This window comes from Synechococcus sp. 65AY6A5 (assembly GCF_002760415.1).
Taxonomy (GTDB): Bacteria; Cyanobacteriota; Cyanobacteriia; order Thermostichales; family Thermostichaceae; genus Thermostichus.
Window position 1 is genome coordinate 591,981 of record NZ_AXUW01000001.1, and the last position, 43,392, is coordinate 635,372.

Consider the following 43,392-nt stretch of genomic DNA (forward strand, 5'->3'; position numbering starts at 1 on the left):
CGATGCTTACATTGATTCCTAAGCGCTCGCGCAACAGTTCTTGATACTGCCACAGGTAGAAGTCTGGGTGTTCTGTAATAATTGCCATCACTTCCTGCCGATGTTGTTCCAAAATGCCCACTCGCTTGGTGCCTGCTTTCTTAGGGGCTAAATCTTGAGTTTGTTGGTACTGACGCACCCAGCGGTGTACTGTTCTTTTGGTAACCATGAAGCGTTTAGCTACCTGGCGGATGGAGGTGTTACCTGCCTGGTAGGCTGCTACAACTCTTTGCCGCAAATCCAAAGAATGAGTCGGCATTCCTTTCTCTCCTTCCTCTTGAATACCTGTACCCCATTTTAAATTAAAAGGCTGTATCGACTTTATGCCCAATCTCCTGGCGGCGATTGGCATCTTAATTCTGGGTTGGATCGTGGCCAGAGCGGTGGCCTTTGGCGTTCGGGGGCTGCTCAAGCGGACGCAGCTCGATAACCGCTTGGCCGCTTGGATTATGGGCCAAAGGCCCGGCGAGAAGCTGCCGCAAACCGAGCGCTGGGTGGCTGCTGCGGTTTACTGGATCATCCTGGCTTTTGTGTTGGTGGCGGTGCTGAATGCCCTACAGCTTCAGGCCGTCTCCGAGCCGCTCAACAGGTTTTTGGGAGAAATTTTCGTCTATCTGCCGCGGCTGGGTGGAACCCTGGTGCTGCTGGGGGTGGGCTGGGCGGTGGCCACGGTTGCCCGGCTGGCGGTTATCCAAGGGCTGCGGCGCTTTAACTTGGACGAGCGGCTGGCTCAGCCCTTGCAACCGGAAGCAGGAGCAGAGGGGGCTCCAGAGGGAACGGCCGCTAAGCCAGAGGGGGGCGCTAACGAGGTCGCTCCTTTTCTCTTGAATGAAGCCTTGGGCGACGCGCTCTACTGGTTGGTTCTCCTGTTCTTCTTGCCGCTCATCCTGGATACGCTCAACCTGCGGGGGCCGCTGCAGCCGGTACAAAACCTGCTGGATCAAATCCTATCGATGGTGCCGCGCATTTTGGGAGCGGTGGTCATCGGTGTGGTGGGCTGGTTTTTGGCCCGCATCGTACGCGGCCTCATCTCCAATTTGCTAGCCGCAACGGGAGCCAACCGCTTGGGGGCACGCTTTGGCATTCCCCAGCTGGCCCAAACGGTGGGCACAGTGGCCTACGTCTTGGTGTTGATCCCGGCAGTGATTGCCGCCCTCAAGGCCCTGGAAATCCGGGCCATCTCCGATCCAGCGGTGGCGATGCTGGAGCAGGTGTTGCGGGCCATTCCCCGAATTGCAGGATCTGCTCTCATCCTGGCCGTGTTCTACTGGCTGGGGCAGTTTTTGGCTGGCTTGGTGACCCAGTTGCTGCAGGCAATCGGTTTCGACCGCTTGGCTGCCGGCCTTGGTTTGCCCTCGGCCCCTGCTCCTGAAGCTCCCGCCGCCGAAGGGGATCCCTCGGCGTTGGCGAAGCGGCGCACCCCCTCTGAGATTGCCGGCTTGGTGGTCTGGGTGGGCGTGGTCTTGTTCGGGGCGGTGCCGGCGGTGGAGTTGCTGCAGTTTGCCGCTTTGACCGACATCGTCCAGGGGCTGTTGCTGATTTCCGGTCGGGTGCTCATCGGCGCCCTGGTGTTCGGGATCGGCCTTTACCTGGCCAATTTGGCCCATTCCATGATCAAGAGCTTGGGCAACCCCTCCTCAGGGGTGCTGGCCCAGGCGGCGCGGGCGGCCATCCTGGTCTTTGTCGGCGCCATGGCCTTGCAGCAGATGGGCGTGGCCACCGATATCGTGGTGCTGGCCTTTGGCTTGGTGCTGGGCGCGATTGCCGTCGCGGTGGCCTTGGCTTTTGGCTTGGGAGGTCGCGATGTGGCTGCCGAGCAAATCCGGCAGTGGCTTAAGCGGGAGTGAAGTCTTGGAGACGGTTAACCCTGTCTAGCTTCCCAGAGCTGCAAGATAAAAGCCTGCCCCGCCTGGCAAAACGTCCGGCGGGGTTTCAATTGGATTGCGCTGAGACCTTTTAAGCTGCTTCCGGAACTTTGGCCTCTTCTGCTGCTGCTTCCTGCACCACAATTTTGCCGCGGAACACCACGTAGTTGTAGATGTTGTAGGACAAGATAACCGGGATCAAAAAGCCAATAAAGGTAAGCATAAACACCAGCGAACTGGGAGAAGCTGCTGCCTCGTAGATGGTGACGCTGGGAGGAATAATGTTGGGGAAAACCATAAACCCCAGGCCAATAAAAGAAAGGGCAAAGATGAGAAAGGTATAAACCAACACGCTAGTTTCTTCTCGCCGGCGCAGGCTGCGCAGCAACAGAGCCACCAACAAAAGCCCCAAAACGGGGATGGCAGCAAAGATATAGAAAAGAGGAGGCGAGAAAAGTTGGGAGCGCGCTTGCTCCGACATGATGGGGGTGCTGATGGTGATAAACACTGCCCCCAGCAACGTTGTCCAGGTGGCGATGGTTGCCGTTTTGTAGTAGGTTTTCTGGAGTTCCCCCGTGGTCTTCACAATTAAGTAGGCCGAGCCAACTAAGACATAGCCCTGAATCAGGGTGAGGGCCACCAACACTGTCCGCCAGGTCAGCCAATCCCAGGGGCTGCCGGCAAAGTGGCCGGCTTCGTCCACCCGGATCCCTTCGAAGACGCTGCCCAAGGCAAACCCCTGGCCCAGCGCCGCCAAAAAGCTACCCACCCCAAAGGCCAGGTTCCAGACCAGCTTGTTGTCGGCGTTTTCCCGAAACTCGAAGGAAACGGCCCGCAAGATCAGGCCCACCACCATGATCACCAGCGGCAGGTAGAGGGCGTTGAGAATGGTGGCGTAGGCGAGGGGGAAGGCCCCGAACAGGGATCCCCCCATCAGCACCAGCCAGGTCTCGTTGGCATCCCAAACATTGCCCAGGCTGGTCATGAGAATGCTGCGGCGCGTTTCGCTGGAGGCCGTCAGGGAGAGGATGCCCACTCCCAAGTCAAATCCATCCAGCAAGACATAAAGGAATAGGAATAGACCGAGGATAAAAAACCAGACTTGCGGCAAAAACTGCTGTAAAGGCTCGAAAGATTCCATCGTCCTTCTCTCCGCTTTGGGTATTTCCAACCAGTTCGAGACATTACCCCCCCTCGCCCTCTGGGAGAGGGGAATTGGAAATCGACGTAACCAACGGCTTGGCTGCTGTTTGGATAAGGAGCCTGCTGTGTCGCCTGGGTTCTGTTGGAGCTGCACCGGCGCTACCGAGCTTCCGCCGGACGGCGATCCGGCTCGTGGCTGGCAGGCTCGATCACGATCACCGGCTGGGTTGCCGGAACGGGGGCAGGCAGCTCCAGATTAGGCCCTTTGCGGATGATGCGGCTGCCAAAGTAAAGAGCGGCCACGAAAAACACCGTGTACAAGGCGCTCAGGCCGACCAAAGAAAACAGCACCTCTCCTGGCGGCAGCGGTGAAGCCGCTTCTGCGGTGCGCAGTTGCCCGTACACAATCCAGGGCTGCCGGCCCACACAGCGGACGATCCAACCGGTCTCCACGGCAATGTAGCCCAGCGGGCCAGCGAAGACCCAGGCCCACATCAGCCACTTCTGCTGGGAGAGGGCCTCCGCCGACAGCTTGCCCCTCAGCCACTGGATTAAGGTAACCCCCATAAGCCCGGCCAGAAAGAGGCCAATGGCCACCATCGTCCTAAAGGAGTAGTAGATCAGGCCAATCAGGTGAGGACGATTTTGCGGCTCCCAAGCCTTCAAACCATAAACCGGTCGATCCAGCCTGGGCTTAAACTCCAGCAGATAGCCCAGGGCACCAGGGATCTTCACCTCCCACTCGTTGCGCTCCTCTCGGTCGTTGGGCAAGGCCAACAGGCTCCAATCCGCCCGCTCGCCGGCGGGGATCGTCTCCCACTGCGCCTCCATGGCCGCCAGCTTGGCCGGTTGATAACGATACACTTGCTCCGCGCTCAAGTGGCCGATAAACACCTGCAAGGGGGCCACCACCAGAGCCATCGCCAGGACCACTTTGAGGGAACGGGAAAAAAACTCGCCATGCCGCCCCTTGAGGATGTACCAGGCACTGATGCCACCAACCACAAACAAAGAAGTCTCCAGGGTGGCAAAGAACATGTGGAGAAAGCTGTTGAGCATAAAGGGATTAAAAATGGCCTGCAGGTAGTCGCGCACCACAAATTTTCCATCGACAAATACCCCACCTGCCGGCGTCTGCAGCCAGGAGTTGGCCGTCAGGATCCAAAAGGTGGAGAGGTTGGCACCGAAGGCCACTAAGATTGTCGAGATCCAGTGAATGATCGGCGGCACGCGCTCCCAGCCAAAAAGCATGATCCCCAGGAAGCTGGCCTCCAGCATAAAGGCCATTGTGCCCTCAAACCCCAGGACGGTTCCAAAAAAGTCTCCCACTGCTTCCGAAAAAGGGGCCCAGTTCATGCCAAATTGAAAGGCCATCGGCAAGCCAGAGGCCACGCCAATGCCAAAGTTCAACACATAGATCTTCGACCAAAAACGGGCGTGGCGATAGTAATCGAGGTTGCGAGTCTTCAGCCAGAGCCCCTCAATAACCACAAGATAAATAGACATTCCTGTGGTTAAAACCGGCCACAGCATGTGAAAAATGGCCGTGAGGGCAAACTGGAGACGAGAAAGTGCAAGGGTATCTAGAAACATGATTGGCACCAAGTTTGGATGGGCGAATTCGACTTTTCCCGACAATCTCTGCTACAGCTTGTGCAGGCACATCCCTATGTAGGGGGGATATCTTCTCAGCTGCAGACATCCCTACCCATTTGAATGAGGCCGGGAAGGCTATCCTCTTTGTTCCTTCTTCTAAGATCGCATCTTGACCAAGACCATCGATGGGCTGCTCGATTCTAAAGGTTAACTTTAGGATCCTGAGAGGAGGGGTTCTCTTCGTGTAAAGCAGACTACAGAATAAACAGGGTTCTAAACTCGGCAGCCTAGGGATCCGCGTCCGGGCTCCCGAAATGGCTGGTGGAGAGGCGGGAGTAACGTCATGCAAACTGGCCGCAGAGCCTGCCAGAATTGGGATCCCGGCTTGAGTTGGCAGTGTGGGAGGAAAATGTCGTTTGTCCCGCTGGTGCACTTTCTCGCCCGATCGGGCTCGATGCAAGAGTTGGCCGCCCGCTTGAGATCGCGGCGGCGGGCTGCCATTCAGGGGGCAGGTCGGATCGCGAAGGGGCTAGTTGCCTCGGCTTTGGCCCAGCAGGAGGGAAGATCCCTGCTGGTGGTGACTGCCACTTTGGAAGAGGCGGGCCGCTGGACGGCCCAACTGGAGGGCATGGGCTGGGAGAGCGTGCAGCTTTATCCCACCTCCGAGGCTTCCCCTTACGAGCCGTTTGACCTGGAGCCGGAGCTGGTGTGGGGACAATTGCAGGTGCTGGCCGACTGTCTCCAGGGCAGAAAGGGCATGGCCATTGTGGCCACGGAGCGGGCCCTGCAACCCCACCTCCCCCCCCCAAAGGTGTTTCAGTCTTTCTGCCTCCGGCTGGAAGCCGGCGCGGAGCTGTCGCCGCAGCAGTTGGGGCAGCAGTTGACCCGGCTGGGCTATCAGCGGGTCAGCCTGGTGGAAAGTGAGGGTCAGTGGAGCCAAAGGGGCGATATTCTCGACGTTTTCCCGGTGGCCTGCGAGTGGCCGGTGCGCCTGGAGTGGTTTGGCAACGAGCTGGAGCGGCTGCGGGAGTTTGACCCGGTGAGCCAGCGCTCTCAAGACGGGATCCCCTCTGTCTGGCTGACCCCCACCGGCTATGGACCCATCCTCTGGCCGGCGCTCCAGGAAAAGATGGAGCAGCTTTCCCCCGCCCTGCGGCAGCAGCTAGCGCAGGGATCCGCCCCCCCTGAAGGCCTGCGCCGTTTTCTCGGCCTGCTCTACGATCCTCCGGCCAACCTGCTGAGCTACTTGGATCCCGATACTTTGATCCTGATCGACGAGCCGGAGCAGTGCCAGGCCCACAGCCGGCAGTGGCTAGACCACGCCCAAGAGCAGTGGCAGTTGGCCCAGGCTGCCGAGCCGGCTCTGCTCCCCTTCCACCGCCCCTTCGATCTCGAGGCCCCTGAATGGGATCCCTTCCCCCGCCTGTTGGCCCGCGCCTTTGCCAGCTCCGACCCCGCCGAATCCGCCGCCATCGACCTGAAAAGCCGGCCCGTTCCTACCATCCCCCACCAGTTTGGATCCCTGGCCAAAACCCTGCGCGAGTACCGCAAGCAGCAGTTGCAGGTGTGGATCCTCTCTGCCCAGCCCTCCCGCACCGTGGCCCTGCTGCAGGAACACGACTGCCCGGCCCAGTATGTGCCCAACCCCAAAGACTTCCCCGCCATCGAGCGCCAGCTCCAGTCCTACACGCCGGTGGCCCTGAAGTACTCCGGCTTGGCTGAGCTGGAGGGGTTCCTGCTGCCCACGCTGGGGTGGGTGGTGCTCACCGACCGGGAGTTTTTCGGCCAGCACAGCCTGGCCACCCCCACCTATGTGCGCAAGCGCCGCCAGGCCAGCTCCCGCCAGGTGGATCCCAACCTGCTCAAGCCGGGGGATTTTGTTGTCCACAAGGCCCATGGCATCGGCCAGTTCTTACGGCTGGAAAGCCTCACCATTGGCGGCGAAACCCGAGAATACCTGGTCATTCAATACAGCGATGGCTTGTTGCGGGTGGCTGCCGACCAGGTCAACTCCCTCTCGCGCTACCGGGCCAGTGGAGATGGGCCCCCTGCACTGCACAAAATGTCCGGCAGCACCTGGGAAAAGACCAAGCAAAAAGTCAAAAAGAGCCTGCGTAAAGTGGCCCTTGACCTGCTGCAGCTCTACGCCAAACGGGCCGAACAGGAGGGCTATGCCTTCCCGCCCGATTCTCCTTGGCAACAGGAGTTTGAGGAGTCTTTTCCCTATCCTCTAACACCGGATCAAATTCGCGCCGTCCAGGAGATCAAGCGGGATATGGAGTCTCCCCGCCCCATGGATCGGCTGCTGTGCGGGGATGTGGGTTTTGGCAAAACGGAAGTGGCCATCCGCGCCATTTTCAAAGCCGTAACCGCCGGCAAACAAGTTGCCCTTTTGGCGCCAACCACCATTCTCACTCAGCAGCACTACCACACCCTCAAAGAGCGCTTTGCCCCCTACCCCATTCAAGTGGGCCTGCTCAACCGCTTCCGCACTCCCGAAGAGAAAAAAGAGATCCTGGCCCGCCTCAAAAGTGGCGAACTCGATGTCATTGTGGGCACCCACCAACTTTTGGGCAAGGATGTGCAGTTTCGCGATTTGGGTCTTCTGGTCATTGACGAAGAACAGCGCTTTGGCGTCAACCAAAAAGAGAAAATTAAACTCCTCAAAACCCAGGTGGATGTGCTCACCCTTACGGCTACCCCCATTCCCCGCACGCTGTACATGGCTTTGTCGGGGTTGAGGGAAATGAGCCTGATCCAGACTCCCCCGCCCTCGCGGCGCCCGATTAAAACTCACCTTTCTCCCTACAATCCTGAGGTCATTCGCACGGCTATCCGCCAAGAGTTGGATCGCGGCGGGCAAGTCTTTTATGTGGTCAACCGCATTGAAGGGATCGAAGAGACCAGCGCCAAATTGCGGGAATGGGTGCCCGGTGCCCGCATTGCCATTGCCCATGGGCAGATGCCGGAAGGGGAGCTGGAAGCGACCATGCTGGCTTTTAACAACGGAGAAATCGATATCTTGGTCTGCACCACCATTATTGAATCCGGTTTAGATATTCCCCGTGTCAACACTATTTTGATCGAAAATGCCCAGGAGTTTGGTCTGGCTCAGCTTTACCAATTGCGAGGACGGGTGGGCCGGGCCGGGATCCAAGCTCATGCTTGGCTGTTCTACCGAGAAGATGGCATCCTCACCGAAGAGGCCCGCAAGCGCCTGCAGGCCATTCAGGAATTTACCCAACTGGGATCCGGCTATCAGTTGGCGCTGCGGGACATGGAAATTCGCGGCATTGGCAACCTCTTGGGAACTCAGCAATCCGGACAACTCAACGCGGTGGGCTTTGATCTCTACTTGGAGATGTTGCAAGAGGCGATTCGAGAAATTCGCGGCCAAGAGATCCCGCAGGTGGAAGACACGCAAATTGACCTCAATATAACGGCCATGATCCCGCAGAGCTATATCCCTGACGAAGATCAAAAGATGCAGGCCTATCGCCAATTGGCGGCTGCCGGCTCTCGGGTCGAACTGTTGCAAATTGCCCAGGAATGGCAGGATCGCTTTGGCCCCTTGCCCAAGCCCACCCAGGAGCTGCTGCGGGTGATGGAGCTGAAGATTTTGGCCCGCACGCTGGGCTTTTCCCGCATTAGGCCGGCCAAGGAGCATGTGCTTTTGGAAACCCCCATGGAGGAGCCGGCCTGGAACCGCCTCAAGGAAGCCCTGCCGGCCCATTTGCAGTCTCGCTTTGTCTATCAGCCGGGCAAGGTGACGGTGCGGGGCCTGGGAATGGTGCCTGCGGCCCAGCAACTGGAGAACCTTTTGCAGTGGCTGGACAAAATGAGCTTGGCCCTGATGGAAGCCCGGATCCCAACAGCCACCTAGTCCTGGCTGCGGGGGGGCTGGGCTCTGCCGTGAGAAACTGGGATGGATGGCCGGCCCTTCTCGGGTGGAACTTTTGCACTCCCTTTTGCCTCGTGTTTGCCCCATGAAGGTTCTAGAAGCCCACCACCTTCAGAAAACCTACCGGCAGGGGGGCAAGGAGGTTCGGGCAGTGGTGGATGTCTCCCTGGCGATTGCGGCAGGGGAGATCCTGGCTTTTCTGGGGCCCAACGGGGCCGGCAAGACCACCACCATCAAGATGATCGCCGGGCTGATCCAGCCCGATGCCGGCAGCGTGCGCATCCTGGGGCGGGATCCCCACGCCGATCCGGGTGCGCTGGCCCAGGTGGGAGCGGTGCTGGAAGGCAATCGCAACCTCTACTGGCGGCTTACCCCCTTGCAAAACCTGGAGTACTTTGGCGTGCTGCGGGGGTTATCCCCCAGAACGGCTCGCCAACGGGGGGCAGAGCTGCTGGAGACCTTTGGCCTGGGGGAGAAGCGGGATGTTGCCGTGCAAACCCTTTCGCGGGGTATGCAGCAGAAGGTGGCCATTGCTGTTGCCCTTCTGCACCAGCCGGCTCTGCTGTTGCTGGATGAGCCTACCTTGGGGTTGGATGTAGAAGCCGCCCAAGCGGTGAAATCCTTGATCCGCCAAATTGCCGCTTCAGGTCGGGCCATTCTCCTCACCACCCACCAACTGGATATAGCCGAGGCGCTCTCAGACCAAGTGGCTGTGATCGAGCGGGGGATAATTATTGCCCAAGCTCCCACGCAGGAGATGATCCGGCAGTTTGCCGGCGCCGCCGGCTCTTACCGGATTGAGTTGGAGCAGAAGCTGGATCCCAGCCGGGCGGAACGCCTGGCCCAGCAAGGGGTGGAGATCCTGGGATCCCATCAGCTGCGCTTCAGCGGCTCCTCGGAGACTTTGTATCAGGTGCTGGAGATCCTCAAGCCCTTGCCCTTGCTCAGGATCAAGCGCGAGGAAGCGGATCTCACCCACATTTTCCTCAAGCTGTTGAAAAGGAGAAGGGAGCAGGGATGAGGCCACTGCTGTACCTATTTTGGGCCGAGCTGAAGCGGGCCTGGATCCAGTACATCCGCTATCCGGCAGAAGCCCTGGGCGGGATCCTGATCACCACTTTTTTCTTCTATGCCCTCTTTGCCGGCGCTCAGTATGTGGCGGGGCCGGCCTCGCAGTTTGGACAACGGCTGGATGCGGTGGTGATTGGCTATGTGCTCTGGACGCTGGTCATTTTTGTGGTCAACGACATTGCCCTCAACCTGCAGGTGGAAGCCCAGACAGGCACCTTGGAGCAGGTGTTGCTCTCGCCCTTTTCGGCGGCCACCCTGTTTTTGGCGCGGGCCTGCGCCAGCTTGGTGCTGCGCTTTTCAACCGTTGTCGTTATCTTGGGGATCATCCTGTTGCTTACCGGCAGCCGGCTGCACTTTCCCCCCACCCTGTTGTTGCCGTTGGCGAGCGTGGTGCTGGGGGCCTATGGCTTCTCGTTTTTGCTGGGATCCGCCGCCTTGATTTGGAAGCGCATCCAACAACTGTTGATCCTCAGCCAATTTGGCCTGCTGTTTCTGTTGGCCACCCCCACAGAAGAGTGGTCGGGATCCCTGAAGTGGCTGGGGCAGATGCTGCCCATGACGGCGGGGGCCGGCTTGCTGCGAGATGTGATGGTGCGGGAGGCGGGTTTGGATCCCTTGCGGCTGCTCATGGCTCTGGCCAGCGGCGTGTTCTACTTCGCCTTGGGGCTGCTGGCCTTTCGCCGGGCGATGCAGCTAGCCAAACAGCGCGGCATCCTGGGATCCCAGTAGGACGTTGTCAGAGGGAGCGTCGGTCGCCAGGGGAGCGCAACAGGTGAGGGAAGTGGTACTCCACGGCGCCGGTGGTTAGGTTGTTCTCGGGGGAGGCGATGCCCCGGCGGCTCAGCTCTCGCAGCGCCTTTTCAATCTCGTCAAAATCAGCAGGCAGTTCGATGGCGATCTCCGAGAGGGTGAGGATCCCCTGCCGCTGCTGCGCCAGCCGCAGGATCTCCCGCATCAAAGCCTGACCCTTCAAAGGCTGAGGCGGCGCCGAGACCCCCTTGGCGGGAGCCGGAGAGGGGCGGATCCCCTGCAAGACGGCCAGCTTGAAGTTGTGGTCGTCCACCATGCCTGGGATCAGAAACAGGTCGATCAACTGGCCAAAGCCCAAGAGCCCAAAGGTCAAAAGCCAGAGAAGGCCCGTCACAGTCTTGCCCAAGTAGAGGCGATGGACACCGCAGATGCCGAATATGCCCAGCGCCCAGAGGAGATAGGCAATACCGACCGATTTGGGCTCGGCGGGGAGCAGCAGGTAGCGAGAGCTCATAGGGACTCGTCCAGAAGAGGTGGGGCAGGTAACCCTAGTCTGCCATCTTTTGCGTTGGACAACCCTCCTTCCCCTGTCCTAAAAAGCAGGCCTGGATGTGGCTTCAAGCAGAAAAGAGCCTGAAAATGGGATCCAACCCTTCCATCTTGCAAAACTTCGTCACACTGAGGAAGCGGGGGTCACGCCTACCGAAGGCCAAGGAAGCTCGATGCTTGAGCCCATCTTGATCGGGTTGAGTGCTGTGCTCTGGGGCCTCCTCTGGGGCTACGCCACGCTGCTGGTCCTGCTGGTGAACTTCAAAGAACAGGGATCCGTTTACGCCTACCCCATGCAGGCCGTGCTGGATCGCTTTGTGGAATCGCTGGGGCTGGGCTGGCTTAAGGATCTACATGCCATGCAACTGCAGCCGCTGCGCCGGATTAGCTACGCCCTCTTTGCCGCCGTTACCCTGGGCGTCGTCTTGATGCTCTGGGTCTTGGGGTAAGAGGCCTCCTCAACAATCCTGGGTCTGCCCCCGAGGGAGATGGAAAATAGACTGCAGCTTTTTCAGGCAAGCCTGGATCTGGGCCATCTCTTCTGGATCCAACTTCTGAAAGCGCTCCTTTAGGTAGGCCACATGGGCCGGGAAAACCTGCTCAAACAGTTTTTCCCCCTCTTCGGTAAGCACGATCTTGAAGCAGCGGCGGTTTTCTGGGGGTACCTCGCGGCGCACCAACCCCTTCTGCTCCAGGCGATCCACGATCCCGGTCAGCGTCCCCTTGGTAACCAGTGTCTTCTGGGCCAGGACATTCATCGTCAGGCCGGGGGTGTTGCCGAGGGTTACCAACACGTCAAATTGGGGGGCAGTCAGCCCCATCTGCCGAATGTGAGCGCCGGCGTAATTTTCAAAGGCTTGGTAAGCCCGTGCCAGATCCCTCAGCAGCCCCAAAAAAGGCTCCCGCGCCGCCACCACCGAGGGCTTGAGGGCCTCGCCTTGGGGAAGCGGAGAGGACAGAGACTCAGCAGAACTGGGCATCACTGCAGATCGTCGAACGAGACTAATCCATCCGACAAGAACAGTTTTGGCTTCATGATAGCCGACTGCAATATAGTCCTAATGCAAATTGACGGCCATTACACCAACTCCATGAAGCTATTCCATCCCAAGGCAGCGTACAAGAGCTCTCTCCATATCCAGAGGGGGCTTAGGGAAGCGGGGCGAAGACCGGAAACGGCCCAGTGTGTTTCCAGCTTATTTTCAGCGACCTCGAGCCTCAGCCCTGGGGATCCCGGCTGCGTCTGGGCGGATCCCTCGGACGAGATGTCGCCATCTGGCTGCTGCGGCTGCGGAAGTTGGATAGTAAACTACCCGACTCCGACCGCCCCCCTTCCCCCCGTATACGGGGGGATGTAGGGCGGCTGGTTTACAGCAGCCCCCAAAAGTGCAATGACATAGGCGCTACGCTTCGCTGATGCTAACGCTCCGTTGTAGTCTGCGTCCCACCACAACCTTCACCCCAGCCCGCAGCGCCTTGTAGTACACAAACTGCCTCAGTTGATAGAACGCCCAACTATTGGACCGCCGACGCTCGGTTTTGTTGCGCGGCTGTGAGTTGACACGCTCTCTGATTCCAGTGAGGTCTGCCCAGGCAATCGTGCTATCGGTCGCCTTTGCCCTGGAAACAATAGCCTTGGAGATGCAGGGATTGACCCAGGTTTGCAAGCGTCTCTCCTGACCAGACAGCCGTTGCAGCAGTTCCCGACATCTCCGCCGTGAACTGCGTCTGCCCTGACTGGCTTTTTGTTGGAGGATCGCTCTCAACCAGAAGTAGTGAAGTAGTGGTCTCTGACCTGGTTCAACGGCTGTCCATGCCAGTTATCCCCCTCTGAGGTGTGTGCAATGTCTTTTCTACCCAAGTCCACCCCCATGACCTTGGCGGTGTTTTGCGGCTCCGGCAGGTCATGCTCCACACAAATCTGGATGGAGTAAGAACCCTCTTTGCGTTTGACCACCGTGGCCGATTGGGGATTGGTGCCGGCCAGCATCCCTCGTTGATAGTTGCCGATGGACAGCTCCAACCGTTCCCGCCCCTCAACGGTGGTGAGCGATACTGTCCAGTCTTTCGCTCGGAAGGAGAAGATGCGGGCAGCGTAGGTCACGAAGCCCGCCTTGAAGGCTTTGACCGGACGGTTTTTTCTGGCTGGCAGTCTTGCGGGCAGATACCACCCATCTGCATACCTGTTGTGCCAGGTTGCTGGATAGGCCAAAGCGGGCACGGATGTCGCGGTAACCCAGAGATTGGAGCTTAAGGGCGTTGAGGATCTTCTCCGGCGTGTTTTGGTTGACCCAGTTCAAGGCCTGCACAAAGGCGTCCAGAGTCGCATCCAGCTTGGCGGCTTGGGAATTAGATACCTTGAGCTTGCAGGAGATGGTCAGGACTTGAGTCATGCTGTGATGGTACATCAACAGACCGCATTTCTCCCGTCACTGACCGGCCCGGCCCCCGGCCCCCCAGTCCCCCCGTATACGGGGGGGATATAGGGGGGTACGGAGCAGGGCTCCTGCGGCTTCTAGCTGAATGGAAAATCACCATCGAGGCTCAAACGGCAAGGTACCCATGGCACACGCTGCAATTATCCTTACGATCCTGCTGGGCTTTTGGGGAGTGGTGGTCAAGCGCAATCTGATCATGAAAATCTTGGCCATGGATGTGATGAGCACCGGGGTCATCGCCTTTTTTGTCATTTGGGCCGCCCGCACCGGCGTGTTCACTCCCATCTACAAGCCCTGGCGCCAGGTGGACTATGCCGACCCGGTTCCGCAAGGAATCATCCTCACGGCCATCGTCATCGGCCTGTCGGTACAAGCCCTGATGTTGGTGGGGGTGATGAAGCTGTCCCGCGATCATCCCACCTTGGAAGTGGAGAGTATTGAGCAGGCGGTAGCTGATGACTGAGCTGACGACCGAACCGACGTTGGTCTGGGTGGCACTGCCCTTTTGGCTGGCCTTTGCCACCTACTTGCTGCCGGCTTTGACCCGTCCCAGCCTGGTCATCATGGCTGGACTGACGATAGCCTACGCAGTGCAGCAGGGAGGCCTGCCAGGGGCAACTGCTGCGCCGTTGGAGCTCCAGTTGCTGGATCACTTCGGGGTGACGTTGCGGATCGATGGCAACGCCGCGGCCATGCTCCTGGCCCATGGCCTGGTCACCCTTGGGGTGGCCCTGTATTTGGATCGGCGCTTTGTGGGCAGCCGCTTTCTGGCCATGCAGTTGCTGATCGTCCACGGCAGCGCCAACGCCGTCGTCATCAGCGCTGACCTGATCAGCGTCTATGTGGCCCTGGAGGTGCTCAGCATCGGCGTGTTTTTGCTGCTCACCTACAGTCGCCGAGCAGAGTCCCAGCCGATCCTGGGGGAAAGCGCCCCGCACCGCTCTTGCGACCGTCAGCTCTGGGTGGGGCTGCGCTACCTGTTCATGAGCAATGTGGCCATGCTCCTCTACCTGGTGGGATCCATGCTGGTCTATGTGCGCACCGGATCCCTGGCGATGAGCGGCTTGGCCCTGGCCGACCCCACGGCTCTTGCCTTGATTGCCGTTGGCCTTCTGGCCAAGGGGGCAGTCTTCGTCGCCGGCCTGTGGCTGCCCCTCACCTACGCCACTGCCGATCCTGTCATTGCGGCGGTGCTCAGCGGTTTTACTACAAAAGCAGGCGCCATGGCCCTTGTGCGCTGCAGCGAGTTCTCGCCCGTCTTGGCGCAGGGGCTGCCCTACTTCAGCGCAGGCGCGGCGGTCTTTGGGATCCTTCTGGCTTTGATGGCCAGCACGCCCCAGCGCCTTTTGGCCTGGAGCTCGGTGTCGCAGATGGGATTTGTCATCGCTGCACCCCAGTGGGCGGGTTTGTACGGCCTGGCCCATGGGCTGGCGAAGCCCTTGTTGTTTGTCGGGGCTGCGATAACCAATCGCTGGCGCTGGTCGCTGCTGATCTTGGGGACGGCCTCGCTGGCGGGGGTGCCCGGCACTTTGGGCTATGCAGCCAAGGCCCTTAGCTTGTCAGCTCTGGATCCCTGGCACGAGTGGCTGCTGGTGGGGGTTACTGTCGGCACCACCTGCATAGCCGTGCGGGTGCTGCGAGCTTTTCCTTCTCAAACAAACGGGGACACTACCCCGGCAGCCGGTTGGCCAGACAAGGTGGCCCTAGTCCTTTGGGGCGGGGGCTTGCTCTGGTTCTGGCTGCCAGCGGCCTATGACGTCGATAATCTCATCAAGGCGTTCCTTAGCTTGGGCCTCGGGATCCCGCTGGGCTGGTTTTGGGAGCGAATTCCTGTGAAGGAATGGCGTCTGGATGAAGGGCTAGAGGCAGTGGTGGGCGGCTTGAGCGTGGTGTTGGTGCTGGCCTGGATTCTGCTAAGTGGAGTGAACCATGTGGCGCTACCCTGAGTTGGGCTTGCTGGAAATTGGCCTGCGGCTTTTGATTTGGTTTTTGCTGACGGGTAATCTGAGTTGGGACAATGTGGCCATCGGGGTGGCGGCGACGCTGCTGCTGCCTCGGCAGGCCTCTGCGCCGGTGCGGTGGCGGGATTGGGGGCGGGTGCTCAGGGAGATCGTTTTCGCCGTTCCGAAAGCTTACTGGGAGGCCTTTGAGATGATCCTCAGACCCCACACCGTAGAGGAGGTTGTATACAAACAAACTCTCCCCAATCGTTCGGCGGGACTAGTGTTTCTCGACATCTTTTTGATTACTTTTACGCCCAAAACCATTGTGCTCAATTGCGATGCCCAAGGCACCTACGAGGTGCATCTGCTCAAGCCGCGGGAGGAGGCGTGAATCTACTGCTGTTTCTGCTGACTTTGACCCTATGCCTGCCGCTGTATGCCGCCTGGCTGAAGGAGGATATTTGGCAGACGATGCTGGCTTTTGCCAGCTTATCGACCAAGACGGCCATCCTGGTTTTGGTGGTATCTGTGGTGCGGGATGACTGGATGATCGGGATTGTGGGGGTCTTGATTTTGTCGGTGGGCAATGCAGCCCTAATGCTGCTGGCCCACGTGCTCAAGCGCTTGGAAATGCTTTAAGGGGAATCAACATGGAAGTTTTGGTGGAGGCTCTCAGCTATCTTCTGTTTGGGATCGGGGTGCTGTTTTGGCTGTGGGGAACAGCGCCGCTCCTTGGGGATCGCTCGATTTTGTTTAAGCTGCACGGCCTTTCGGTGTCGGACACGCTGGGATCCATGAGCATCATGCTGGGGCTGTTGCTGCGGATCCCAAGGGAGTGGCCTCTGCTGGTGTTGGCCCTGATTTCCTTGGCCATTTGGAACACCATCTTGGGCTATGTGCTGGCCTTTTGCTCGCAGCGCAAGTCCCTATAGGAGGACAGGATGGAAGAGACTTTGTTGCTGGTGATCGCCCTGCTGTTGCCCTTGACGGCTGCCTTGGTGGTGACCCAGACCAATCCCTATCATGCCTTGGTGATGCGCGGCATTCTGGGATCCATCGCTGCTCTGATCTATGCCTTGTTTGGGGCGGCGGATGTGGCGCTTACTGAGGCGCTGGTGGGCACCATGCTGTCCATTACGCTCTATGCCATCGCGGTGCGTTCCTCGTTGAGTATGCGCTTGGGCGTTCTCGAAGACAGTCCTCTGTTGGCGGCCAGGACCTCAGCAGCACAGCAGTTGTTACAGCAGATGCGCCAAGGGCTACAGCAGTACCACATGCGTCTGGAGTTGGCCGTCTATGGAAGTGCAGAGGCGTTGTTGGCTGCCCTTCACAGCCGGGAGGTGCACACCATTGCCCTTGAGCCCGATGAGGAGGTGGCAGAGTATCGCTTGGTAACGCGCGTGCCCCGCCTGCAGGCCATCTTGACGCAACAAGCCCTGCTTTCTGAGGTCCTCCTGCCATGAGGTGGTTGTACGGGGTGGCGGCGCTGCTGGCAGCCTTGCAGCTCATGGTTGCCGACGCGGGAGCTGTTTCTCCTGCCTTTGAGCCTGTGGCGGTTCTGGCCGGAGAAAGCGGCGTGCCCAATACGGTGACGGGCTTGATCCTGCGCAACCGCCTTTACGACACCGTCTTTGAAGTCGTCGTGTTTTCTACGGCCATTCTGGGCGCGCAGTACCTGCTGGCGGATGAGCGACCGACGGCCAATGTAGCTCAGTTTACCGATATTCCCTCAATTGTGTTGGCGCGGGTGGGGGCCACCATCTCCGCTCTGATTGGGGTGGAGCTGGCCATTCGGGGTCACCTGACGCCGGGCGGGGGGTTTGCTGCCGGCGTGGCGGGAGGAACGGCGATTGGCTTGGTGGCGATCACCGCCTCTTCGACCTGGATGGAGGCCATCTACAAGCGGTGGCAAGCCGCGATGTGGGAGAAGCTGTCGGTGGTGACGTTTATCGGGGTGGCTGTAATCGCCCTGGCCGGTTGGGAACTACCCAAGGGCGAGCTGGGGGCACTTTTTAGCGGCGGCTGGATCCCAATCCTCAACATTTTGGTGGCCATCAAGGTGGCGCTGGGATCCTGGGCGGCGATTTTAATTTTTATTCGCTACCGCGGCTTGTTATGAAGGCTCGAACGGGTTGATAACGCTCGTGTCAAGCCAATACATCGTGGGCGGTGTTATCTTCTTGCATCCGCTCGAAGTCCGAATCTTCACCAATGTTTGGGATCGATCCGAGCACTTGGCAAAGGACTTTTTTGCAAGTTGGAGTAAGACTTGCTTGAGGATTTTGCGATGTTCGGCTTCTGCACTCCCACCGTGAGGCCTAGCCCTTTCTTTCAGAACTTTGACAATGGCCCCATCAACGTTGCGAACAATTGGAGTGGCCGTAGAGCGTCTCCTCGATCGGCAGATCCATGGATGGCTTTGCCGCAAAGATAGCGTTGACAGCAGGACGTTTCCCTGTCCGTTGAGCAACTTGACCTGCAGGCGACCTCTACAATAGAAGGCTGACCCTGCCACCCCTGGGATCCCTATGCCGCGCCGTACCGACATTCACAAGATCTTGCTCATCGGAGCGGGGCCGATCGTCATTGGCCAAGCCTGCGAGTTCGACTACTCCGGCACCCAAGCCTGCAAAGCCCTGCGAGAAGAGGGCTACGAGGTGATCTTGGTCAACTCCAACCCGGCCACCATCATGACGGATCCCAGTATGGCGGATCGCGTCTACATCGAGCCGGTGACGGCAGACTTTGTGGCCCAGATCATCGAGCGGGAGCGCCCCGATGCCCTGCTGCCCACCATGGGGGGACAGACGGCCCTCAATGTAGCGGTGGAGCTGGCCCGGCGCGGGATCTTGGACCAGTACGGGGTGGAGCTGATCGGGGCCAAGCGGGAGGCCATCGAAAAAGCCGAGGATCGGGAGCTGTTTAAGCAGGCGATGCAGCGGCTTGGCCTGGCGGTGCCGCGCTCGGGGCTGGCCCGCAGCCTGGCCGAAGCCAAGCAGATCGCTCACGAGATCGGCTATCCCCTCATCATCCGCCCCGCCTATACCCTGGGGGGCACAGGGGGAGGAGTGGCCTACAACCAAGAAGAATTTGAAGAGATCTGCGCCGCCGGCCTGGAGGCCAGCCCGGTCTCTCAGATCCTGGTGGAGGAGTCGGTGATCGGCTGGAAGGAGTTTGAGTTGGAGGTGATGCGGGATCTGGCGGACAACGTGGTGATCATCTGCTCGATTGAAAACATCGACCCCATGGGGGTGCACACCGGCGACTCCATCACCGTGGCCCCAGCCCAAACCCTCACCGACAAGGAGTACCAGCGGCTTCGCGACTACGCCATCGCCATCATGCGCGAGATTGGGGTGGAAACGGGGGGATCCAACGTGCAGTTTGCCGTCAACCCCGCCAATGGCGAAGTGCGGGTTATCGAGATGAACCCGCGGGTTTCCCGCTCTTCTGCTTTGGCCAGCAAGGCCACTGGGTTTCCCATTGCCAAGATCGCCGCCAAGCTGGCCGTAGGCTACACGCTGCCGGAGCTTCCCAACGACATCACCCGCAAAACCCCTGCCAGCTTTGAGCCCACCATTGACTATGTCGTCACCAAAATCCCCCGCTTTGCCTTTGAGAAGTTTCCCGGCTCGGAGCCCGTTTTGACAACCCAGATGAAGTCGGTGGGGGAGGCGATGGCCATTGGCCGCACCTTCCAGGAGTCCATCCAGAAGGCCTTGCGATCCCTGGAGATCGACCGCCCCGGCTTTGGCAGCGACCGGCCTGAAGTCTTCCCCACCCCAGAGGAAGTGCGGGCCAACCTGCGCACCCCCAACCCCTTGCGCCTCTTGACCATCCGCACGGCTCTGCTCATGGGCTTTTCCGTTCAGGAAATTGCTCAGCTTACCCACATCGATCCCTGGTTTATCGACAAGCTGCAGGAGCTGGTGGAGGTGGAGCAGGTCCTCAAGGGGCGGGAATTGGGATCCCTGACGGCTGAGGATCTGCGCCACCTTAAGCAAATGGGCTTCAGCGACCGGCAGATCGCCCACCTGACCGGCTCCAGGGAAGCCCAGGTGCGGGCCCGTCGCCAGAGCTTGGGGGTGATCCCCACCTACAAAACCGTGGACACCTGCGCTGCCGAGTTCGAGGCCGCTACCCCCTACCAGTACTCCACCTACGAGAGCGAATCCGAGACCTTCCCCACCGCCAAGCCAAAGGTGATGATCCTGGGGGGCGGTCCCAACCGCATCGGCCAGGGGATCGAGTTCGACTACTGCTGCTGTCATGCCGTCTTTGCCCTCAGACGCCTTGGCTATGAGACCATCATGGTCAACTCCAACCCCGAGACCGTTTCCACCGACTACGACACCGCTGATCGCCTCTACTTTGAGCCCCTGACCCATGAGGAAGTGATGAACCTGGTGGAAGCGGAGCAGCCGCTAGGTCTAATCCTGCAGTTTGGCGGCCAGACCCCCCTGAAGCTGGCCCAGGGGCTAGCCGCAGCCCAAGCGCCTATCTGGGGTGCTGCTCCTGACTCCATCGACATAGCCGAAGATCGCGGCCGGTTTGGGCGCCTGCTCGAGGAATTGGGGATCCGCCAGCCGGCCCACGGCATTGCCCGCAGCGTGGAAGAAAGCCTGGAGATTGCCCGCCGCATCGGCTACCCGGTGGTGGTGCGGCCCAGCTATGTGCTGGGGGGGCGGGCCATGGAGATTGTCTATTCGGATCAAGATCTGCGGCGCTACATGCAGCTAGCCGTGGCGGTGGATCCCGACCGTCCCGTGCTGGTGGATCAGTTCTTGGAGGATGCCGTGGAGGTAGATGTGGACGCCATCGCCGACCACACCGGGGCTGTAACCATTGGCGGCATCCTGGAGCACATTGAGCAGGCCGGGATCCACTCGGGCGACTCCGCCTGTGTCTTGCCCAGCCGCACTCTCAGCCCTGCTGTGCTGCAGGTGATCCGCGACTGGACGGTGAAGTTGGCCCAAGCTCTCAGGGTGGTGGGGCTCATGAACGTGCAGTATGCCGTCCAGAAAGAGCAGGTTTACGTTCTGGAAGCCAACCCGCGCGCTTCCCGCACCGTGCCGTTTGTCAGCAAGGCCATTGGCCACCCCCTGGCCGGCTACGCTGCCCAGGTGATGAGCGGCAAAACCCTGGCGGAGCTGGGCTTTACCCAGGAGGTGATCCCACCCTACGTGGCGGTCAAGGAGGCAGTGCTGCCGTTTCACAAGTTCCCCGGTAGCGACGCCCTGCTGGGGCCAGAGATGCGCTCTACTGGTGAGGTGATGGGGATTGATACGGACTTTGGCCGCGCCTTTGCCAAAGCGCAACTGGCTGCTGGCCAAAACCTGCCCCTAGAGGGCACGGTGTTCATCAGCGTCAGCGACCGCGACAAGCAGGCGGTGATCCCGGTGGCCCAAGAGTTTGTCCAGCTGGGCTTTCGCCTGCTGGCCACTGCCGGCACCCAAAAAGTGCTGGCCGAGCACGGGATCCCGGTCGAGAAGGTGCTCAAGCTGCACGAGGGCCGGCCCCACGTCATCGACGCCATCAAGAACGGCCAGATTCAGCTTATCGTCAACACCCCTTCTGGCGGCGAAGCCCAACAGGATGCGCAGAAGATCCGCCGCACCGCCCTGGCCTACAAGATCCCTTTGGTCACTACTCTGGCTGGAGCCAAGGCTACTGCTGCTGCCATCCGCGCTCTGCAGTCAGGATCCCTGGGGGTGAAGTCCCTGCAGGAGTTTCACGCCGAAATTGGGCGATAGGAGCCTGCCGGGGTTGCTTTTCTGAAGAAATCCTTAAGACCTCCACCTTAAGAAATCCTGAAGTTCTCGACTGCAAAAACTGGCTCTTGAGGCCTGGGAAAAGGGGTGGAATATAAACTGCAATACTAATCTGCATGTTTGTATCGATAAATCAATTTATTTCACATTTTGGCTGCAGACGTTAGGTATCCTTGGCAGTTTTCTTGAGACTGTCTAGCGTGGAAGGAGAAGAATCCTCAGGGCAAGGCTGAGTAACTTCCTGAGGTCACTTTGCTAAGAGCAAGTGGGAGAAAGCTCTCCTCAAATTTTCTAGGAGTTGGCCTATGAGTGTGGTTGTTCGGCGCTCCGCTGCCGCACGGCGGCTCTGGAGCTGGGAAAGTTTTTGCCAATGGATCACTAGCACCGAAAATCGGCTTTACATCGGCTGGTTTGGCGTATTGATGATCCCGACGTTGTTGGCGGCGGTCTTCTGTTTTGTTATCGCTTTTATTGCCGCTCCGCCGGTGGATGTGGACGGGATCCGCGAGCCGGTGATCGGCTCTTTGTTGGGGGGCAATAACCTCATTTCTGCGGCGGTGGTGCCCACCTCAGCCGCCATTGCCCTGCACTTTTACCCCATCTGGGAAGCTGCCTCTTTGGAGGAGTGGCTCTACAACGGCGGCCCCTACCAGCTCATCGTGCTCCACTTTTTAATCGGCATCTGGTGCTATTTGGGCCGGCAGTGGGAGCTGAGCTACCGGCTGGGCATGCGCCCCTGGATTGCGGTGGCTTTCTCCGCCCCAGCGGCGGCTGCGACGGCGGTGCTCTTGGTCTATCCCATCGGCCAGGGCAGCTTTTCGGAGGGGCTGCCGCTGGGCATTGCCGGCACCTTCCACTTCATGCTGGCCTTCCAGGCGGAACACAACATCCTCATGCACCCGCTGCACCAACTGGCAGTGGCGGGGGTGTTCGGCGGCGCCCTACTGGCTTCTCTCCACGGCTCCCTGGTAACCTCTAGCCTGATCCGGGAGACTTCAGAAGAGGAGTCAGTCAATGCCGGCTACCGCTTTGGCCAGCAGGAGGTCACCTACAACTTCCTGGCCGGCCACTACGCCTTCTTGGGGCGGCTGGGGATCCCCAGCCTTGGCTGGCGCAACAGCCGCTCTGTCCACTTCTGGATGGCGGCCCTGCCTACCTTAGGGATCTGGGCGGCGGCAATCGGCATCGGCCTCATGGCCTTTAACCTCAATGGCTTTAACTTTAACCAGTCCCTCCTGGACAGCCAAGGCCGGTTCATCCCTACCTACGCCGATCTCCTCAACCGCGCCAACTTGGGGATCCAGGCCATGCACGCCCCCAACGCCCACCACTTTCCTCTCTTGCTAGCGGCCAAGGTGGACTAGGGTCGATCCAGCCCGAAGGCACGGTGGGCGGCCTGGAGGGCACGCACCCCCTGCTCCCGCCGCACCACGCAGCTCACCTTAATCTCTGAGGTGCCGATCATCTCAATGTTGATCCCGGCGTCGGCCAGAGCCTTGAACAAACGGGCAGCCACGCCGGGATATGTTTCCATCCCGGCACCGACGATGCTGACTTTGGCAATGTCGTGGTCGGTCTCGACCTCCGCCGCCTGCAGCTCCTCGGCCACCTGCCGGCACACGGCCTCAGCCGCCCTGGCCTGATCCTGAGGCACCGTAAAGGCGATGTCGGTGCTGGGGATCCCGTTGTGGTAGCCCCGCTGGCTTTGGATGATGGTGTCGACGATGATACCGGCAGCGGCCAGGCGTCCAAACAGATGGGCAGCCGTCCCCGGGCGATCCGGCACCTTGCGCAGGCCCAGCCGCGACTGCTTCAAATCCAGGGCAACGCCGCGCACCGGGTGGTCGCTTGGGCGGGGATCCCCGCAAGGGGCTGCCTTGACCCGATGCAAATGGGGGATCACCTGGAACGCTTCCCCCAGCGCCAGGGCGGCCTCCCCGGCCCGCTCGTCAGCCACCACACAGCTCACCTTGATCTCCGACATGGAGATCATTTGGAGATTGATCCCAGCTTCTGCCAGCACCTGGAACATCTGGGCGGCAATGCCCGGGCGGCCCATCATCCCCACCCCGGCAATGCTGACTTTGGCCACCGCCTCATCGACGATGACTTCCCTACACCCCAGCTCCTGGCCCACCTGCCGCGCCACGGCTGCCGCCTGGGCCGCCTGCGCCCGGCTGACGGTAAAAGCAATGTCGTTGATAGGGGATCCCTCGGCTGCACTGAGGTGGAGCGACTGCAGGATTAAATCGACATTGATCCCGGCTGCCGCAATTTCCTGGAACAGTTGCGCGGCAATGCCCGGGCGATCCGGCACTCCCACCAGCACCAACTTGGCCTGATCCCGATCCAGCTCCACCGTATCCACTGCCTGGCCCAGCTCAATGCTGCTGTCGGCGGGGCGAGGACGGGGAGGGGGAGCAAGAATGAGGGTGCCCTCGGATCCCGCCTGCAACGGTTCTAGGCTGGAGCGCACCCGCAGCTTGACGCCGTAGTTGCGGGCAATCTCCACCGAGCGGGGGTGCAGTACCTGCGCCCCTAGGCTGGCTAGCTCCAGCATCTCGTCGGCGGTAATCTCCGGCAACAGCCTGGCCTCGGGTACCTTGCGCGGGTCGGTGGTAAAGATCCCCGGCACATCGGTGTAGATCTCACACAGCTCGGCTCCCAGGGCCACTGCCAAGGCCACCGCTGTGGTGTCCGATCCCCCCCGCCCCAGGGTGGTGATCTCCAGCTCCGCCGGGCTGGTGATGCCCTGAAACCCGGCCACCACCACCACCTCTCCCCGCTCTAGGTGTTGCCAGAGGCGGTCGGTGTGGATGTGCAAAATGCGGGCCCGCCCGTGATCCCGGGTGGTGACGATGCCCACCTGGGCCGCTGTCAAGGAGAGGGCAGGGTAGCCCAAGCGCTGCAGCGCCAACGCCAGCAGGGCAATGCTTACCTGCTCGCCCGTGGAAAGGAGCATGTCCCACTCCCGCCACTGGGCCGGTGTGGTCGGGGATCCCTGCAAGATCTGCTCCCCCAGCTCCACGAGGCGGTCGGTTTCGTCCCCCATGGCCGAGACCACCACCACCACCCGCTGCCCCCGATCCACCGTGTGAGCCACCCGCTGGGCCACGGCTTGGATGCGCTCGATGGAGCCGACGGAGGTGCCGCCGTACTTCTGGACAATTAAACCCGCTTGCATAGCCAGGGCTGAGCTGGTTGACGTGGTTTGGATCCTATCCCGAACTAGGCCAAGGCCAGCCAGCTTTGCAAAAAGGGCGGCACCGGCAGCAGGATCAGCACCAGCAGCGTCAGCATCCCCAGCCCCAGCAGATCCCGCCCCTCGTCCAGCTCCGTGACGTCGTTGAGGGCCGGCTCGTCGGCGCTGGAGATGACAAACAGCAGCAGCGCCCACAAGAGTAGCCAGGGCTGCACCGTCAAAGCCAACAGCAGCACCAGCCAGCGAGCTACCCGGCCCACATTGGCTCCCATCTGCTGCCCGTACACCGCGTGGACAATGTGCCCCCCATCCAGTTGGCCCACCGGCACCAGGTTAAACGCGATCACCACCAGGCCCAGCCAGCCGGCAAAGGCCAGCGGGTGCAGATCGATCACCTGCCCCGGCTGCAACTGATCCCCCAGCACCATACGCGCCAAGATCGCCAGCAGCACCGAGAGGCGTGGGTCGATGCGATGGAAGCTAATTGGGGTGGGCTGCCCCTCCGGCACCGCCGGCGGATCCCCAGGCGCCGAAAAGGACAGCCCCAGCAGCAACATCGCCAAAGCAACCAGGCTGCCCGCCAGCGGCCCGGCAACGGCGATGTCAAACAGTACCTTGCGGTTGGGCACCGGCTCTTTCAGCTCGATGAAAGCCCCGAAGGTTCCCAACACAAAAGGCACCGGGATGAAATAGGGCAGCGAGGTTTTGATGCCGTGGCGGCGGGCCACCCAGTAGCGGATCCCTTCATGGGATCCCAGAATGGCCAGGATCCCAACTGCGTAGGGCAACCCCTTCAGCAGAGACGGGAGATGCAGCAGCCGGTCAGGGCCGACCCCAGCCGCCTGGGCCCCGGCAGTGAGAGTCGTCCAAAAGGTAAACAGCAGCAGCCCCAGCGCCAGCAGAGGCCACTCCTGCTGACGGGTTAGGGAGCGCCGTGCCGCCGGGTTGGGCACCAAGGCAAAAAAAGGCTTGCCGGCAAACCCCTCCTGCAGCACCACCAAGAAGCGTTTGCCAAAAGTGTTTTCTACATTGCGCTGCACCCGCTCATAGGCTTCCGTGGGATCCGCCCGCAAATTGCCGCGGCAGATGATGGCCTGGGGACGGTACTCCACGCTTTGCAAATAAAAAACATTCCAGGGGAAGCAGTGGTTGAGCTTTTCTCGCGGCACCTCCGAGATGGGGGTGTGGACAAGAGCCGCCGAGGCCAGATCTGCAGCACTGTCCTCCTTTTCTTCCTCTGCTTCAAGCAAAGACTCGCGATCCGATCCCGCAACCGGCGAGGTGTTTTCCGCCCCCGGTTGAGAGCCTGCCGTTGGAGGTCGGAGGCGCCCCCGGCGTACCAAAGTCATGCTGGTAAAATAGGAAGCCAGAAACAGCCCCAACATGAGCAGGGGGGGCATTTCGTACTGAAACACCTGACGCCCCAGCACCCAGATCAAAGGGGGCATCATCATCACCAGCCACAGGATCCGCCAGGGCACCTTGGAGAGGCGGGCCACACTTTTTTGCAGCAGCAGGTAGGTTGCAGAACCCACCAGTGCCAACAGGATCCAATCTGCCATGAGTTGCAAAAAACAGAGGAGAACACCTCTACCAAGCTAGCGGCAAACCCAATCTCCCTGCTATGGCCAGCAGGGGGGATCCCTCAAGAGCCAAACTTTTGCTTGGCCTGCTCGTAAACTGCCACTGTGATCTTCTGGATCCCGGCTTCGCGGGCAAACTGTTCAATCTTCTTACGGGCAGCCGGACGCACAAAGAAGGGGATTTCTTTAAGGCGCGCCTCTGCTTCTGGCGTCCACTCTATCGCTTCGTCCATCCCCCCTGCCCTCAACGCAACATCCACGCCGGCAGGAGAGTGTGCCCTGTCATGCCTCGCAGGGTGAAATAGACAAACAGCAGCAACAGCAGGGATCCCAGCACAACCAGGGCTGCCGAGGTCGGACTTTTGCGGTACAGGTTAACAAAAGGCTGTAAGCCAGCCCAGATCCCCCCCAGCAAGACGGTAATGAAGTAGGTAGGGTAGCGGGAGACATTCTCCACAAATTGATCTTCCAGTCGACGAGGAGGCTGCGGCTGTGGCATGGGCAGATCGCAATCCAACAACTTCCCCTCAGTTTGCCACAGAGACCGGTTTCTGTCCCCCCGGCTGAAGAGGGATAGGAACCAGGGGGAAGCCGCCCAGGCTCAGAACCGCGAGAACCTGATATGGTAGGCGTTATCCTGCCTGCTTAGCTCAGCCCAGCCACCCACTCTCTGGCCTGATGCGAGAATTGCCCCCCGATGCCCTCAATCGCGCCGGTGACCTGCTTGGGGAACAGACCCTGGCGCTGATGCGCGTCCAGGAGGCTTTGGATCAACTGGAGGCAGCCATTCTCAGCAGTCCTCGTCTGTTCTGGTCTCGCACCCTTATCGACGAAGAGAAGATCCTGGAGCAGTTGGACTTCATCCGCCTCAACCTGCCCACAGCCTTGGAGGAAGCCGAGGAGGTGCTGCGCCAGCGGGATCAGATTTTGGCCGAGGCCCATCGTTACGCCCAGGAGATCGTGGCCGTGGCCCAGCGCCGCGCCGAGCAGCTCGTCAGCGAATCGACCATCCTACGCCAGGCTCAAGCGCAGGCAGAACAGTTGCTGCGACAAACCTACCAACAGAGCGAGGAGGTGCGGCGACAGACGCTGCAGGAGTCGGAGCGCCTACAACGGGAGGCCCATCATTACGTGGATCAGGTTTTGCAAGACCTAGAGCTGCGGCTGTTGGAGTCTCTGCGGGTGATCCGCAACGGGCGACAAAACCTTCAGACCTAAATTTGTGCTCGACCAGAGAGTGTTCATCGGTTCAGTTTTAGGCCAATATAAAAGGTAGCATCCGGGCTTCTTTACCCTGCGGATCTGTGGTAACCAAACTAACCTCCGCCAGGAAAGACGAAGACAAGTCTCGGATGGGCGGCCAGGAACTCGACGCGCTGTAGATTGCTGCTGCAGGCAAGGAACCTCGAGCTTTTGTGGCAAGCTGGCGCAGTTCTCCCTTCGCTTAACTGAGAGCGTGTGTTCCTCTTCTCAGCGATTGCCCCAACATTGGACTCATCGAGCTACCTTCCGCGGCGGGCTCTGTCCTCAGCCTGCGAGTTCCGGCTTTTACCCCTTTTGGGGAACCACTCAGTCGTCTAGGAGATTCTATGACCATTGAACCGAAAGCCCGTAAGAACCGCGAAAATGCCAACTCCCGTTCCCGCAGCCGTCGCCGTGAATCGGCCAAAGGGATCAAAGGGGCCAATCCAGCCGCCAGCCTCTCCCTGCCGAAGTTGATCCAAGAGAATGCTGTGCTCCAATCTCGCAGCCAGTTGTTGCTGATGTACAGCGACTTCCAAACCGAAATGCCCAACGACGGCAAAACCGGCGTTGGCACCTGGCTGCAGAACCGCCTCAAGGAGTACGGCATGCCCAGCCTGCTGCGTTTTGGCCCGCGCTCCTGCCCCCAGGTTTTCCGCCGCGATGAATTTTCTGAGTGGATGACGCTAGCCCTCAATGCCGTCAGCCCCAAAGACGAGAGCGCCAGCTAGGAGAGGTAGACTCTCGTCGGGGCAGACCTGAACTACGCTGAAGAGACTGCGCCATTGGGTTCAGCCGGGAAAGTTCCTTCTGCCTGCTTCTCTCAACATAAGGATGTCGTTGGGATTTTCCCGGCTTGCTCTTCTTAGTTAGTGGCCGACACTCGCGGGGCAACCCAAAGCTTTTTCCCGGAGGCTGGTCTTGTTGCCCCGCAGAGCAGAAAGGTTCTGGTCTGTTCAGCGCAAGGGGAAGGTCAGGCAGCAGCAGGTTTTGCAGCTTTCATCGGCCCAGGGCTCCCGTTGTGCCCGTTTACGGGCTTTTTCTCATCCTCCGACAACAATAGGTCGCGGATAAGCCGGGCTGCCGAGCGTTGCAACCAGCGGGAGGCCAATTGCCGGCCCAGTTGCTGGGCTTCCGGCTTGGTGGCTATCTTGGCGACGATGGGCAGAAGCTGCAGCGGCTGAAAGGTCGGGTTGCGGCTGAGGAGTTCCCACAGACGTTGCAAATGAGCCAAGCCGTCTGAGGTGCCGTTCCCCGAGCTGGAGAACAGCACATCCACCAGCCGCTCCCGCAAGAAAGCCCCCCGCTCGGAAAAGATAAAATCGACGGCCTTTTCCAGGGATCCCTGCAGGTCAAAGTCTTCGCTGTTGGCGGCGTTGCGCAGCAGGTTCTCCAGGCGGTTCCAGCGGAATTGCCCCTGGTTAAACAGCAGCTCCCGCAGGGCGGCGCGTAGCTCTGGAGCCGGGTCGGTGAGCAGCCGCTGGGCCACATAGGGATAGGCCACGCTCAACACCTTGAAATTGGGATCCAAACTGATGGCGATCCCCTCCAGGGTGAGCAAAGAGCGGATGATCAGGGCGTAGTAGGCAGGCACGCGGAAGGGAAAATCGTACATCACCCCCGAGAGCTTATCCGTGATGCTTTTGAAGTTCAGCTCGGCCACGGAGCTGCCCAGGGCCTCGGCAAAGACAGCTTCCAAAGCGGGAATGATGGGGGTGAGATCCGTATCGGGATCCAGGAACTCCAGATCCACGTAGTCCTGCGCCAAGGCAACAAAATCCCGGTTCACCAAGTGGACGATGGCCTTGATCAGGCCGTAGCGCTGGTGGGGCTGGATGGTGCTCATCATGCCAAAGTCGATGTAGGCCAGCCGCCCGTCGTGCATGGCCAAGAGGTTGCCCGGATGGGGGTCAGCATGGAAAAAGCCATGCTCCAAAAGCTGCTTAAGGGAGCAGTTAACCCCAATCTCGATCAGGTGCCGTCCATCTAGCCCTGCAGCGGCAATTTTGTCGAGTTGGGTCAGCTTGATGCCGTCGATCCACTCCATCGTCAGCACCTTGGTGCGGGTGTACTGCCAATAGATTTTCGGGGCGTAGATGGAGGGGTGGCGGTACAGCTCCAGGAAGCGCTCAGCGTTGTGGCCCTCTTGGGTGTAGTCCATCTCCTCGTAAAGCCGCCCGGCAAACTCATCCACAATGCCCACCAAGTCGCTGCGGATGCGGCGGAAGGTGCGCTTGGCCCAGGCGGCCAGGCTGCGGATGATGTACATGTCCAGGGAGATGCGCCCGATCAAATCGGGCCGCTGCACCTTGACGGCGACTTTCTCCCCTGTGTGCAGATAGGCCTGGTAAACCTGCCCCAGGCTGGCAGCGGCAACCGGTTCCGGGCCGATCTCGCGAAAGATCTGCTCTACCGATTGGCCGATCTCCGACTGGATAAGGGCAAAGGCGGTGGCATTGTCGAAGGGGGGCAGCTCATCCTGAAGCTTGGCCAGTTCTTCTAAAAAAAGAGGCGAGACCAGGTCAGGACGGGTGGAGAGAGCCTGGCCAATTTTGATAGCTGTCGGCCCCAATTCCGTGAGGATCTCCCGCAGCCGCGCCGCGTGCTTGGGCCGATTTTTCAGCTCCACCCCTCGCCAGCGATCCCAAAACACCCAGGCCAACAGACCCAAAAAGGGGGTGATCAACTGGAATAGACGCCCCAGCACCAGATCCCAGCGCCCCCGGTATTGCTCGGCCAATTGCTCCGGATCGTAGCGCAGGGCTGGCTGCGACAGGGTAACCTCAGCCCCCGCCGCTGCCGAAGCCGGTCGAGGCTGGGTTGCCACTGGTTTGGTTACTGCTGCTGTTGACGGTATTGCGCCCATAGAAGTCCCGACGGATCTCGTAACACATCTTAACTTGCTAGCTCGGGTGCGGTAAAAATGGTCTTCTCGACAAACCTGCGGGCGAACTCAGGCGAAAAGTAACACCCAACCGCTCAAGGGAAGTCGCGTAGAAAAAAGCTTTGGGCCTGAGGCAGACCCCTTACGACTGCTTTCCTTGAGGACTTGCAACCCCTGGGGGGCGTCTTTGAGGCAGTCTTCCTCTCCTGGTTCACTTGCAAGCCCAAGACTGTGAGTGGGCCAGCCTCAAAAGGGTCTTTACGGCGCTCTTTGATAAGGATTAGGATAAGGGTGCAAACTGATACAAATTGGTGCGATCCTGGGCAAGGGATCCACCACTATGCATGACAGCTTCCTCCCCCACAGTTTTATTGGTTGACGGCTACAACATCATCGGAGCTTGGCCCACCCTAAAGAAGTTGGCACGTCGCTCCCTGCTGGACTTGGCGCGTCTGCGCTTGGTGGAATCTTTGGCCAGCTACGTGGCTTTCCGCGGCTACCGGGCGACTGTGGTGTACGACGCCTATACCCAGCCCACTCCTGCCCGACAGGAGCGTTCTCCCTCCGGCATCGAGATTTTCTACACTGCTTACGGGGAAACTGCCGACGCCTGCATCGAACGGCTCTGTGCTCAGTTGCAGGCAAAGGCTTATCGGGTACGGGTGGCCACCTCAGATCGCGTCCAGCAGTGGGTGATCGGCGGCTACAACGCAGAATGGCTCTCGGCAGAACAACTGTGGGCAGAAGTGCAGCAGGCTCAAGAGCAGATCCGGCGCATCCAGCCCAAGCGGCTGCCGAGCAGGCGGGGCATTGATTTCTATTTGAACCCGGAGACCTTCTCTCGCCTCAACCGCTGGCGACTCTCCGGTCGGGATCCCGTACATTAACTGGCGAGGTGCTCCGAGGCAAACCTGATACCGGAGCAGGGTCTTTCTCACCCTGGCTGATATGGGTTGCCAAAGCCCTTCTCAGGGTAGGCAAAGGCGGGATCTGGCTTCAGAGATCCAGATCTGCTTTAATGTAGCGAATGTAGTGACGCCCCTGTTCTCTCCTTGGGGGGCTCATTTCAGGGATCCGACTATGGCGGATGGCGAATACAGGCCGGGGCTAGAAGGCGTTCCGGCCACGCGCTCTAACATTAGTTTTGTCGATGGCCAGGCAGGGATCCTGGAGTATCGGGGCATTCCCATCGAGGAACTGACGGCCCAGAGCACCTTTCTGGAGACGGCCTATCTGCTGATCTTCGGCAAGCTGCCGACGCAAGCCGAGCTGGACAACTTCGATCAGGCCGTCCGCAGCCATCGGCGGGTGAAATACCGCATCCGCGACATGATCAAGTCGTTTCCCGAGTCGGGCCACCCCATGGATGCCCTGCAAACCTGTGTTGCCAGTCTGGGGATGTTCTATCCGGTGCGAGAGGCGGATCCCGACTACGTGTTCGGCACGGTTACCCGTCTGCTCGCCAAGCTGCCGACGATGGTGGCGATGTTTCACCAGATGCGCCAGGGCAACGATCCCATCCCCCCCGACGACAGCCTGGATCATGCCGCCAATTTCCTCTACATGCTCTCCGGCAAGAAGCCGGATCCCTGGCTGGCCCGCATCTTCGATACCTGCCTGATCTTGCACGCCGAACACACAGTCAATGCCTCTACTTTTGCCCTGCTGGTGAGCGCCTCTACCCTGGCCAGCCCCTATAGCAGCCTGGCCACGGCGGTGGGTACCCTTTCGGGGCTGTTGCACGGCGGGGCCAACCAACAGGTGATGAGGCTGTTGCGACAAATCGGCTCGGTGGAAAATGTGCGCTCGTTTATCGAAGAGAAGCTGGCCAAAAAAGAGCGCATCATGGGCATGGGCCATCGCGTTTACAAGGTGAAGGATCCGCGGGCCACCATCCTGCAGCGGCTGGCAGAGGAGCTGTTCGAGCGCTACGGCCACGACAAGTACTACGACATTGCCCTGGAGGTGGAGCGGGTGTGTGAGGAGTTGCTGGGGCCGAAGGGGATCTACCCGAATGTGGACTTCTACTCAGGGTTGGTCTACGCCAAGCTGGGGATCCCAGAAGATTTGTTTACACCGGTGTTTGCCATTGCCCGAGCGGCGGGTTGGCTGGCCCATTGGCGGGAGCAGTTGTCCGATAATCGGCTTTTCCGACCCACCCAGGTGTACACAGGCGAACGCCAGCAACGCTACATCCCTATAGAAGAGCGGGGTTGAGAGCCGTTTGACAGGGCGCTGGGCCGGGATCCCAACTCAATAGAGCCCAAATTGGTGTGAGGTGGTGCGTTGAGCCTTTTGGATTCTCCTCTCTGGCGCGATGGGTTCACCCTCTTTTTGAGCATCGTGGTGCAGGCCATGCCCTTTTTGCTCTTGGGGGTGTTCCTTTCGGGGCTGATGGCGGTGTTTGTAGAGGGATCCCAGTTGGCCCGCTTCCTGCCCAAAGGCAAAATCGGCAGCGCGGTGGCTGGCGGTGCTTTGGGGTTCTTTTTTCCGGTGTGCGAGTGCGGCAACCTGCCGGTGGCCCGGCAACTGGTGATCAAGGGGATCCCACCCCATGTGGCGGTGGCTTTTTTGTTGGCAGCGCCGGTGTTTAACCCGGTGGTGATCTTTTCCACGTGGATTGCCTTTCGCAACATGCCGGAGCTGGTGGCCTACCGGGTTCTTTTTTCTTTTGGCATTGCGGTGGCCATCGGCTTGCTCTTCAGCGTGCAAAAAGATCTGGAGCCTTTGTTGCAACCGGCGGTTTGGCGAGAGCTGCAGCGCAACCGCTGCCAAGAGGCAGCTCTGAAAAGCACCTCCCGCTCGCCGTTGTTGCAGGGGGGCACCTTCTGGATTGGCTCGCGAGGCCCTGCTCCCTCTGGCGGATCCCTGGCCACTCTGCAGAGGGCTGAAGAGGTGTATCGGGCGGCGCTGGCCGCTGCCCCTGCTCTCTCTTGGCGGCAAAAGGGATTGCTGCTGCTGCAAACCTGGGCTAGAGAGATTCGCGAGCTGGGATCCGTGCTCATCCTGGGCTCGGCAGTAGCGGCCTTCGTGCAGACGGTGATCCCGCGTTCGTTTGTGCTGGATTATGGCCAAGATGCGCTGGTCTCGATCCTGATCATGATGGCGCTGGCCGGGATCATCTCCATTTGCTCGACGGTGGATGCCTTTTTTGCCCTCTCCTTTGCCGCCACCTTCACGCCGGGATCCCTGTTGGCCTTTATGGTGTTTGGGCCGATGGTGGACCTGAAGGCCATTGGCTTGATGCTGACTTTGTTCAGGCCCCGCGCCATTTTCTACTTGGTGCTCCTGACTTTTCAGTTCACTTTAGTAGGGGCTTTGGCCATCAATTACTACTGTAGTTAAAATCTTGGATAGGTAGTCCCCGCAGCGAACGATAGCTTAACTGCAGGGTCAGCGGCGATTAGGCTGAGATATTCAGAGTGCCAGGATCTCTGAGATTGAGAAGTTGGGCAGGAGGGCATTGTCCCGGCTGGAGCTGAAACGACTACATACAGGCGGCAGGATAGAACCGTGAGCAACCTATACTTTGCAGATTTTAACTTGTGGATTGCCCAAACAACCCAGCTCTTGCGGGAGGGACGTTGGCAAGAAATTGATCTAATCCATTTAATTGAAGAGGTTGAGGATTTGGGTAAGAGCGAACGGCGAGGGATGACCAGCCAATTAACTCGCCTTCTCCTGCATTTGCTCAAGTGGCAATATCAACCTCAGCGCCGCTCAGATAGCTGGTTGGATTCCATCACAGATGCGCGAACCCAAATTGAATTGGCCCTCGAAGATAGCCCCAGCTTAAGAGGATATCTGGCCGAGCAACTGGAAAAGAGCTATCAACGGGCACGCCGCCATGCAGCTCAGCAAACCGGTATGGATATCTCGGCCTTTCCGGAGACTTGTCCCTATGCTTTGGAGCTGGCCTTGGCAGAAGATTGGCTGCCAAGCCCCTCTCCTTTTGGAAGAGGAAACTCAGAGATCGCCTAAGGATAGAGACCTCTCGGCACTGTCAAGCAGAAGCCCGCCCTTGCCAACTGCGCATCTTGCCGGGGTTAAGCAACCCGTAGGGATCCACTTCTTCCTTGAATCGGATCTGGCGCGGATCCATCACCTTGCGACCCCCCTCTTCGATGATGTAGGTGTGAGGGTTGGCGATGAAGACTCCCTGCGCCTCGTGATAGCGCATGATCTCGTTGAGGCGTTCTTCAGTGGTAAAGCGCACAATTTGCAGGCCGACCGGGGCAACCTGGCCGCGTATGCGAATCCATTCCAGGTGCATCAGCACTTCGTCGCCAAAGTGCTCGTACAGGTGCTGCACCAACTTCAGCTCCCGGTCGGGCGGAAAAATCGATTGTAGATAGGTCAAATTGGGATCCACGCTGCGGCAGTGCAGGGTGGTGTGGTTCCAGGAAAATTCCCCCAGCGAGATCCCCTTGGCCGCCTCCTGCGCCGTTTTGTTGTAGACCACCTGGCCGCCATGTTCCCGAATTAGCTCCAGCAACGGCTCCAGGCTGGGCTCGGCCACCATCACCAGGGCCACGGCGGATCCCTGGGGCAAGTAGTCCTGCAGGGGGACGAAGTAACGAGGGATCGGCCAGGCGTGCAGGCTGATGAGTTTCTTGAGGATCCCATCTGCCTCGGCCAGGGCCTGCCCAAAGTGGGCGCAGGGCATAAACCCCACCTCAGGGGGAAAGGCCACCACCAGCTCTGCCCATGGGTAGGCCGGCGCCAGCGGGATCTCTACTTCTGTGATGATCCCGTTGAGGCCCCAGGCATGGCTGACTTTAAACACGTCGTCTCCCCGCAGCTCCAGGGCCCGCGGCTCCTCTTCGACTGTGATCACCCGCAGCCCCAAGATGTTGCCCCGATCCAGCAATTGGCCGTAGGTCACAGAGCCAATGCCGCCGCTGCCCCCGGCAATGAACCCCCCAATAGTGGCCGTACGGTAGGTGGAAGGGGCCATACGGATCTCCCAGCCCAGCTCGCGGGTGTGTTTGTCGATGGCCATCAACTTGGCCCCCGCCTGCACCCGCGCCAAGCCCGGCTTTGCCCAAAGCACCTGGTTGAGCTTGCCCATGTCCAGGATTACACCCCCGGCCAGCGGGATACATTGGCCGTAATTACCGGTACCGGCACCGCGCACCGTAACCGGGATCCGCAGCCTGGCACAGGCCGCTGCCACCCGCATCACCTCGGCCTCATCGGCGGGGCGCACCACCAAATCTCCCCGCTTGTCGCTCAGTTGTCGGCTCAGCACGGGGCTGTAGTGGTAAAAATCCAACGACAACTTGGCCACCTGAGCCGGATCAGTGATGATCTCAATACCCTCTAAGTCAGAACGCAAAGCCTGCAGCTTGTCAGGAGCGGCAACGATCATAGGTATCCGTATTTGGGTGCAACGGTTCTTCAGACTCCATCATCGGCAGAAATTGCCTGCAAAAGGGTTTGCCGAGAACAGTATGGGAAGGATCCCTGTCCGGCCAGGTCGATTAGCCGAAGCGGCCCTCCACATAATCTCTTGTGGCTTGCTTGGTGGGGCTGTTGAAGATGACTTCAGTTCTGTCAAATTCAATCAGCTCGCCCACACGGTTGGATCCCACCAGCTCCACACTGAAGAAAGCCGTCATATCCGAGACGCGGCTGGCCTGCTGCATGTTGTGGGTGACGATGATGATGGTATATTCCTCCTCCAGCTCCTTCATCAGCTCTTCGATACGGCGGGTGGAAATGGGATCCAGTGCCGAACAGGGCTCATCCATCAAAATCACATCCGGCTGTACCGCCAGAGCGCGGGCAATACACAAGCGCTGCTGCTGCCCTCCCGACAGCGACTGACCATTTTCTTTCAACTTGTCTTTGACTTCATCCCAGAGGGCAGCCCGTTTCAGCGAGGTTTCCACCACCTCGTCCAAGTCTACCTTCATCCCCAGCACCCGCGGGCCGTAGGCCACGTTGTCGTAAATGCTTTTGGGGAAGGGATTGGGCTTTTGGAAGACCATGCCGATACGCCGCCGCACCGCCACCGGATCGACCTCTTTGGCGTAGAGATCCTTGCCGTGGTAGGTGAGCTTGCCCTCTACACGAGCACCGGGGATCAAATCGTTGGTGCGGTTAAAACAGCGCAGAATCGTGCTTTTGCCACAGCCGGAAGGGCCGATAAACGCAGTAATCTGTCGGGCTGGGATGTCCAGAGTAACATTTTTTACCGCCAGATTGGAGCCATAGTAGACATTCAGGTTCTCGGTCCTGAAAACGTAAGAGGTCTGGTTAAGAGATTGAGTTTGCATGGCAGCACTCACAAAAAGAGCTAGAGTTCGACGAAGAGTTCGATTCAAGACTTTGTTGAGAATCCTCAGGCTATTTCCTGGTCTTGTACACCAAAAAGCGAGCGGTCAAGCTGGCCGCCAAAACAATGGCTAACAAAACCAAAGCGCCCGCCCAAGCCAGCTGCTGCTGCACCCTGTAGGGAATGATGGAGAAAAAGTAGACCATCACCGGCAAGGTAGCCACCGGGCCAAAGAGATCAGTAGACCAGAAATTGTTGTTGAAGGCGGTAAAGAGCAGAGGTGCAGCCTCGCCTGCCGCTCGGGCCAAAGCCAGGATTAGCCCGGTTACGATGGCCGGTGCCGCTGCCGGCAAAACAACGCGCATTGTGGTCTGAAAGCGATTTGAGCCCAGGCCAAGGGAAGCCAAGCGCATGTCGGGCGAAACCAGCAGCAACGCCTCCTCGGTGGAGCGGAGGACAATCGGCAGCATCAGCACGCCAAAAGCCACCCCTCCCGAGAAAGCCGAAAAGCCGGATCCCCTCACCACCACAGCATAGGCAAACAGGCCGCAGAGAATGGCCGGTACCCCCGTGAGCACATTGCAGGAAAACTTAACCAGATAAGCCAAGCGGGTGCCGCGACCGAATTCAGACAAGTACACTGCCGCCAAGATGCCGAAGGGAAAGCTCAAAGCCGCCCCCGTAGCCAGCACCATTAAACTGCCGACAATTGCGTGACCAAAGCCCCCTTCCGCCAGGCCAGGGGCAGGGTAGCGGGTCTGGGTGAGGACATCCCAATTTATCCGCTGGATGCCTTCCTTGCCCACATCCCACAGCACCCAAGATAGGGAAGCTATGATCACCGCCACAAAGAGGCCACTCAGCAGGGTTAGGACAATGCCTGTGTAATTGCGGACAGGGGCAATGGCGGCACGAGTAATGTCGATGTCAACCTTCTCAGGGGCAAGCTGTGCTGAGTCGGACATGATAACAGTGCTCCTTCATCTTCTTTCTGCTTCCCAAGTTACTGCTCCAAGTTTTGAAACTTGCGGATGATGATCTCGGCAACGATGTTGACCAATAACGTCAGCACCATCAGCACCACGCCGGCATACATGAGAGCCGAAACCTGCAAGCGTCCTGCCTCCCCAAACTGAGAAGCAATCAAGGCGGTAATGGTGGATCCCGGCTGCATTAGGGAGATATTGATGCGGTTGGCGTTGCCAGAAAGCATGGCCGCTACCATGGTCTCTCCCAAAGCCCGTCCCAGCGCCAGCATGATCGAGCTGACGATACCCGACAGGCCGGCAGGGATCATCACCGTTAAGATGGTCTCCCAGCGGGTTGCCCCCAGAGCCAAAGCCCCCTCTTTTAGGCTGCGTGGCAGAGATTCAAGGGTACTGCGGGTAATGGAGATGATGATGGGAGAGATCATGATCCCCAGCACCATAGCCACTATCAACAAGCTGGGCCCCCGCGGAGCCGGGCCACCCAAGAAAGGGATCCAACCCAGCGTCTGGTTAATGGCTCGAAAGATGGGCCGCACTGCTGGAATCAGCACAAAGATCCCCCACAGCCCCAGCACCACACTGGGAGTGGCCACGATCAGCTCAATGGCAAAGCTAATCGGCTCCGTTACCCACTTGGGGGCAAAACCTTCCGTCAGGAAGATGGCAGTGCCAATGCCCAGAGGGATGGCAAAAATCAAAGCCACCAGAGAGGTTACCAAACTGCCATAAATCTGTGGTAGCACCCCGTAGATGTTTTCCACCGGGTTCCAGCGGGCAGTAACCAGGAAGCCCAAGCCAAACTGCTGAATCGCCGGCAGAGCCGCTTCGGTGGTTTGAAGAATCACCCAGATGAGGATAATGCCGGCAAACCCTGCCAAGGCCAGCGTCAGGCGGACAAAGCCCACATCAACAGCCCGAGACAGGCTCGCCTTTTTCTCAATGTCAACATCGATATCCGGGTTTGGTGGTGAACCATAACCCGTAGCCGCTGAAGTCATAGCCTCTCTCCCATGATCATCTTCGGTTCAAAATCTTTCCTAAAAATCCCACCGTGCAAGGTAACCCCAGCAGCCGACCGAGAAAGCCTCACCTGCCTCCTCAGCCGGCCACCAGCTCCACTCTAGTGGAGTTCAGGCTGCAACCCAGTCATCGCACCGCCTTGGGGTTAACGGTGATGGCATCCAGCTCTGCAAAGATCCGCTGGATAGCCGCCTCAGGCATAGGGATGTAGTCCAGCTCCTTGGTGATGGCTTGACCCTCTGGCCCCTGGGTCCACTTCAGAGTCTCCACCAGCTTGGTCAGCTTCTGCTGATCGGGATACTCGCGGTACATCATCACCCAGAACAAGCCCACGATTGGGTAGTCATTTGGCCCTTCCGGGTCGGGCACCAACAGCGCAAAGTCATCAGGAATGGGAGCATCCAGCGCCGAGGTAGCTGCCTCAGTCGAGAACTCAACAATGTTGCCCGCTTTGTTTTCCAAGCGAGCAGTGGCCATCTTTTCCAGCTTGGCATAGGACTGGTTCACGTAGCCAATTGCCCCTGGCTCCTGCTTGATGGTGGCGGCTACGCCCTCATTCCCTTGGGCTCCAATGCCAACAGGCCACTCGACAGAAGTACCAGCACCGGCTGTCCAATTAGGGCAGACAGTTCTGATGTGGTTGGTGAACACAAAGGTAGTCCCAGAACCATCAGAGCGGTGTACCCAGGTGATGTCCAGGGGTGGCAGCTTGTTTGCTATACCTGGGTTCTCGGCCTTGATGCGAATGTCGTCCCAGCGAGTGATCTCGCCGGTCACGATGCCGCAGTAGGTTTTCCGCTTCAGGATGAGCTCTCCGTCTTCAATGCCGGGCAGGTTATAGGCAAACTCGATGGCCCCTCCCGCCAGAGGCAACTGTAGGGGATCATAGCCGTATTTAGCTCGGAAGCTTTCCAGGCGAGCACCGGAGAAAGGCGCCTCGGAAGCGCCGAAGTCCACAGTGCCATTGATCACCTGCTCTAGGCCAGCACCACTACCGACAGACTGATAGCTGACTTGCACAGTGGGGTCTACGGTGCGGTTGTAGGCGTCAAACCAACGTTGCAGCAAAGGAGCCGCAAAGGTCGCGCCCGCCCCGGAGATTTGCACGGTTTGGGCTTGAGCCGAGGTCGCTGTTAGAAATCCTACTGTTAGAGCGGTGAGGGAGAAAGCAGAAAGCAGGGTTCGCATAGGTAATATCTGTGGCAAATCAACATCTTCAACTCTATAACCTCAAAGTTAACGGAAGGATATCTAAAGGTTAACTTTGGGTTAAGTCAAGAGAAAAATCGATATTTTTGAGTGTGCTGGCTCGTTTCCAAACCTCGATTTTCCATCTGGTGGTTTTGGCCAGTTTGGATTTCAGCAAAATCAGGATCCTGGAGCCCAGGATCCGCAAAAAGGCTTATGCTGCTGAACTTCTATCTCGTTTGACAACTCATTTGACAACCAATCCAACAAACATAACTTGAATAAGAGCTGAGCTGGGACGGCTGCAAAAAAACTGGATCCAGATCCAAGATGTGTAAAATTTGATACAAAGATGTTGCTCCCCTCTCGGCAAGCTTGGACATGATTTCAGCAGGGCGGTAAAAGCTCTGGCCAGAGCTTCTTCCGACTTTTGACAGAGAGAATTAGCTAGGAGATGGACTTCAACACTCCAGACGTGAGGCAGCTCTACATGTTCCCCGAGCAGAGAAAGATCTGGGCTCTAAGCTGGGATCCGCCCGCCCCCCATGAGGTACAGCAGGGCCATGCGCACCGCCACGCCGTGGGTGACCTGCTGCTCAATCAGGTTCAAGCCGGGATCCTCCATCACCTCGGAGCTGAGTTCCACACCGCGATTGACCGGGCCGGGGTGCAGAAGCTTGACATCCGGGTGACACAGGCGCAGTCGTTGCCGCGTGAGGCCGAAAAGGTGGTGGTATTCCTGCAGGCTGGGGAGAAGGAACTCGCCCATGCGCTCCTGCTGCAGGCGCAAGGTGATGACAAAACGCGACCCTTCGAGGGCAGGCTCCAGCTGCCAATGGACAGGGAGCGTATGGCCGGGCACAAACTGGGCAAAATCTTTGGGCAACAGGGTGGGAGGGCCGGCTAAGTGAACCTCAGCTCCGGCAGTCACCAAGGCATAGATATCGGAGCGGGCCACCCGCGAGTGGAGAATATCGCCGACAATGGCAATTTTGATCCCTTGCAGCAACTCCAGACGGGGACGCCGGGGATCCAGATGGCTGCAGAGGGTAAACAAATCCAGCAAACCTTGGGTGGGATGTTCGTGCAGTCCATCCCCGGCATTGAGAACGCCCACAGGGGATCCACGGCGGTCGATCTCGGCAGCTAATTGTTGGGGCACTCCTGCCTGGGCATGGCGAACGATTAAGAGATCGGATCCCATGGCCAGAAAGGTGCGGGCCGTATCCAAGAGCGTCTCCCCCTTGCCCAAGGAAGAAGTGCCAGGGGAAAAGTTAAGCACATCGGCCGAAAGGCGCTTGGCCGCCAGCTCAAAACTGGAACGAGTGCGGGTGGAAGGCTCGAAGAACAGCGTCACCACCACCTTCCCCTGCAAGGTGGGCACCTTGGGCAACCGCCGCGTCAACACCTCCTGGAAACTGGCGCTGGTCTGCAAAACCATCTGGTATTCTTCGGGAGTAAAATCCGCCAAGCCCAAGACGTGCTGTCGCTGCCAAACCATAGGGGATCCCTCAAATGCGCAAGCGGGCAAAGATCTCGTCCAAATGGGTTAGGTGGCGCTGGGGATCAAAGCAGTCCTGCAGTTCTGCCTCGCTCAGGTGGGCCATCACTCGGGGATCCGCCAGCAGATTGGCGCGAAAGTCTCCCTGCGGCTGGTTCCAGGCGCGGTGAGCATTTTCCTGCACCAGGCGGTAGGCTTCCTCGCGGCTAAGGCCCTTCTCCACCAAAGCCAGCAGCACCTGCTGGCTGAAGATGACGCCGCCGTAGATGTTGAGGTTGCGCTCCATGTTGCCGGTGTGAACCTGCAGGTGGCGCACCAGGTCGGCCATGTTCACCAGCAGGTAGTGGCAGAGAATGGAGGCATCGGGCAGGATAACCCGCTCCACCGAGCTGTGGGAGATGTCCCGCTCATGCCAAAGGGGAATGTTTTCTAGGGCCGAGACGGCATACCCGCGCAGGAGACGGGCCAGCCCCGTCAGTTGTTCCGCCTTGATGGGGTTGCGCTTGTGGGGCATAGCAGAGGATCCCTTTTGGCCGGGGGCAAAGTACTCCTCAGCCTCCAGTACCTCTGTTCGCTGCAGGTGGCGGATTTCAGTAGCAAAGCGCTCTAGGGAAGAGCCAATCAAAGCCAAGGTTTGCACATACTCGGCGTGGCGATCCCGCGAGATCACCTGGGTTGAGACCGTATCCGGCTTGAGCCCCAAGCGGGCGCAGGCCAACTGCTCCACCTGGGGAGGCACGTTGGCGTAGGTGCCCACTGCCCCCGAGATCTTGCCCACTGCCACCACCTCTTGCAGGCGTTCCAGCCGCTCCTGATGGCGCAGGCACTCGGCCAGCCACCCTGCCAGCTTAAAGCCAAAGGTAATCGGCTCGGCGTGAACACCGTGGGTGCGGCCGATCATGAGGGTGTAGCGGTGCTGCCGAGCTTGGTCGCGGATAGCAGCGATGAGGTCGGCCAGGCGGGCTTGCAAGATCTCCACCGAGGCCACAAGCTGCAGGGCCAGGGCCGTATCCAACACATCCGAGCTGGTCAGGCCCAGGTGGATGTAGCGCCCTGCCTCGCCCACGTGCTCGTTGAGGTTGGTTAGGAAGGCAATAACATCGTGCTTCACTTCCGCCTCAATTTCCAAAACCCGCGCCGGGTCAAAGGCGGCTTTGGCTCTGATCTCCTGCAGGGCTTCTTGCGGGATCCGCCCCAGCTCCGCTTGCGCTTCACAGACAGCCAGCTCCACCTGCAGCCAGGTCTGGAGCTTGTGGGCAGTGGACCAAATCTGGCCCATTTCGGGCAGAGTGTAGCGCTCGATCAAGGTGCCTTTTCCGTCGGTACAGTAGGATGAGCTAGGCTATTTTAGCCTTTGGCGTCCCCCCTCGAGGAAAAGCCGCTGGGGGATCCCTGCGGGCTTGGCTTGCGGTGTCGAAGGAGCAGCAAGGAGTTTGCAGATGACCGTCGGAGCTGTGCCAACTCAGGGAAAAAGAGCTTGGACAGCCGAAGAATTCATGGCGTTGTCCAGGGAGGGACATCGCTACGAGATTGTTGATGGGAAGCCAATTGATATGGGAAGCGCGGGGGCACTCCATGGTTATGTCTGCAGCCTCCTATTGGCAGCTTTGACCCCCTACGTTTTGTCCAACAAGCTGGGGATCGTTTTAGATTCCAGCACTGCTTTTAAGATGAAGAGTGGAAATTGGCGCTCCCCTGACATCTCTTTTTTTGCTAAAGAACGCTTGCAGGGCATGGCTGAACTGCCCACAGGATTTTTGGAAGGCGCTCCAGATCTGGCTGTTGAAGTGCTTTCCCCCCGCAATACGGTTGAAGAAATTCATGACAAGCTGGTGGAGTACTTTGAAAATGGCAGCCGCCTGGTTTGGCTGGTTCACCCCAGCGAGCACTACGTCCTGGTGTATCGCAGCTCTCAAGAGCCTGACCGCCTCCTGAAATCGGTTGATCTTCTAGAAGGTGAAGAGGTTATTCCAGGATTTGCCCTGCCGGTGGCTCATCTATTCCAGAAGCTTTCCTTGTAACATCCCCCCGCCCTCACTCTAGCCAATAGAGCATGACTCTAGTCAATGATACGCTGGACTATACTGAAAATAATGTACAGTACAGCCTTTTAATTTAAAATAGGGTACAGGTATTCAAGAGGAAGGAGAGAAAGGAATGCCGACTCATTCTTTGGATTTGCGGCAAAGAGTTGTAGCAGCCTATCAGGCAGGTAACACCTCCATCCGCCAGGTAGCTAAACGCTTCATGGTGACCAAAAGAACAGTACACCGCTGGGTGCGACAGTACCAACAAACTCAAGATTTAGCCCCTAAGAAAGCAGGCACCAAGCGAGTGGGCATTTTGGAACAACATCGGCAGGAAGTGATGGCAATTATTACAGAACACCCAGACTTCTACCTGTGGCAGTATCAAGAACTGTTGCGCGAGCGCTTAG

The 43,392-nt window shown here is 59.1% G+C and carries 39 protein-coding genes and 1 pseudogene; 22 read left to right on the forward strand and 18 right to left on the reverse strand.

Annotated elements, in window-relative coordinates; all coding sequences use genetic code 11:
- Positions 1 to 298 (reverse strand): helix-turn-helix domain-containing protein (locus SYN65AY6A5_RS02715; protein ID WP_143597128.1); only part of this gene is annotated, 298 nt, incomplete at its 3' end.
- A gap of 64 nt (positions 299 to 362) precedes the next feature.
- Here SYN65AY6A5_RS02715 and SYN65AY6A5_RS02720 point away from each other — a divergent pair.
- Positions 363 to 1,886, forward strand: a complete 1,524-nt coding sequence (locus SYN65AY6A5_RS02720) for a mechanosensitive ion channel (protein ID WP_240527861.1) — start codon at positions 363 to 365, stop codon at positions 1,884 to 1,886.
- Between the two features lie 109 nt (positions 1,887 to 1,995).
- On the opposite strand, the gene cydB is transcribed toward SYN65AY6A5_RS02720, so the two are convergent.
- Together cydB and SYN65AY6A5_RS02730 are read right to left on the reverse strand one after the other, a co-directional pair.
- Positions 1,996 to 3,045, reverse strand: coding sequence for a cytochrome d ubiquinol oxidase subunit II (gene cydB, locus SYN65AY6A5_RS02725; RefSeq protein ID WP_099813124.1), 1,050 nt, complete (start codon positions 3,043 to 3,045; stop codon positions 1,996 to 1,998).
- Between the two features lie 161 nt (positions 3,046 to 3,206).
- Complete coding sequence (locus SYN65AY6A5_RS02730; RefSeq protein ID WP_099813125.1) at positions 3,207 to 4,640, reverse strand: cytochrome ubiquinol oxidase subunit I; 1,434 nt, start codon at positions 4,638 to 4,640, stop codon at positions 3,207 to 3,209.
- 457 nt (positions 4,641 to 5,097) lie between these two features.
- Here SYN65AY6A5_RS02730 and mfd point away from each other — a divergent pair, with 457 nt between their 5' ends.
- The 3 genes from mfd to SYN65AY6A5_RS02745 are packed head-to-tail and all read left to right on the forward strand — an operon-like array spanning position 5,098 to position 10,344.
- Complete coding sequence (gene mfd / locus SYN65AY6A5_RS02735) at positions 5,098 to 8,526, forward strand: transcription-repair coupling factor (RefSeq protein ID WP_240531042.1); 3,429 nt, start codon at positions 5,098 to 5,100, stop codon at positions 8,524 to 8,526.
- A gap of 46 nt (positions 8,527 to 8,572) precedes the next feature.
- On the forward strand, positions 8,573 to 9,565 hold the full coding sequence (locus tag SYN65AY6A5_RS02740; protein WP_228375236.1) for an ABC transporter ATP-binding protein: 993 nt from the start codon (positions 8,573 to 8,575) through the stop codon (positions 9,563 to 9,565).
- Complete coding sequence (locus SYN65AY6A5_RS02745) at positions 9,562 to 10,344, forward strand: ABC transporter permease (RefSeq protein WP_011430591.1); 783 nt, start codon at positions 9,562 to 9,564, stop codon at positions 10,342 to 10,344. Before SYN65AY6A5_RS02740 ends, SYN65AY6A5_RS02745 begins: the two co-directional genes overlap by 4 nt.
- A gap of 7 nt (positions 10,345 to 10,351) precedes the next feature.
- Here SYN65AY6A5_RS02745 and SYN65AY6A5_RS02750 read toward each other — a convergent pair whose 3' ends face one another.
- Complete coding sequence (locus SYN65AY6A5_RS02750; protein ID WP_099813127.1) at positions 10,352 to 10,879, reverse strand: NINE protein; 528 nt, start codon at positions 10,877 to 10,879, stop codon at positions 10,352 to 10,354.
- A gap of 208 nt (positions 10,880 to 11,087) precedes the next feature.
- On the opposite strand from SYN65AY6A5_RS02750, the gene SYN65AY6A5_RS02755 reads away from it, so the two are divergent.
- A complete protein-coding gene (locus tag SYN65AY6A5_RS02755) occupies positions 11,088 to 11,363 on the forward strand; it encodes a hypothetical protein (protein WP_099813128.1) in 276 nt (91 codons plus the stop codon).
- A gap of 9 nt (positions 11,364 to 11,372) precedes the next feature.
- On the opposite strand, the gene SYN65AY6A5_RS02760 is transcribed toward SYN65AY6A5_RS02755, so the two are convergent.
- Together SYN65AY6A5_RS02760 and SYN65AY6A5_RS02765 are read right to left on the reverse strand one after the other, a co-directional pair.
- Entirely contained in the window at positions 11,373 to 11,894 is a 522-nt protein-coding gene (locus tag SYN65AY6A5_RS02760; RefSeq protein WP_228375232.1) for a MarR family transcriptional regulator, read from the reverse strand.
- A gap of 329 nt (positions 11,895 to 12,223) precedes the next feature.
- Positions 12,224 to 13,307: pseudogene (locus SYN65AY6A5_RS02765) on the reverse strand (transposase).
- Positions 13,308 to 13,476: 169 nt separating this feature from the next.
- Here SYN65AY6A5_RS02765 and SYN65AY6A5_RS02770 point away from each other — a divergent pair.
- The 9 genes from SYN65AY6A5_RS02770 (at position 13,477) to psbA (ending at position 22,430) form a co-directional block, all read left to right on the forward strand.
- Positions 13,477 to 13,815 (forward strand): cation:proton antiporter subunit C, encoded by a 339-nt coding sequence (locus SYN65AY6A5_RS02770; protein WP_011430587.1) that lies wholly within the window; start codon positions 13,477 to 13,479, stop codon positions 13,813 to 13,815.
- Complete coding sequence (locus SYN65AY6A5_RS02775) at positions 13,808 to 15,298, forward strand: cation:proton antiporter (RefSeq protein ID WP_099883862.1); 1,491 nt, start codon at positions 13,808 to 13,810, stop codon at positions 15,296 to 15,298. Before SYN65AY6A5_RS02770 ends, SYN65AY6A5_RS02775 begins: the two co-directional genes overlap by 8 nt.
- Positions 15,282 to 15,686, forward strand: a complete 405-nt coding sequence (locus SYN65AY6A5_RS02780) for a Na+/H+ antiporter subunit E (protein ID WP_041438403.1) — start codon at positions 15,282 to 15,284, stop codon at positions 15,684 to 15,686. The genes SYN65AY6A5_RS02775 and SYN65AY6A5_RS02780 overlap by 17 nt, the downstream gene beginning before the upstream one ends.
- Positions 15,683 to 15,934 carry a hypothetical protein gene (locus tag SYN65AY6A5_RS02785; RefSeq protein ID WP_011430584.1) on the forward strand — a complete coding sequence of 84 codons (252 nt, stop codon included), beginning with the start codon at positions 15,683 to 15,685 and terminating at the stop codon, positions 15,932 to 15,934. The genes SYN65AY6A5_RS02780 and SYN65AY6A5_RS02785 overlap by 4 nt, the downstream gene beginning before the upstream one ends.
- 11 nt (positions 15,935 to 15,945) lie before the next feature.
- Positions 15,946 to 16,227, forward strand: a complete 282-nt coding sequence (locus SYN65AY6A5_RS02790) for a monovalent cation/H(+) antiporter subunit G (protein ID WP_011430583.1) — start codon at positions 15,946 to 15,948, stop codon at positions 16,225 to 16,227.
- 9 nt (positions 16,228 to 16,236) lie between these two features.
- On the forward strand, positions 16,237 to 16,758 hold the full coding sequence (locus SYN65AY6A5_RS02795; RefSeq protein ID WP_011430582.1) for a DUF4040 domain-containing protein: 522 nt from the start codon (positions 16,237 to 16,239) through the stop codon (positions 16,756 to 16,758).
- Positions 16,755 to 17,414 carry a Na(+)/H(+) antiporter subunit B gene (locus tag SYN65AY6A5_RS02800; RefSeq protein ID WP_011430581.1) on the forward strand — a complete coding sequence of 220 codons (660 nt, stop codon included), beginning with the start codon at positions 16,755 to 16,757 and terminating at the stop codon, positions 17,412 to 17,414. Before SYN65AY6A5_RS02795 ends, SYN65AY6A5_RS02800 begins: the two co-directional genes overlap by 4 nt.
- A gap of 409 nt (positions 17,415 to 17,823) precedes the next feature.
- Positions 17,824 to 21,048, forward strand: a complete 3,225-nt coding sequence (carB, locus tag SYN65AY6A5_RS02810; protein WP_099883864.1) for a carbamoyl-phosphate synthase large subunit — start codon at positions 17,824 to 17,826, stop codon at positions 21,046 to 21,048.
- 323 nt (positions 21,049 to 21,371) lie between these two features.
- Positions 21,372 to 22,430, forward strand: a complete 1,059-nt coding sequence (gene psbA / locus SYN65AY6A5_RS02815) for a photosystem II q(b) protein (protein WP_099813131.1) — start codon at positions 21,372 to 21,374, stop codon at positions 22,428 to 22,430.
- On the opposite strand, the gene SYN65AY6A5_RS02820 is transcribed toward psbA, so the two are convergent.
- From SYN65AY6A5_RS02820 to SYN65AY6A5_RS02835, 4 genes are all read right to left on the reverse strand, one after another.
- Entirely contained in the window at positions 22,427 to 24,250 is a 1,824-nt protein-coding gene (locus SYN65AY6A5_RS02820; RefSeq protein WP_099883866.1) for an aspartate kinase, read from the reverse strand. The two genes, psbA and SYN65AY6A5_RS02820, sit on opposite strands and share 4 nt — an antisense overlap.
- A gap of 44 nt (positions 24,251 to 24,294) precedes the next feature.
- A complete protein-coding gene (locus SYN65AY6A5_RS02825; protein WP_099883868.1) occupies positions 24,295 to 25,830 on the reverse strand; it encodes a site-2 protease family protein in 1,536 nt (511 codons plus the stop codon).
- An 83-nt stretch (positions 25,831 to 25,913) separates the two neighbouring features.
- Complete coding sequence (locus SYN65AY6A5_RS02830) at positions 25,914 to 26,084, reverse strand: PCP reductase family protein (RefSeq protein WP_011430576.1); 171 nt, start codon at positions 26,082 to 26,084, stop codon at positions 25,914 to 25,916.
- Positions 26,085 to 26,095: 11 nt separating this feature from the next.
- Complete coding sequence (locus tag SYN65AY6A5_RS02835) at positions 26,096 to 26,350, reverse strand: DUF751 family protein (protein ID WP_041439081.1); 255 nt, start codon at positions 26,348 to 26,350, stop codon at positions 26,096 to 26,098.
- A gap of 179 nt (positions 26,351 to 26,529) precedes the next feature.
- Between SYN65AY6A5_RS02835 and SYN65AY6A5_RS02840 the strand changes: the two genes are divergently transcribed.
- Positions 26,530 to 27,069 carry an ATP synthase F0 subunit B gene (locus SYN65AY6A5_RS02840; RefSeq protein ID WP_228375231.1) on the forward strand — a complete coding sequence of 180 codons (540 nt, stop codon included), beginning with the start codon at positions 26,530 to 26,532 and terminating at the stop codon, positions 27,067 to 27,069.
- A gap of 371 nt (positions 27,070 to 27,440) precedes the next feature.
- Positions 27,441 to 27,824 (forward strand): hypothetical protein, encoded by a 384-nt coding sequence (locus SYN65AY6A5_RS02845; protein WP_011430573.1) that lies wholly within the window; start codon positions 27,441 to 27,443, stop codon positions 27,822 to 27,824.
- A gap of 242 nt (positions 27,825 to 28,066) precedes the next feature.
- Here the strand turns inward: SYN65AY6A5_RS02845 and SYN65AY6A5_RS02850 are convergent, their stop codons facing one another.
- On the reverse strand, positions 28,067 to 29,920 hold the full coding sequence (locus tag SYN65AY6A5_RS02850; RefSeq protein WP_099883870.1) for an AarF/ABC1/UbiB kinase family protein: 1,854 nt from the start codon (positions 29,918 to 29,920) through the stop codon (positions 28,067 to 28,069).
- 401 nt (positions 29,921 to 30,321) lie between these two features.
- Between SYN65AY6A5_RS02850 and SYN65AY6A5_RS02855 the strand changes: the two genes are divergently transcribed.
- The 4 genes from SYN65AY6A5_RS02855 (at position 30,322) to SYN65AY6A5_RS02870 (ending at position 33,958) form a co-directional block, all read left to right on the forward strand.
- Positions 30,322 to 30,864 carry an NYN domain-containing protein gene (locus SYN65AY6A5_RS02855; RefSeq protein WP_011430571.1) on the forward strand — a complete coding sequence of 181 codons (543 nt, stop codon included), beginning with the start codon at positions 30,322 to 30,324 and terminating at the stop codon, positions 30,862 to 30,864.
- A 193-nt stretch (positions 30,865 to 31,057) separates the two neighbouring features.
- Positions 31,058 to 32,194, forward strand: a complete 1,137-nt coding sequence (locus SYN65AY6A5_RS02860; protein WP_099834862.1) for a citrate synthase — start codon at positions 31,058 to 31,060, stop codon at positions 32,192 to 32,194.
- A 78-nt stretch (positions 32,195 to 32,272) separates the two neighbouring features.
- Entirely contained in the window at positions 32,273 to 33,322 is a 1,050-nt protein-coding gene (locus tag SYN65AY6A5_RS02865; protein ID WP_099813382.1) for a permease, read from the forward strand.
- Positions 33,323 to 33,490: 168 nt separating this feature from the next.
- Positions 33,491 to 33,958 carry a DUF29 domain-containing protein gene (locus SYN65AY6A5_RS02870; RefSeq protein ID WP_099813135.1) on the forward strand — a complete coding sequence of 156 codons (468 nt, stop codon included), beginning with the start codon at positions 33,491 to 33,493 and terminating at the stop codon, positions 33,956 to 33,958.
- Positions 33,959 to 33,980: 22 nt separating this feature from the next.
- Here SYN65AY6A5_RS02870 and SYN65AY6A5_RS02875 read toward each other — a convergent pair whose 3' ends face one another.
- The 7 genes from SYN65AY6A5_RS02875 to purB form a co-directional block, all read right to left on the reverse strand.
- Positions 33,981 to 35,348, reverse strand: coding sequence for an FAD-binding oxidoreductase (locus tag SYN65AY6A5_RS02875; RefSeq protein WP_099813136.1), 1,368 nt, complete (start codon positions 35,346 to 35,348; stop codon positions 33,981 to 33,983).
- A gap of 112 nt (positions 35,349 to 35,460) precedes the next feature.
- Positions 35,461 to 36,258: a phosphate ABC transporter ATP-binding protein PstB gene (gene pstB / locus SYN65AY6A5_RS02880; RefSeq protein WP_099883872.1), complete on the reverse strand. Its 798-nt coding sequence runs from the start codon at positions 36,256 to 36,258 to the stop codon at positions 35,461 to 35,463.
- Between the two features lie 70 nt (positions 36,259 to 36,328).
- The gene (gene pstA / locus SYN65AY6A5_RS02885; protein WP_099883874.1) at positions 36,329 to 37,222 is read right to left on the reverse strand and encodes a phosphate ABC transporter permease PstA; all 894 of its coding nucleotides are present in this window, start codon (positions 37,220 to 37,222) and stop codon (positions 36,329 to 36,331) included.
- A gap of 38 nt (positions 37,223 to 37,260) precedes the next feature.
- A complete protein-coding gene (gene pstC / locus SYN65AY6A5_RS02890) occupies positions 37,261 to 38,244 on the reverse strand; it encodes a phosphate ABC transporter permease subunit PstC (protein WP_099883876.1) in 984 nt (327 codons plus the stop codon).
- 148 nt (positions 38,245 to 38,392) lie between these two features.
- The gene (pstS, locus tag SYN65AY6A5_RS02895; protein ID WP_099883878.1) at positions 38,393 to 39,454 is read right to left on the reverse strand and encodes a phosphate ABC transporter substrate-binding protein PstS; all 1,062 of its coding nucleotides are present in this window, start codon (positions 39,452 to 39,454) and stop codon (positions 38,393 to 38,395) included.
- A gap of 520 nt (positions 39,455 to 39,974) precedes the next feature.
- Positions 39,975 to 40,955 (reverse strand): aspartate carbamoyltransferase catalytic subunit, encoded by a 981-nt coding sequence (locus SYN65AY6A5_RS02900; RefSeq protein WP_099883880.1) that lies wholly within the window; start codon positions 40,953 to 40,955, stop codon positions 39,975 to 39,977.
- 10 nt (positions 40,956 to 40,965) lie between these two features.
- The gene (gene purB / locus SYN65AY6A5_RS02905) at positions 40,966 to 42,261 is read right to left on the reverse strand and encodes an adenylosuccinate lyase (protein ID WP_099883882.1); all 1,296 of its coding nucleotides are present in this window, start codon (positions 42,259 to 42,261) and stop codon (positions 40,966 to 40,968) included.
- 133 nt (positions 42,262 to 42,394) lie between these two features.
- On the opposite strand from purB, the gene SYN65AY6A5_RS02910 reads away from it, so the two are divergent.
- Positions 42,395 to 42,976, forward strand: a complete 582-nt coding sequence (locus tag SYN65AY6A5_RS02910) for a Uma2 family endonuclease (protein WP_011430559.1) — start codon at positions 42,395 to 42,397, stop codon at positions 42,974 to 42,976.
- A gap of 136 nt (positions 42,977 to 43,112) precedes the next feature.
- Positions 43,113 to 43,392, forward strand: a 280-nt coding sequence (locus tag SYN65AY6A5_RS02915; RefSeq protein WP_143597129.1) for a helix-turn-helix domain-containing protein, incomplete at its 3' end; no start/stop codon positions are given.

Coding starts and splice junctions, on each gene's coding strand:
- SYN65AY6A5_RS02800 (WP_011430581.1), top strand. CDS start 16,755: ATGAGGTGGTTGTACGGGGTGGCGGCGCTGCTGGCAGCCTTGCAGCTC.
- SYN65AY6A5_RS02900 (WP_099883880.1), bottom strand. CDS start 40,955: ATGGTTTGGCAGCGACAGCACGTCTTGGGCTTGGCGGATTTTACTCCC.
- SYN65AY6A5_RS02760 (WP_228375232.1), bottom strand. CDS start 11,894: ATGCCCAGTTCTGCTGAGTCTCTGTCCTCTCCGCTTCCCCAAGGCGAG.
- cydB (WP_099813124.1), bottom strand. CDS start 3,045: ATGGAATCTTTCGAGCCTTTACAGCAGTTTTTGCCGCAAGTCTGGTTT.
- SYN65AY6A5_RS02830 (WP_011430576.1), bottom strand. CDS start 26,084: ATGGACGAAGCGATAGAGTGGACGCCAGAAGCAGAGGCGCGCCTTAAA.
- SYN65AY6A5_RS02750 (WP_099813127.1), bottom strand. CDS start 10,879: ATGAGCTCTCGCTACCTGCTGCTCCCCGCCGAGCCCAAATCGGTCGGT.
- SYN65AY6A5_RS02720 (WP_240527861.1), top strand. CDS start 363: ATGCCCAATCTCCTGGCGGCGATTGGCATCTTAATTCTGGGTTGGATC.
- SYN65AY6A5_RS02875 (WP_099813136.1), bottom strand. CDS start 35,348: ATGATCGTTGCCGCTCCTGACAAGCTGCAGGCTTTGCGTTCTGACTTA.
- SYN65AY6A5_RS02770 (WP_011430587.1), top strand. CDS start 13,477: ATGGCACACGCTGCAATTATCCTTACGATCCTGCTGGGCTTTTGGGGA.
- SYN65AY6A5_RS02780 (WP_041438403.1), top strand. CDS start 15,282: ATGTGGCGCTACCCTGAGTTGGGCTTGCTGGAAATTGGCCTGCGGCTT.
- SYN65AY6A5_RS02740 (WP_228375236.1), top strand. CDS start 8,573: ATGGCCGGCCCTTCTCGGGTGGAACTTTTGCACTCCCTTTTGCCTCGT.
- pstC (WP_099883876.1), bottom strand. CDS start 38,244: ATGACTTCAGCGGCTACGGGTTATGGTTCACCACCAAACCCGGATATC.
- SYN65AY6A5_RS02755 (WP_099813128.1), top strand. CDS start 11,088: ATGCTTGAGCCCATCTTGATCGGGTTGAGTGCTGTGCTCTGGGGCCTC.
- mfd (WP_240531042.1), top strand. CDS start 5,098: ATGCAAGAGTTGGCCGCCCGCTTGAGATCGCGGCGGCGGGCTGCCATT.
- SYN65AY6A5_RS02845 (WP_011430573.1), top strand. CDS start 27,441: ATGACCATTGAACCGAAAGCCCGTAAGAACCGCGAAAATGCCAACTCC.
- SYN65AY6A5_RS02835 (WP_041439081.1), bottom strand. CDS start 26,350: ATGCCACAGCCGCAGCCTCCTCGTCGACTGGAAGATCAATTTGTGGAG.
- SYN65AY6A5_RS02860 (WP_099834862.1), top strand. CDS start 31,058: ATGGCGGATGGCGAATACAGGCCGGGGCTAGAAGGCGTTCCGGCCACG.
- SYN65AY6A5_RS02790 (WP_011430583.1), top strand. CDS start 15,946: ATGGAAGTTTTGGTGGAGGCTCTCAGCTATCTTCTGTTTGGGATCGGG.
- SYN65AY6A5_RS02855 (WP_011430571.1), top strand. CDS start 30,322: ATGACAGCTTCCTCCCCCACAGTTTTATTGGTTGACGGCTACAACATC.
- SYN65AY6A5_RS02910 (WP_011430559.1), top strand. CDS start 42,395: ATGACCGTCGGAGCTGTGCCAACTCAGGGAAAAAGAGCTTGGACAGCC.
- pstB (WP_099883872.1), bottom strand. CDS start 36,258: ATGCAAACTCAATCTCTTAACCAGACCTCTTACGTTTTCAGGACCGAG.
- SYN65AY6A5_RS02825 (WP_099883868.1), bottom strand. CDS start 25,830: ATGGCAGATTGGATCCTGTTGGCACTGGTGGGTTCTGCAACCTACCTG.
- psbA (WP_099813131.1), top strand. CDS start 21,372: ATGAGTGTGGTTGTTCGGCGCTCCGCTGCCGCACGGCGGCTCTGGAGC.
- carB (WP_099883864.1), top strand. CDS start 17,824: ATGCCGCGCCGTACCGACATTCACAAGATCTTGCTCATCGGAGCGGGG.
- pstA (WP_099883874.1), bottom strand. CDS start 37,222: ATGTCCGACTCAGCACAGCTTGCCCCTGAGAAGGTTGACATCGACATT.
- SYN65AY6A5_RS02840 (WP_228375231.1), top strand. CDS start 26,530: ATGCGAGAATTGCCCCCCGATGCCCTCAATCGCGCCGGTGACCTGCTT.
- pstS (WP_099883878.1), bottom strand. CDS start 39,454: ATGCGAACCCTGCTTTCTGCTTTCTCCCTCACCGCTCTAACAGTAGGA.
- SYN65AY6A5_RS02730 (WP_099813125.1), bottom strand. CDS start 4,640: ATGTTTCTAGATACCCTTGCACTTTCTCGTCTCCAGTTTGCCCTCACG.
- SYN65AY6A5_RS02820 (WP_099883866.1), bottom strand. CDS start 24,250: ATGCAAGCGGGTTTAATTGTCCAGAAGTACGGCGGCACCTCCGTCGGC.
- SYN65AY6A5_RS02775 (WP_099883862.1), top strand. CDS start 13,808: ATGACTGAGCTGACGACCGAACCGACGTTGGTCTGGGTGGCACTGCCC.
- SYN65AY6A5_RS02795 (WP_011430582.1), top strand. CDS start 16,237: ATGGAAGAGACTTTGTTGCTGGTGATCGCCCTGCTGTTGCCCTTGACG.
- SYN65AY6A5_RS02745 (WP_011430591.1), top strand. CDS start 9,562: ATGAGGCCACTGCTGTACCTATTTTGGGCCGAGCTGAAGCGGGCCTGG.